The organism is Sphingomonas sp. jy18 (assembly GCF_056931895.1).
The window spans coordinates 881,077-937,903 of sequence record NZ_JBXPBT010000001.1; the positions used below are offsets into that span (position 1 = coordinate 881,077).

Sequence of the window (56,827 nt, forward strand, 5' to 3'; positions counted from 1 at the left end):
CGATCGCCCGTCGCCACTATATGCCGCGGTGATCGAGATCGACGAGCGGCTGACCGCGAGCGGCACGGTGCTCCGCCCGCTCGACACGGCCGCCGCCACCGCGCAACTGGCCGAAGCCTATGGGCAGGGCCTGCGCTCGGTCGCCATCGTGCTAATGCACGGCTATCGCTACCCGGCACACGAACAGGCGCTGGCCGAGATCGCCCGCGGCATCGGCTTCACCCAGATATCGGTGAGCCACGAGGTAGCACCGCTGATCAAGCTGATCGGCCGCGGCGATACCACGGTCGCCGATGCCTATTTGTCCCCGGTGCTCGGCCGCTATGTCGATGGCCTGCGCACCGCGGCAGGGCCGCAGGTCGATATGCTGTTCATGCAGTCGAGCGGGGGGCTGACCAGCGCCGACAGCTTCTGCGGCAAGGATGCGGTGCTGTCCGGACCGGCCGGTGGTATCGTCGGCATGGCGCGGACAGCGGCGCAGGCAGGGCAGAGCCATGTCATCGGATTCGACATGGGCGGCACGTCGACCGACGTGTCCCATTATGCCGGCCAGTTCGAGCGCGACAGCGACACGATGATCGGCGGCGTGCGGCTGCGCGCGCCGATGATGCGCATCCACACCGTCGCGGCCGGCGGCGGCTCTGTCTGCCGGTTCGATGGCAGCCGGCTGACGGTCGGGCCGCACTCTGCCGGCGCGGTGCCCGGCCCCGCCGCCTATCGCCGTGGCGGGCCGCTGACAGTGACCGACTGCAATGTTTTGCTGGGCAAGATCCAGCCCGACCATTTCCCGCACCTGTTCGGCCCGGGCGGCGACCAGCCGCTCGATGTCGACCGGGTGCGCAGCCTGTTCGATGCCCTGGTCGCGGAAATCGCCCGGAGCAGCGGCCGGACGATGACGCCCGAGCAAGCCGCGGAGGGGCTGATCGCCATCGCCGTCGCCAACATGGCCAACGCCATCAAGAAGATTTCGGTGGAGCGCGGGCACGACATCGCGCGCTACACGCTGGCCTGCTTCGGCGGGGCCGGTGGCCAGCATGCCTGCCTGGTCGCCGATGCGCTAGGCATGCAGCGGGTGATGATCCATCCGCTCGCCGGGGTGCTGTCCGCCTATGGCATGGGCCTGGCGGACCGCCGGGCGGTGCGCGAACGCACGCTGGGCCTGCCGCTGGGCGACGCCGGCATGCCCGCCATCGGCCGGGCAGCCGCCGAGCTGGCCGACGAGGCCGAGGCCGAACTGCGCCGCCAAGGCGTGACGGGCGTCGTACGCCGTGACGTCACGCTGCACTTGCGCCCGGCGGCTGCCGAATCGCTGATCGAGCTGCCGATGGCGCCTCTGGCCGAACTGCAGGCCGCCTTCGCCACGCGGCATCGGGCGCTGTTCGGCTTCGAAGCGTCGGGCGACATCATCGTCGACATGATCCGCTGCGAGGCGGTGCAGCCGGGCAGCGAACAGGGCATTGCCGCGCCGCAACCCGCGCTGTCCACCACGCCGCTGGCCGAGGTACGCTGCCATATGGCCGGCGCGATGCATCAGGCGCCCCTGTACGATCGCGCGACGCTGGCCGAGGGATGCCGCATCGCCGGCCCGGCGATCATCGTCGATGCGGTTTCGACGACCGTCGTCGAGCCGGGCTGGAGCCTTTGCGTCGATACGATCGGCAATCTGCTGCTGACCCGCGACGCCCCGGCGGCGGCTGAAGCGATGCGCGATCTTTCCTGCGATCCGGTCCGGCTCGAGATCATGGGCGGGCTGTTCATGGCCATCGCCGAAGAGATGGGCGCCGCGCTCCAGCAAAGCGCGACATCGGTCAACATCCGCGAGCGGCTCGACTTTTCCTGCGCACTGTTCGACGCGACAGGTTCGCTGGTCGCCAATGCCCCGCATATGCCGGTGCATCTGGGATCGATGGGGGAAAGCGTGCGCACCATCGTGGCGCGGCGCGGCAATGGCAGCGACGGGCGGCCGCGGGACGGGCGCGGCATGCGCCGTTGCGATGTCTATGCGCTGAATGCCCCCTATGACGGCGGCACCCACCTGCCCGATATCACCGTGATCATGCCGGTGTTCGTAGACGATGGCCCCGCGCCCGCCTTCTTCGTGGCGGCGCGCGGCCACCACGCCGACATCGGCGGCATCTCCCCCGGCTCGATGCCGCCCGACAGCCGCTCGCTCGACGAGGAAGGCGTGCTGATCGACAATGTGCTGCTGGTCGAGGATGGACGGTTTCTGGACGCCGCGACGCGCGCCATGCTGTCGGCAGGGCGATGGCCGTCACGCAATGTCGACCAGAATATCGCCGACCTCAAGGCGCAGGTCGCGGCCTGCGCAAAAGGCGCAGAGGAGCTCATCCGCATCAGCGCCACGATGGGCGCGGACTATGTGCAGGCCTATATGCGCCATGTCCAGGACTACAGCGAAACCGCAGTCAGACGGCTGATCGACCAGCTCGACGACGGCAGCTTCCGCTATGCGATGGATGACGGTCACAGCGTCAGCGTGGCGGTGCGGGTCGACCGGGCGGCGCGGGCGGTGACCTTCGATTTCGCCGGATCGAGCGCGCAGCATCCGGGCAATTTCAATGCGCCTCTGCCGGTGGTGCGCGCCGCCGTCCTTTATGTCGTGCGCACGCTGATCGACGAGGCCGTGCCGATGAACGAAGGCTGCCTGCGGCCGGTGACCATCGTTGTGCCGGAAGGCTGCCTGCTATCGCCGCGCTATCCCGCAGCGGTGGTCGCCGGCAATGTCGAAACCAGCCAGGTGGTGACCGACGCGCTGTTCGGCGCCTTGGGCGTGATGGCGGCGGCGCAGGGCACCATGAACAATCTGACCTTCGGCAACGACCGCTACCAATATTATGAGACCATCGCCGGCGGATCCGGCGCCGGGCCCGATTTCGACGGAACGGCGGTGGTGCAGACGCACATGACCAACAGCCGCCTGACCGACCCGGAGATATTGGAGACGCGCTTTCCGGTGCTGGTCGACGAGTTCGCGGTGCGCCGCGGCACCGGCGGCGGCGGCCGGCACAGGGGCGGGGATGGCGCACGACGGCAGATCCGCTTTCTCGAGCCGATGAGCGCGGGTATCCTCTCCAACCGGCGGGTGGTGCCCCCGTTCGGACTGGCCGGCGGCGGCAGCGGAGCGCCAGGGCGCAACAGGGTGCTGCGCGCCGATGGCACGTCGCAAGAGCTGGCGTCGACAGCGACCGCGCATCTGGCCGCAGGCGACGCCATCATCATCGAAACACCGGGTGGCGGCGGGTTCGGCAGCCCGGATTGACCGGCCGCAGCGGCGCGTGAGGGGGACAGACAATGTGGGTATTGCTGGGGATCGCCGTGATTGTCGCGGGCTTCATGCTGCGCTTCAACCCGATGCTGGTCATTCTGGCCTCGGCATTGACGACCGGGCTCGCTGCCGGACTGGACCTGCAGGCGGTCATCGAGGCGTTCGGGCGCGCCTTCAACGATGCGCGCTATGTGTCGGTGGTGTGGATCGTGCTGCCGGTGATCGGCTTGCTGGAAGCCCATGGCCTGCAGGACCGCGCCCGCGCGCTGATTGCCGGGATGCGCGGCGCGACCAGCGGCCGGTTGCTGACCGGCTATCTGCTGCTGCGCCAGATCACCGCCGCGCTGGGGCTGACATCGGTCGCAGGCCATGCCCAGACGGTGCGTCCGCTGGTCGCGCCGATGGCCGAGGCCGCAGCGGAGCGCCAGCAGCCCGGCCTCGACGAGCCGGCGCGCGAGGAGGTCAAGGCCATGGCCGCGGCTACCGACAATGTCGGCCTGTTCTTCGGCGAGGACATTTTTCTCGCCATCGGCTCCATCCTGCTGATGAAAGGGCTGATGCAGCAATATGGCATCATCCTCGAACCCTTCGAGCTGTCCGTGTGGGCCATCCCCACGGCCATCGCCGCCTTCCTCATCCACGGGTTTCGCCTGTGGCTGTTCGACCGCCGGCTGGCGCGCAGCACGGGGCGCGACGCATGATCACGCTGCAATGGGTCTATGTCATCGCCGGGCTCGCCTTCATCGCCTACGCATGGATGAACATCCGCGACGCCGGCCACCCGCACCGCTGGGGAAATGCCGCCTTCTGGTCGCTGATGGCGCTGAGCATGCTGGCGGGCGACCGGCTGGGCGATCTCGGCAACGGCCTGCTGGTGATCGGGCTGGCGCTGCTTGCCGGTTTCGGTCTGGTCGGTCGTAGGCCGCCGGAGCAGACTGCCGCCAGCGATGCCCCGGCCGGCACCGCGCGCTTCGGTGCCAGCCTGTTCCTGATCGCGCTGATCATTCCCGCCACCGCGCTGCTCGGCACGCTGCTGTTCAAGTCGATGCCGTCGCTGTTCGATACCGCGCAGGTGACGCTGATCTCGCTGGCGCTGGGGGTGCTGTGCGCGCTCGCCGCCGGCTATGCGCATCTGCGCCCGCGCCTGCTGCAACCGCTCGAAGAGGGGCGCCGGTTGATGGATTCGGTCGGCTGGGCGGCGGTGCTGCCGCAGATGCTCGCCAGCCTCGGCGCCGTGTTCGCGGTGGCAGGCGTGGGCGACGTCGTCGGCGGGCTGGTCCAGCTCGGCATTCCGGAGGGCAGCCGGCTCGGCGCCGTGATCGCCTTCGGCCTCGGCATGGCGCTGTTCACCATGGTGATGGGCAACGCCTTTGCCGCCTTTCCGGTGATGATCGCTGCCATCGGCATGCCGCTGTTGATCCAGGGCTATGGCGGCGACCCGGCGGTGGTCTGTGCGATCGGCATGCTCGCCGGTTTCTGCGGGACCTTGCTGACGCCGATGGCCGCCAACTTCAATCTGGTGCCCGCCGCCCTGCTCGAACTGAAGAACGAGCATGCCGTGATCCACCGGCAGATCGGCACCGCGCTGCCGCTGCTGGGGATAAATATCGCCTTCATCTACCTCTTCGCGTTCGGATAGGCCGATGCATCGACTGACTCCCGCGCTTGCCGAGCGCTTCGCCGGGCTGACCCTGTCGCACCTTGGCCGGGAATATCCCTACAAGATGGACCTCGTGCTCGATGGCCCCGAGGACGCGCTGCCGCCGATCGCGCATCATCCGGTGTTCCATGGCAGCTTCGACTGGCACAGCTGCGTGCACGGCTGGTGGCAGGTGCTGCGGCTGTTGCGCCATTTCCCCGACATGCCGTCCGCACCGGCCATTATCGCGCGCGCCGACGCCATGCTGGTGCCCGACACGCTGGCCGGAGAACGGCGCTTTCTCGATCGGCCCACCGCCGCAGGGTTTGAGCGGCCTTATGGCTGGGCGTGGCTGCTGGCGCTGCATGCGGAAGCCGCGCGGCACGAGGCCGGCTGGGCGGCCGCGCTGGAACCGCTTGCCGAGGCCTTTGCCGCGCGCTTCCATGCCTTTCTGCCACGACTGACCTATCCGCTGCGGGTCGGCACCCATTTCAACATCGCCTTCGCCCTGCTGCATGCCCGAAGCTGGGCCCTGCCAAGGGATCCGGCGCTCGTCGCGATGATCCATGCCCGTGCGCGCGGCTGGTTCGGCGAGGATCGCGACTGCCAGGCGTGGGAGCCGGGCGGCGACGAATTCCTGTCATCGGCGCTGACCGAGGCGGTGCTGATGAGCCGGGTGCTGCCGCCCGACGAGTTCGCTGGCTGGTTCGACCGCTTCCTGCCGCGCGCATCGGCGGGGCAGCCCGCCAGCCTGTTTACCCCTGCCATCGTCTCGGACCCGAGCGACGGCAAGATCGCCCACCTCGACGGACTCAACCTTAGCCGCGCCTGGTGCTGGCGCGCCATCGCCGCCGCGCTGGGTGAAGCGCACCCCGCCACGGCACCTGCCCGCGCCGCCGCCGACACCCATCTTGACGCCAGCCTCGGCGCAGTATCCGGCCACTATATGGGCGAACACTGGCTCGCCAGCTTCGCCCTGCTCGCCCTGGACCCGGAGCCCTGCGTCTAGTGACTGCCCCGAAGAGATTGCGGCACGCTCCGCCGCTTGTGCGCACGCGGATCCGCTGGTAGGGGCGCCAGCAGTGCCGCTTTAGCTCAGTCGGTAGAGCATCGCATTCGTAATGCGGGGGTCACAGGTTCGAGTCCTGTAAGCGCACCATTTACCGATCCCGCGCGCAGTTGACGTTGCCCCCGGTGGTGCGCCACTGCGTTGACATGCGCGCGCCTTCGCACCTCTTTGTAACCGACGCCGGCCAGCGGATTGCTGCGGATGTTGCGGGTGGCGGGCCGGTGCTCTTGTTCGTGCATGGCTTTCCCGAGTTGCGGCAATCGTGGAACCGGCTGTCTGCCGCTGCAGTCGGGGCGGGGTATCGTACCTGTGCCATCGATGTGCGCGGCTATGGGGACAGCGACCGGCCGGAGGCGATCGAGGCCTATCGCATGGAGGCGATGGTGGGCGATCTGGTCGCGGTGGCGCGGCAGCTGTCGCCCAATGCGCCGGTCACCCTGATCGGGCATGATTGGGGGGCGGCGATCGTCTGGAATGCGGCGATGGCCCGGCCCGATGTGTTCGGCGCGGTAGCGGCGCTCTCGATTCCGTGGGCGGGCCGGGCGAAGATGCCGTACGACCAGCTGTTCACCCAGCGTTTCACCGCGCGGAACCGCTTTTTCTACCAAGCCTATTTCCAGGAGCCAGGCGTTGCCGAGCGCGCGCTGGAGGCGGATCCGGCGCGGTTCCTGCGCGCTTTCTACCATTGCATTTCGGGGGACGCGGCGCCGGGCGACTGGCCCAACGACAAGCCGGCCTCGGCAGCGCTGATGGACGGGCTGCGCTTTCCCGAAGCGCCGCCGGCGTGGCTGGAGCCGGGCTATTTCGAACTTGCCGTCGAGACATTCGCGCGGACAGGATTTGCCGGCGCGCTCAACCGCTATCGCAACCATGGCCGCGATTTTGCGTGGGCGCAGCAATTCGACCCGGTGATCCCTATGCCCGCGCTGTTCATCGGCGGCTCCAGCGATCCGGCCTTTCTGCTTGGCGCGGCCGACCCCCTGCCGCTGATGCAGGCGCATGTGCCTGTGCTGGAAAGCCATATGCTGCCCGGCTGCGGCCATTGGATCCAGGCCGAGCGCGCTGCCGAGGTCGAACGCCTGCTCATCGACTGGCTGGGGCGCACACTGCCCCGCTGACCAGTGCCCGGCGCTCAGGCCGCCTGCTTGACCAGCAGGCGCGGACGCCGCACCCGAAGATCGGACAGCGGCAGCCAGTCGGCATCGTCCGGCCGGCGAACCTGCCAGAAGCGCCAGCCATTGGTGACGCCGCCGGTGATGGCAATCGCCGCCTGCGACGGGCTGGTGCGGGTCTGGCCGGTCTCCCGATCGAACCAGCGGCCCTCTATAATTTCTGCAAAATAGGTTTTGCCCTTGAATGTCGCGCGCAACATCGTGCCGTTGGGCAAGGTCACACCCTTGACCGCCAGCTCGCTCGCCCCCTGTCGGACCATCAGCACTTCGCGCGATTGCGCCATGCGATCCGCGATCAGCCGTGCAATCACATTGTCGATGCTGTCGCGCTCATTCTCGAGCAGCGCGGTGAGCCGCTGCCAATTCTGGAAACTGATGTCGATCTGCACAGTCGCCCCCCTGCCGTCGAATCACTGGATATTCTGTATTTATCATAATTTTACCGTGAATCGCCAGCGCAACGAAGAGCGCTTGACGCGCGCCGAATCTCATATAATTATGATATCATGTTTTCAGGGAGGACGTGACAGTGGCGATGCAAGAAGCAACGGTGCTCAACCGCAGCCGGGAGGTGCCGGCGGCGACCGCCAGCGGCTATCTGATGCTGCTGATCTGGCTGGTGCTGCTGGCGGCGGGAATCTGGGCCGCGCTGCAGTTTCCGGGGGACAATGAAACAATAGTGTCGATCGGCGTGCTGATCGTCTCCGCGGTCGTGGGCACGCTGATCCTGTCCGGCTTCTACATGATTAACCCCAACGAGGCCGCCGCCATCCAGCTGTTCGGCAGCTACAAGGGCACCGACCGCAACGAAGGGTTGCGCTGGGTGCTGCCGTGGCTGACGCGGACCAAGATCGCGGTGCGCGCCAACAATGTCATCTCGCAGCAGATCAAGGTTAACGATCTGCGCGGCAACCCCATAGAAATCGCCTGCCAGGTAGTATGGCGCGTCACCGATACCGCGCAGGCGCTGTTCGATGTCGACGACTACAAGGAATTCGTGATGGCGCAGATCGAAGCGGCGGTGCGCTCGATCGGCTCGCGCTTTCCCTATGACGATATCGAGCACAAGGAGATCACGCTGCGCGGCAACCATGACGAAGTGGGCGTCGAACTGCGCAAGGCGCTGATCGAACGGCTCGACGTCGCCGGCATCACGGTCGACGAATGCGGGCTGACCCACCTGGCCTATGCCCCGGAAATCGCCGGCGCGATGCTGCGGCGGCAGCAGGCGGAGGCGGTGATCTCGGCGCGGGCCAAGCTGGTCGAAGGCGCGGTGACGATGGTCGAGATGGCGCTCAACCAGCTCAGCGAGAAGGATGTCGTCCACCTCGATGACGAGCGCAAGGCGGCGATGGTTTCCAACCTGATGGTCGTCCTCTGCTCCGAGCGCGACACCCAGCCGGTAGTCAATACCGGGTCGCTATACCAGTAAGCCGGATGCCACCGCCCGCCAGAAAGCCCTTTCCGCTCCGCCTCGATCCCGCACTGCATGCGGCGATCGAGCGGGCGGCTGCGGGCGACCTGCGCAGCGTCAATGCCGAGATCGAATTCCTGCTGCGCGAGGCGCTGGCGCGGCGCGGGGTGCGCGTCGCCGTCAGCGAGACGCCCAAACGCGGCCGGCCGGCCGCCATGAAGGAAGGGTCAGGATATGAGTAGGAGGGAAAAGCCGTTCGTCGCCTACCGGTCCGGCCGGTGGGCCCTCAGCATATTGCCGCGCACCGCCGCTGGCTGGCGGGCGCTGTTCGTCTGGATGATGACTCTGGCACCGGTGACCGGCGCGTTCGTGTGGTTCGCCTCCGCTGAACCGAAGGGGCCGACGCTTTGGCTCGGGGTCGTCGCCTACTTGGCTGTCTTGGCCGGATGGAGCGTCTGCATGGTGCGCTGGGTGCTGGCGCGTTCGGAAATAGTCGATCTGGAGGATCTGCAGGCCGTCAGGCGAGAACGGGACAAGGCGAGACGGCGGCGCTGACCCTAGCCAACAAAGCCTGACAGCAAGCTGGCGAGATTGGCGCCCAGCGCATCGACCGCATAGCCGCCTTCCATCACAATAAGCACCGGCAATCCGAGCGCGGCGATATCCTGGGCGATGACGGCATAATCCGCCGTCTCCAGCGCGAAGTGGGAGATCGGATCGTCGACGAAGGTGTCGGCGCCGAAGCTGAGCACCATCAGGTCGGGATCGATCCCGCGAATTGCCGCGAGCCCTGTCGCCAGTGCGGCACGATAGGGCCCAAGCGCAGTGCCGTGCGGTAGCGGCAGGTTGAGCGTGGCGCCCTGCCCTGCGGCAGCCCCGCGCTCGTCGGCATGCCCCCAGTAAAAGGGATAGTCGCGCACCGGATCGGCATGGAGCGAGACGAACAGCGGGTTCGCACTTTCGTAGAAGATATCCTGCGTGCCGTTGCCATGATGATAATCGATGTCGAGGATGGCGACCCGCCGCCCGGCATCGATTGCGGCCTGCGCGGCGATGGCGGCATTGTTGAGGTAGCAATAGCCGCCGAAATAGTCACGCCCCGCATGGTGGCCAGGCGGACGGCACAGGGCCAGACTGTGCGGTGCGCTGCCGTCCAGCAGCACGTCGAGCGCCGACAGCGCGACCTGCGCGTTGGCGTAGACGGCCGGCCAGGTACCCTCTGCAATCGGTGTGCCCATGTCATAAGCGTAGCGGCCGATCCGTGCGTCAATCCGCTCGAGCGGCAGATCGCGGCGGTGGCGGACCGGGAAGACATAGGGGAAGGCATCGCCCTCCCGCCCGGCGGCGCGCCAGTCGGCATGGGCGCCTTGCAGGAAATCGACATATGCTACGTCATGCACCGCCAAAATCGGGGCCAAACCATGGTCGGTCGGCGCCGTGACCGGACCGACCGCCGCGAGCAACGCCTCGACCCGCGCCGGCGTGTCGGCGCTCGGCACGAAGGCGCCATTGTGCAGCTCGAGTGCAGGCGCGTGGGCCGACTGGACGGGATCGAAATAGGCGGGGATCATTGTCGCCTTGTAGCGGGGCAACCGATACAACCGCAACCGACCCGCTTTGGCGGGCTCAGCACTGGGCCACGGATGCGCTCCGCCAACTGCTTATGCGGTTGCCGCTGAGTCAGATCACCGTTAGACTCGGGCGTAACCATGCAAAGCCGTCGCATCTTGCGAGCCACCCTTTGTGCCGTCGGAGCGATCAGTCTGGCTTGGCCTCTCGGTGGCATTGGCCAAGAGCTGGTAGCGGCTAGCGTCACCACTGGCGACCAAGACCAAAGCGACGCTTTTCATCCGCAGGGACGGGATCGCTACTTTCCCCTCGAACCCGGAGCCGACGGGGATTTTCTTGAAAGTTGGTACGGTAATCAGCTGGCGGCGATGCGCGAGCCGGTGCTGCAAAAGATGCAACCAACCGACAGACGCGACACCTATGTCATGCGCGTCCTGTTTCTACCGAGCTTCCATCCTGCCTATTCCGTTCGCATCGATGCGCGGAACACGCGCCCAATTGTGCGGATGACCACTCTGACCGGTGCGGGCGGATATGAGCCCGGTCGCGTTGCGACAACTCGCAGCCAAACGATCCGCCGCGACCTTGCCAATACCATCGCCGCACTGAACCGGGCCGCAGCGATTGATTCCCAACAGGTGCACGCTCGCGGTGGCTTCCAAGACGAGAATGGTGACTTGGTCGTTTGCGCGGATGGAATGCACGTGGTGGTCGAACTGGTTGATGAAAACGGCTATCACCTCTTCGCGCGCCACGAATGCGCGCTATCCGGACGTTTACGTGACGCCATTATCGCCGCTGCGACAATTGCTGCCCCGCTTCCTGAGCATATCCGTCGCTATCTTTGAGTGTGCAGGGCTGAGGACGGTTGCCCGTGATTCGCATCGTCGCTAGAGCCTGTCGGCAACCATGAGTGCCGCCAGCCCAGTTTTGATCGCCCCGTCCATCCTGTCTGCCGACTTCGCGCGGCTGGGGGAGGAGGTGCGGGCAATCGACGCGGCGGGGGCCGACTGGATCCATGTCGATGTCATGGACGGGCATTTCGTGCCCAACATCACGATCGGGCCGGCTGTGGTGAAAGCGTTGCGCCCGCACAGCAGCAAGCCGTTCGACGTGCATCTGATGATTTCCCCGGTCGACCCCTATCTGGAGGCGTTCGCCGAGGCCGGTGCCGACATCATCAGCTTCCACCCCGAGGCCGGGCCGCACGCGCACCGCACCGTGCAGTCGATCAAGGCGCTGGGGAAAAAGGCCGGCGTCGTGCTCAATCCGGCAACCCCGGCGAAGATGCTCGACTATCTGATAGACGAGGTCGATCTGGTGCTGGTGATGAGCGTCAATCCCGGCTTCGGCGGGCAGAGCTTCATCACCAGCCAGCTGCGCAAGATCGAGGCGATCGCCAAGATGATCGGCAAGAGCGGGCGCGATATCCGGCTGGAGGTCGACGGCGGGGTCGATGCGGTGACCGCGCCGCAGGTCATCGCCGCCGGGGCCGACGTGCTGGTGGCGGGATCGGCCAGTTTCCGGGGCGGGCCCGGCTGCTACGCCGCCAACATTGCGGCCCTGCGCCAGGGATGATGCATGAGGGCGACATCGTGCCGCCCGCGCGCGGCTCCGCGATCAAGGCATCGCTGCCGGCCGAGGCGCACGCTGTCCGCGACATCGAACCGCTCGCCGCCGACAGCCATGACACGATCGAGACCGGGCGCCGCCTGATCCGCCTGTCCGACGATCGCGGCGCCAGCCTGGCCGACCGCATTGCTGCCCGCTTCTACCGCCTGAGCTGGCGGACGCCGCTGCACGCACTGCGGCTGCGCGGCCGGTTTCCGCTCAAGCTGCTCGGTGTTCCCGAAGATCCGGTGCCCGGCGATCCGATGGCGGGCAAGGCGCTGCGGGCGGGGCATTTCCTGTTTCGTGGCCTGAAGCTGCCGACCGCGCGGCTCGACTTTGCCCGGCTCGATCTGCCCGAGGCTTTCGCCGACTATATCCACAGCTTTGCCTGGCTCCGTGACCTGGCATCGGCGGGGTCGCGCAACGATGTCGGCCCGATTGCCGAGGGGCTGCAGCGCCGCTGGCTCGACGCGCATGACGAGACCATCGCCGAACCGGCGTGGCGGCCGGACAATGCCGGGTGGCGCCTGCTGTTCTGGCTGGCCTATGCCCCGGCACTGCTCGCCAGCGATGACATCGTCCACCGCTCGCGCACGCTCAATTCGATTGCGCGGACGGCACGCCACCTCGATCGCACCGCAGCTTCCGCCAAGGCGGGGGTGCCGCAACTGGTCGCCTGGTCGGCGATCGTTGCGGCTGGTCTCGCGCTGCCCGGCGGCGAGCCGCGCCGCGCCTTCGGCGAGGCCGGGCTGCGCAAGGCGCTGCTCGGCTGTTTCTACGCCGATGGCGGCACCATCAGCCGCTCGCCGCTGGCGCAGGCCGATGCGATAGCGGTGCTCTCCATGCTGAACCGCGTCTACGCGCTGCGTCGCATGGATCCGCCGGCATGGATCGGAGAGACGCTCGCCCTGGCCGTCCCGGCGCTGACGGCGCTGGCACATGGCGATGGCGGGCTCGGCAACTGGCAGGGGGCCGGGGCGATGACGCCCGACCGGGTGGCCGCGATCGTCGCCGCCAGCGGCATCCGCGCCCGCCCACTGCGCGCGGCGCGCGACTGGGGCTATCAGCGGCTCACCGCCGGCCGGGCGCTGCTGGTGGTGGATGCCGCACCGCCGCCGGTGGCCCGCGCCACCGACGCCGGCTGCGCCTCCACGCTTGCCTTCGAATTTTCCGACGGGCCGCAGCGGCTGATCGTCAACTGCGGCGGCGCCGCGCTCGCCGGCGCGCTGGTGCCGGCCGAGCTGGCGCGGGGCCTGCGCACCACCGCTGCCCATTCGACGCTGACCCTGGCCGACCAGAATTCGACCGCCATTCTCGCGGACGGAACGCTGGGCAAGGGCGTTACCGAGGTCGAGATCGACCGGCGCGAAGCCGATGGCGGATCCCGCATCGAGCTGACCCATGACGGCTATGTCCGTCGCCACGGCTTCATCCACCAGCGGCTGCTGATCCTGGCATCGCACGGCCGCGAATTGCGCGGCGAGGATGTGCTGCTGCCGCGCGGACGGCGGCGGCGCGCCGGCGATCTGCCCTTTGCCATCCGCTTCCACCTGGGGCCGGACGTCGATCCCAGCATGACCGCAGACGGGCAGGCCGTGTTGCTGCGACTGGCGGGCGGGGTCCACTGGCAGCTGCGCTGCGCCGGGGCGTCGGTGGCCATCGAGGACAGCCTGTGGGTCGATGGCGATGGCCGCCCGGCCCCCTGTTACCAGATAGAGCTAAGCGGCGTGGTGCCCGCCGGCGGCGCCAGCATCGGCTGGCAGTTGCGCCAGATCGGCTGAACCACCCGATATGTGAAGGATCGTTTGTGACCGACGTCATCCCCATCCGCCGTGCGCTGCTGTCTGTCTCCGACAAGACCGGCATCGTCGATCTGGCGCGCGCGCTTGCCGCGCATGGCGCGGAGCTGGTTTCGACCGGTGGCACCGCCAAGGCACTGCGCGAGGCGGGGCTCGCTGTCCGCGACGTTTCCGACCTGACCGGCTTTCCCGAAATGATGGACGGGCGGGTCAAGACGCTGCACCCGCTGGTCCATGGCGGCATCTTGGCGGTACGCAAGGATGCGGACCATGTCGCGGCGATGGACGCGCACGGCATCGGCGCGATCGATCTGGTGGTGGTCAATCTCTATCCGTTCGCCGCAACGGTGGCGCGTGGCGCAGCGCGTGACGAGATCATCGAGAATATCGACATCGGCGGCCCGGCCATGGTGCGGTCCGCCGCCAAGAACCACGCCGATGTCGCAATCGTCACCGATCCGGCGGACTATGCCGCGATCATCGAAAGCGGCACGACCGAACTTGCTTTCCGCAAAATCCTCGCCGCCAAGGCGTTCGCGCATACCGCGACCTATGACAGCATGATCGCCAGCTGGTTCGGCTTCGCCGATCAGCAACAGCTTTTCCCCGCCACGCTGCCGCTGGTCGCCGAGGCACCCACCGTGCTGCGCTATGGCGAGAATCCGCATCAGCAAGCGGCCTTCTACCGCCCTGCCGGGCCGCATGGACGGGGCATCGGCCAGGCCGAACAGGTGCAGGGCAAGGAATTGTCCTACAATAATCTCAACGACGCCGACGCCGCGCTGGAGCTGGTCGCCGAATTCCGTGACAGCGGCCCGGCCTGCGTCATCGTCAAACATGCCAATCCCTGCGGCGTCGCCACCGGCGCAACGCTGGCGGACGCGTACAAGGCAGCGTTCGAATGCGACCATGTCTCGGCGTTCGGCGGCATCATCGCCCTGAACGGCCCGATCGATGGCGCGACCGCGGAGGCGATCACCGGCATCTTCACCGAAGTCGTCGTCGCCCCCGATGCCGATGCCGATGCGCGCGCGGTGTTCGCGAAAAAGAAGAACCTGCGGCTGCTGCTGACCGGCACCCTGCCCGATCCCGCGCGCGGCGGGCTATCGATGAAGAATATCCTCGGCGGCTGGCTGGTGCAGAGCCGTGACAATGGGCGGGTGCAGCGCGGCGACCTCAAGCTGGTGACCAGACGCGCACCGACCGAGCAGGAGGTCAGCGACGCGCTCTTCGCCTGGACGGTCGCCAAGCACGTCAAATCCAACGCCATCGTCTATGCCAAGAATGGCGCAACCGCAGGCATCGGCGCAGGCCAGATGAACCGGCGCGACAGCGCCCGCATCGCCGCCGCCAAGGCAGTGGAGGCGGCGCAGGAATTTGGCTGGACGGCGCCGCGCACCCAGGGTTCCTCGGTCGCCAGCGACGCTTTCTTTCCCTTCGCCGACGGCCTGCTGGCCGCGGTAGAGGCTGGCGCGACCTGCGTCATCCAGCCCGGCGGATCGATGCGCGATGACGAGGTGATCGCCGCAGCGGACGAGGCAGGCCTGGCGATGCTGTTCACCGGCATGCGCCATTTCCGGCATTGAGGAGACGGCCGCCGGGATGTGGAGCCTCTGGGTCATCCCGCTGCTCACCGGCCTGTTCGCCGCGGGGATCGCCGCGGCGATCACCACGGCCATCATCATCCGCCCCCGGACCATAGCCGCGCGGATAGGGCTCGCGATCGCACCGTTTGGATGTGTGGCACTGCCGCTGCTGGCGCTCGCGGCGCTGATCGGCATTTCGGCGCTACTGCAGAAAAGCGATGCCGCGCTGTTCGAAGAGCTGTTCGGTTTCCGCCCGGAGATGGGCGAGGACGCCATGCTGTCCGACGATTTCGGAACATGGTCGGACCGGGCGATCTACATGCGTACCGAGCCGAGCGCGCATGACCGGCAACGCATGATCGACGTGATGCACGGGCCAGCTGAGATTACGTCCGCGCAATTTGCGGCCTATGGCGAGAGCCGCCAGTTCAGTTGGTGGCACACACAGTGCGAAGTGCCGCGCATTCTTGAAGCCGACGGCTATCGTGGCTGGAAGATGCTGCGCATCCTCGACTGTCGAGAGCGCCGCCAACTCTACATCGTCGCGCTGCGCCCGTAACTCTTCGTTTCAGGCGTCATTCCTACCAGCCTGTTAACCATTCCTTAGAAGCCTTCGTTCATTCCGTCTCCCGAGCGTATTGACGCAAGGGAGCCAGACCAATGCAGACTTCACCGACCAGCGCCGACGTCGCCATCATCGGCGCCGGGCCAGCGGGGCTGACCGCCGCCTATCTGCTGACCAAGGCGGGCTACAAGGTCACCGTCATCGAGAAGGACGAGCGCTATGTCGGCGGCATCAGCCGCACGGTGGAGCATGAGGGCTTTCGCTTCGATATCGGCGGGCATCGCTTCTTTTCGAAATCCAAGGAAGTGGTCGACCTGTGGAACGAGATTCTGCCGGACGATTTCATCCAGCGCCCGCGGATGAGCCGCATCTATTACGAGGGCAAATTCTATTCCTACCCGCTGCGGGCGTTCGAGGCGCTGTTCAACCTCGGTATCTGGCGCTCGACCATGTGCATGGCAAGCTACGGCTGGGCCAAGCTGTTCCCGCGCCGGACCATCCGCAGCTTCGAGGATTGGACCGCCAACCAGTTCGGCTGGAAGCTCTATTCGATCTTTTTCAAGACCTATACCGAGAAGGTATGGGGCATGCCCTGCGACGAAATGAGCGCGGACTGGGCGGCACAGCGCATCAAGGGGCTGAGCCTCGGTGCGGCGGTGCTCGACGGGCTCAAGCGCAGCCTGGGCCTCAACAAGAAGCCCAATGACGGCATGGAAACCAAGACGCTGCTCGAAACCTTCCGCTACCCGCGGCAGGGGCCGGGGATGATGTGGGAAGCCGCGCGCGATCATGTGGTCGCCAGCGGCAACCATGTGCTGATGGGCCATGCCTTCAAGCAGTTGACGCAGGACCAGGGCACCGGCCGCTGGAAGATGCAGGCGACCAAGGCCGACGGCAGCACCGTCACCATCGATGCCGCGCATGTCATCAGCAGCGCGCCGATGCGCGAGCTTGCCGCCCGCATCCACCCGCTGCCCGCGAGCTTCGGCGAAGCCGGCGCGCTGCGCTATCGCGACTTCCTGACCGTCGCGCTGATGATCCGCTCCGAAGACCTGTTCCCGGACAACTGGATCTACATCCACGACAGCAAGGTGAAGGTCGGCCGGGTCCAGAATTTCCGCAGCTGGTCGCCCGAGATGGTGCCCGATCCTGCGCTGGCCTGCGTCGGGCTGGAATATTTCTGCTTCGAAGGCGACGGCCTGTGGTCGTCGAGCGACGAGGAGCTGATCGCGCTTGCCACTAGGGAACTGGCCCAGCTCGGCCTGACCCGTGCCGAGGATGTGGTGGGCGGCGCCGTGGTGCGCCAGGAAAAGGCCTATCCGGTCTATGACGACGATTATGCGGCCAATGTCGAGGCGATGCGCGCCGAGCTGGAAGCCCGCTACCCCACGCTGCACATGGTCGGCCGCAACGGCATGCACCGCTACAACAACCAGGATCATGCGATGATGACCGCGATGCTGACGGTGCGCAACATCGTCGCCGGCGAACGCGTCTACGACATCTGGGGCGTCAACGAAGACGCCGAATATCATGAGAGCGGCAGCGAGGGCGAACAGGCCGCGCTGGCCTCTGTCCGCGACGTCCCCACCCGCGTGGCGAAAGCCGCCTGATGATCGAGCGGCTGTCCGGGCTGGTGCGTGCCACGCTGCGTGGCGACATCCGGTGGCTGCGCTATGTCGGCGCCAGCGTGCTGGCGCTGGCCACCGACGCCGGATTGTTCCTGTTGCTGCTGGCCGGCGGCATGCTGCCGGTCACCGCCTCGGCGACCGGCTACATGATGGGGATATTGGTTCACTGGATGGTATCGAGCCGGCTGGTGTTCGCAGACGGCGCGGCGGCGCGCGGATCGGGCGAACGCACCCGCCAGAAGGCGCTGTTCGTCGGCTCGGCGCTGGTCGGCCTGGCGATCACCACCGCCATCGTCGGCGGCGGCAGCGCGGCCGGGCTCGACCCGCGCCTGTCCAAGCTGGTGGCGATCTTCGTCAGCTTCCAGGCGACCTACATGCTGCGTCGCCACATCGTGTTCCGCGCCTGAACCCATGATGGCGCGGTTCCTGAACTGGCTGACGCCGGTGCGTCTGGCCCTGCTCGGCTGGGCGCTGGTTTCGGTCGCCATGCTGGTGGCCCATGCACCCGGCTTTGCCACCCTCGCCACCGTCGATCCCGATGACGCGCTGCGCCTGGTGCAGGTGCGGGACCTGCTCGGCGGGCAGGCGTGGTGGGATGTCAGCCAGCACCGCATCAACCCGGCCGGCGGCGGCGGGCTGATGCACTGGAGCCGCATTGTCGATTCGCCGATCGCGCTCGGCATTGCCGCCTTGTCGCCGCTGGTCGGCACCACCCTCGCCGAACAGCTGGTGCTGGCGCTCTGGCCTCTGGCATTGCTGGCCCTGACCTTCGTCGTGCTGGCCAGATTGTCGAGCTTGCTCGGTGACCGGCGCGTGGCGCTGATCGCCCCGCTGCTGCTCGCCACCGATTACATGATCCTCTATCAGTTCGCCCCGCTGCGGATCGACCATCATGGCTGGCAGATCATGCTCGCGGCGGTGGCGCTGACCATGCTGCTGCAGCCAGCCAGCGGCAGGAGCGGGCTGTTCGCCGGCCTCGCCGCGGCGGCCTTGCTGGCTATCTCGTTGGAGGGCCTGCCAGGTGTCGCGCTGTTTGCCGCCCTGCTTGCCGTCGTCTGGCTGTGGAGCGGCAGCAAGGCCGCGGGGGAGCGGTTGCTGACCTATCTGTGGACGCTGTTCATCGCTGCGGCCGCGCTGCAAATCCTGACCCGCGGGCCGGACGCGCTGGTGCAGCGCTGGTGCGACGCGCTGTCGCTCCCCTATCTGGCGGCGCTCGGCGTCGCCGCGACCCTGGTCACTCTCGGCCACTGGATCGTCGAGCGGCGGCACGGCGGGCGGATGGCGCGCACCCTGCTGCTCTGCGTGGCCGGGGCCTGCTCCGCAGCCGCGCTGGTTTCCATCGAGCCGCTGTGCCTGAAGGGGCCGTTCGGCACGCTCGATCCGCTGGTCCAGCACTATTGGTACAATAATGTCCGCGAAGGCCTGCCCTGGTGGAACACGCTCGACGACCTGTCGGGCTTCGCTCTGGCGCCCTCGCTGGTCGGGTTGATCGGCTGCTGGCTAGGCTGGCGCCGCGCTGGCGAGGTCGAGCCGGCCCAGCGCTGGCTGATGCTCGGCGGCGCGCTTGCCGGCATGACCCTGCTGTCCTTGCTGGTGTTCCGCACCGCATCGACCGCCCATCTGTTCGCCCTGCCCGGCTGCGCAATGGTGGGGCTGGTGCTGTGGGACAAGGCCCGCGCCATCGCGACGACAGTGCCGCGGGTGCTGGCGTCGCTGGCGACAGCCGTCGCCCTGCCGCCGGCCGCCGGCGCGGTACTGGCCCTGCTGATCGTCGGCGCCGTGGGCAGCAAGCCGGCCAACGGCACGGCGGCCGTGCCCGACAAGCCCTGCGTCGATTCAGTCAGCCTAGCCGGCCTTGCCAAGCTGCCGCCGTCGGTGCTGCTGACGCCGCTCGATATCGGGCCGCATCTTCTGCAGCATTCGGCGCACAGCGTGGTCGCCACCGGCCACCACCGCAACAATGCGGTGATGGCCAAGGTCATCGCCGTCTTCACCGGTCCGCCCGAGCGCGCCGAAGCGCTGGCGCGGACAACCGGTGCGCAGGTGATCGTGGTCTGTCCGGCCGCGCAGGAGTATCGCAATTTCCGCGATGCCCCCGGCGACGGCCTCGCCGATCGGCTGGCGACCGGGCCTGCGCCGGACTGGCTCGTCCCGCTCGACCTGGGCGCGGGCGCATCGCTGAAGGCGTGGCGGATCGTCGATCCTGCTCGGCCAAGCCGCGAGCAAAGCGCCCGGCGCTAGCTGGTCAGCCGCTGCGCTTCACCGCGCCGCGATGCGCACCGACCGGGCCCTTGCGGCGGTTGTAGTTGCGTGGGCGATCCGCCTTGGCACCATCGTCGCGCCGATGCGCGCTGCCCGGCGGATTGCCGCGGCCCTGCGGACGGCGCACGCCATCGCGTTCGCCCTGCACCGGGGCGGGCTTGGGCAGCGCCTGCACCTGCGCCACGAAATTTTCGGGCAGCGGCACCACGTCGAGCTTGATCTTGGTCAGCCGCTCGATGTCCTTGAGATACGGCTTTTCATCATTGGCGCAGAAGCTGATCGCCACGCCCTCCGCGCCGGCACGCGCGGTGCGGCCGATGCGGTGGACATATTGTTCGGGTACATTGGGCAGTTCGTAGTTGAACACATGGCTGACGCCCGACACGTCGATGCCGCGTGCGGCGATGTCGGTGGCGATCAGGATGCGCACGCGCCCGTCGCGGAACGCCTGCAGCGCGGTGGTGCGCTGGGCCTGGCTCTTGTTGCCGTGAATGGCGACGGCACCGATGCCGCAGGCAGCGAGCTGGCGCACCACACGGTCCGCGCCATGTTTGGTGCGGGTGAAGACCAGCGCCCGGTCGATCGGCTGGTTCTTGAGCGCCAGCGCCAGTAGCGCGGGCTTTTCCTTCTGGTCGACAAAGGTCACCGCCTGGCTGACCCGTTCCGCCGTGGTCGCCGCCGGCGCGACCGAGACGCGCACTGGATCGGTCAGGAACTGCGCGCCGAGATCGGCGATCGTCTTGGGCATGGTGGCGGAGAAGAACAGGGTCTGGCGCTGGGCCGGCAACAGCGCATGGACGCGCTTGATCGGCTGGATGAAGCCGAGATCCATCATCTGGTCGGCTTCGTCGAGCACGAACACCTCGACGCCCTTGAGGTGCAGCGCGCGCTGGTCGATCAGGTCGAGCAGGCGGCCCGGTGTCGCCACCAGCACGTCGACACCGCCGACGATTTCGCGGATCTGCTTGTTGATCGGCACGCCGCCGAACGCGGTGGTGACGCTCAGCCGCTGGAACCGGCCATAGTCGCGGAAGCTGTCGGCAATCTGCGCGGCGAGCTCCCGCGTGGGGGACAACACCAGCACGCGCGCCGAACGCTTGGGCGGCGGGCCGGGGTTGCGGGCCAGATAATCGAGGGTCGGCAGCGCGAAGGCCGCGGTCTTGCCGGTGCCGGTCTGGGCGATGCCGCACAGGTCGCGGCCGTCGAGCACCGGCGGGATCGCCTGCAACTGGATGGGGGTCGGCGTTTCATAGCCCTTGGCGGCGAGCGCCTTGCGGATGGGTTCGGAAAGACCGAGGGTCTGGAATGTGGTCATGGGTACACAGCTTTCATGGCCGACGGGCCGGCAGCCACGCGCCATCGACGGCGCGCGCACAGCCGGCGCGGCAGCGGGTTGGAAACCGACCCGCGTGAAAGGGACAATCTCTGGAACAAGACGAGGCACGCGCCCGGCTGGCCTCGCGTTTTCATGGTCGCGGGCAATCACGCTGCCGGGTCCGCACCGGGCAATGGGCCCGCGTGCTGCACTCGTCGCTGCGGCCTATGCGCGCAAATCCTTCAAAAAGCAAGCACCGGCCGGATGTGTGCTCGGCGCGGCATTGCGTCAGCCGTTCATCCGCGGGTGCTGGGGCTAAACTCCATCGCCACGCCATTCATGCAATAGCGCTTGCCGGTCGGGCGCGGGCCGTCATCGAAGACATGGCCGAGATGGCCGCCGCAGCGCGCGCAATGCACCTCGGTGCGCGGGAATCCGAGCGCAAAGTCGGTCGAGGTGCCGACGGCGCGCGGCAAGGGCGCGTAGAAGCTGGGCCAGCCGGTGCCGCTGTCATATTTGGTGGTCGAGGAGAACAGCGGCAGATCGCAGCCCGCACAGCGGAAGGTGCCGCTGCGATGTTCGCTATTGAGCGGATGGCTGAACGGACGTTCGGTGCCCTCCTGCCGCAGCACATAATATTGCATCGGCGTCAGCCGCTGCCGCCACTGTGCGTCGGTCAGCATATAGGGGAAGCGGGCCGGGCGTTCCGACGCGCACGCGCTGGTGCCGAGCGCGACCAGCGATCCGGCCAGTGCGGTAGCGACCCCCAGCAGGGAGCGTCGGGAAATTGGGCTGTGGTGCATGGCATCATCCTGTCGGCCTGATTGGACCTCGTGTGACAGGATATACGTTCGCAACCCCGATTTGGATACAAAGCCGGTCACAATCGCGTCATTGCGGCGCGGCGGTCGCCCCTCAGGCACTGCCACCCCCGCACTGACCGCTGCGCTCAATAATGTTCGAGCGTGACCATCATCTTCTTGTAGCCGTGCACGAAGCAGGCCGGGACCCGGTCCGGCTCGGCGTCGACGCGCACACGCAGGCGCCGCTTGGCCATTTCCTCGAGCAGCACCAGCAATTGCAGTTCGGCAACGCGGGCGCCGACGCAGCGGTGGATGCCGTAGCCGAAGCTCAGGTGACGGCGCGCGTTCTCGCGGCCGATATCGATATGCTCGCCATCGGTGAACACGCTTTCGTCGCGGTTGGCGGACAGATACCACATGGCGAGCTTGTCGCCCTTTTTGATCTGATGGCCGAACAGGTCATGATCCTCGAGCGCAGTGCGGCGCATGTGCGCCAGCGGGGTCTGCCAGCGGATGATTTCCTGCACCGCGTTGGGGATCAGCGACGGATCATTCTCCAGCCGGGCGCGCTGATCGGGATATTTGTCGAGACCATAGGCAAAGGCCGACATGGTGTTGCGGGTGGTATCATTGCCGCCCACGATCAGCAGGATGAGATTGCCCATGAATTCATACTGATCCATGTCCTTCATCGCGTCGGAATGGAGCATGATCGAGATCAGGTCGTTGCTCGGTTCCTTGCCGATCTTCGACTGCCACAGCGCGCCGAACGCCGCGCCCATTTCCATCGCCTGCTCTAGCCGCGCCTTGCGGTCCGCCTCCTCGCGGAAGCTTTCGATGTCGCCCAGCGCGTCGGACCAGCGAGTCAGCTTGCTGCGTTCTTCCCACGGGAAATCGAACAGGCGCGCCAGCATCTGCGTGGTCAGTTCCATCGAGACGCGCTGCACCCAGTCGAAACTCTCGCCGATCGGCAGCGAATCGAGCACCGCCGCGGTCCGCGCGGTGGCGTCCGCCTTCATGTCGGCAACGGGTGTCGGGCCGAAGGCCGGGGCAACCGTGCGCCGCTGCGCGCTGTGTTTGGGCGGGTCCATGGCGATGAACATCGGCATCGGCGTTTCGAAGCTGAGCAGTGACCCCTCGCCCTGCCCGGCGACGGTGATGCCGCCGAGATTGCCGGCAGACGAGAAAATGGCTGGCAGCGCCTCGATATGGACGATCGGCTTGTAGGTGGTGATCGCCCAATAGGGCCCGAAGCGCGCATCTTCGAAAAAATGGATGCCGCCGTCGGCGCGCAGCGCGCGGAACGGCTCTTCAAAGCTGCGGTGCTGGTAGAGATCCGGATGGCAGACGTCGGCGAAGCGCGAGGCTACGCCCGGGCGGTCGCTGGGCGGGGGAGCGTAGGTGCTTTCGGATGCAAGGGTGGCCATGGTCGGTCTCTCCTGAAACACGGGGGCTGCGGGCGCGATTCCCGGCGCCTCTCATTGGGGGGAAGAATGCCACTGTTTACAGCGATGTCAACAGTCGTTGCGCAGCGCTTCTGTCCCGGTCACACAGGCCCGTCGGCGGGCACCGGGGCGCGCTTTGCCCACGGCCACCAGCTGCCGCCGGAACGCAGCACGCCGGCCCGGAACAGGCGGACGCCGACGGCAATGGTGATGGCCAGCCACAGCGACTGCCAGCCCAGCGCCAGCAGGTGCGGCAGCACGGAGGCATCGGTGGCCCCGCGCGCCGCCATCGCGAAGGGCGAGGACCAGGGGACGATCTGCGCGACCGTCGCCACCATGCTGCCCGGGTTGTTGGCGGCAGCGGTCGACAGTGCGAACATGCCGATCTGGAAAAAGGTGATCGGCATCGACAACATCTGGATTTCGCGCACCGTCGCCGCCTGCGCGCCGACGCTGAGGAACATCGCGCCGAGCAGCAGGAAGGCGGCGAAGAAATAGAGCAGGCCGAAACCCAGAAACAGCGGCCAGCCGATGGCCGGCGTCAGCTGCAGTGCTGCGGCGGCCTCGGGTGGCATCTGGCTGATCGCGGTCGCAAGGCCGGCGCCGATCAGCGTCGCCCAGAAACCGACGAACAGCAGCGCGACACCGAGCATGCCGATCAGCTTGCCGAAAAAGACCGCCTCCAGCCGCACGGCCGCTGCCAATATCTCTATGACCTTGTTCGATTTTTCCTCCGCCAGCATGCCGACGCTCTGGCTGGCGAGGATCAGGGTAAGCAGGAAGATAGCAAACACCGCGCCATAGCCGAGGCCGGTCTGCGCGGCGCGGCCGCTGCTGCTCGCCGCGATGGTGGTGAAGCGGGGCATGCTTGCCGGGCCGGGCCGGCTTGCCGTGTCGACGCCTTCGCGCGCCACCGTCTCCGCCAGCGTCGCCAGATAGCGGCCCTCGAAACTGTCTTCGCCGCGCACCGCGATGCGCGGGGCGGCGGCATTGCCTTCCAGAATGGCGAGCACGTCGGCATCGCCGCGCATGTCGGCAACACTGTCGGCATGGTCGGCCGAGGCAGGCATCACCACCAGCATCGGCGGCCCGCTGCGCCCGCCTGAAACCTTGCGCAAGCGCGCGTCGACGGCGGCGAAGGCGGCACGCTCGGCTTCGGGCACCACCGCGACGATCCGTTCCTGCTTGCCCGCCGTTTCGGCAAGCCCGCCGGCCGTCATCCCGCCGATCGCGCCGAAGCCGATCATCATCAGCGGTGCGAGCAGGAACAGGAGGAAAGTCGGCGTGGCGACGATCGAGACGAAATCGCGGCGCGCGATGACGAGGGCTTGCGAGAACAGGTTCATGCGGCCGCTCCTTCGCGCGCGTGACGCTCATCGGCGCTTTCGCCGACGATCTTGACGAACGCCTCGTGCAGGCCGGGCCGTTCGATCGACAGGCCTTCGACGCCATGGTGGCCGGCGACCAGGCTGGCGAGCATGGCCTCCACCCCGTCATCAGCCACGGTGAAGCGCCATTCGCCGTCCCGGTAATCGGCATCCGCCGGCAGCAGCGCCGCCAGCGACGCATCGTCGGCGCCGTCGCGCGCGCGGTAGCGCACGCCCAGCGGCAACAGGCTGCGCGCTTCCTCCACCGTGCCTTCGAACCGGCGCTTGCCGCCTGCGATGATCGCCAGCCGGTCGCACAGCCGCTGCGCATGGCCCATCACATGGGTGGACAGGATGATGGTCGCACCGCGATCCCGCTGCGCCAGTATCTGCCGTTCGAGCAGTTCCTGATTGACCGGGTCGAGCCCCGAAAAGGGTTCGTCGAGCACCACCAGTTCGGGATCGTGCACCAGCGCGCCGACCAGCTGCACCATCTGCGACTGGCCCTTGGACAGCTTGCGCACCTTCTGCTTGGCGGCGTGGCCCAGGCCGACCTCCGCCAACCGGGCATCGGCGCGGCGACGGCCCTCGTCGAGCGGCAGCGCGCGCAGCGCGCCCATGAAGGCGATCGCGTCGCGCGCGGTCATGCCCGGATAGAGGCCGCGCTCTTCCGGCAGATAGCCGACCCGCGCCGCCACATCGCGCGGGCGATCGCTGCCGAGCAGGCGGCGCGTGCCCGAATCGGGGTCGATGATGCCCATCAGCATGCGCAAGGTGGTGGTCTTGCCGGCTCCATTGGGGCCGAGCACGCCGTAGATCGCCCCTTTCGGGATGATCAGCGACACGCCCTCGACCGCGCGGAAGCCGCCGAATGTCTTGACCAGCCCGTCGGCCAGCACCACCGCTTCGCTCACATCTGGACCCTTTGTCGTGGCGGCACTGTGACAAGCGCCGCGCCCATGGATATGGGTGCCGGTGGCGATAGGCAACCGGCGTAAACAAGTGGTTCAGGCAAGCGCACTTCCCGGCGACATGGCGGAGCATATCCGCGCCCGCGCGGCTGCGCACGGCTTTGCCGCCTGCGGCATCGCCCGCGCCGACGCCGCGTCCAGGGCCGCCGCGCGCCTGCGCGCCTGGCTCGACGAAGGCTGTCATGGCGAGATGATCTGGATGGAGGCACGCGCGGACGAGCGCGGCTCGCCCGCCGGGCTGTGGAGCGAGGTCCGTTCGGTGATCATGCTGGGGATGAGCTATGCCCCCGGCCATGACCTGCTGGCGCTGGACGGCGTGGGGGACCGGGGCCGCATCTCCGTCTATGCACAGGGGCAGGATTATCACGACATCGTCAAAAAGGCGCTGAAGGCGCTGGCGCGCGACATTGTCGCGACCGCGCCCGACAGCGCGCTCAAGGTCTTTGTCGATACCGCCCCGGTGATGGAAAAGCCGCTGGCCGAAGCGGCCGGGCTTGGCTGGCAGGGCAAGCACAGCAATCTGGTCAGCCGTGCGCACGGCAGCTGGCTGTTCCTCGGCGCGATCTACACCACGCTAACGCTCGCCCCCGACCCGCCGGGGCGGGACCGCTGCGGCTCCTGCCACGCCTGCCAGAGCGCCTGCCCGACCGACGCCTTCCCCGCGCCCTACCGGGTCGATGCGCGGCGCTGCATTTCCTATCTGACCATCGAGCACAAGGGGCCGATCCCGCACGAATTCCGCAAGGCCATCGGCAACCGCATCTATGGCTGCGACGATTGCCTGGCGGTATGCCCGTGGAACAAGTTCGCCGACACCGCCCATGCGCACCGCGCTTTCCTGCCCCGCGCCGAGCTGGTCGCTCCGCGCCTCGCCGACCTGCTCGCACTCGACGATGCCGGGTTTCGCGCGCTGTTCGCCGGATCGCCGATCAAGCGGATCGGCCGCAACCGCATGGTGCGCAACGCCGCGATTGCCGCGGGCAACAGCGGCGATGCGACGCTGCTGCCCCGCCTCCAGGCCCTCACCGGCGATGAGGACGCCGTCGTCGCGGAAGCCGCCGGTTGGGCGCTGGAGCAGCTCAGCCGGTAAAGACCAGGTCTATCCCGATCGGTCTGAGGGCTGCGCGCCAATCGGCAAGCGCGTGCTTCGACAGACCCGGCCCTGCGGCCAAAGCGGAGCAGGACAGACGCTAGCGGCGGCGGAGGGCGCGCACGCAATCGTCGCGCTCCATCGGCGTGCCATCCGGACCGCGGGCATCGACGTAGGTGACCACCGGTTCGGCACCCGAGCGGGGCGGATAGAGATAGGCGTCGAGCACACAGGCCTCCCCCGCGAACTGCAGCTTGTGCGCCTGGCCCTCGGCGATATCGAGCCGGGCCTCGCCGAACAGCCGGGCCAGATCGCGCGCCGAGCGGCCGATCACCGGCTCTGCCCCGTCGCTCGCCGTTGGCAGGCTGCCGCCACGGTGCGTATTGCTCGCCGGCCGCTGCCCGGTGGTCTGCGCCCCGGCAGGTACCGCAGCGACAGCGCACAATAGCAGCGCGACGATGGCGGAGGCGCGCACGCTCACGCCGCTTCTGTCCGCCCCCGGCCATGCAGCATATGCACCGCCAGCGCAGCGCCGAACACCGGCGCCAGCAGATTGAGCAGGGGCAGCATGAAGGCCAGGGCCGCGGCGAGGCCCAGCAGCAACCGGTCCTGCCGCGCCAGCGGCCGCAGCCCGAGGTCCGGATGCCGGGCCGCCGCCATCTCCTCCAGATCGCGGCCGAGCAGCAGCATATTGATCAGTACCATCAGCACCGGCGTGCCGACGCCGGTCACCAGCAGCGCCAGATAGACGGGCGCGGCCAGCAGGTTCCAGCCGATCGCACGTCCGGCGGAGCGCAGGCCCAGCCGCAAACCGCCGAGCAGGCTGACCGGCGTCGCCGCGGCCGCTGCGGCGGGATAATGATCCTGCTCCACCGATTCGACGATACCGTCGGTGAACAGGCCGATCACCAGCATGGCGACCGCGCGAAACAGGAACCACAGCAGTAGCAGGCCCAGCCCGGCGGCGATGGCCGCGGCCAGCGCGCCCTGCCCGGCCGGAAACCAGCGCGGCATCACCTGCGTCTCCAGCAGCCACCACAGCCCGGTCCCGGCAGCGACGAACAGCGCTGCGGTGATCGCGCCGGTCAGCAACAGCAGGCGCAGGGTCTGCGGATCGAGCAGCTGGCGCAGCGAAAGAAGCACGAGACGGAGCATCGAAGCAGGTGATGCCGCCTGATCCCGCTTGCCGTCAACCACGCTTGCCCTGACGCGCCCGGCCCCCTAGAGCGCGCGCGACCATTTTCCTTGCCACGGAGCATCCATGACCAGCCCGCGCACCGATGTCGTTGCCATCGGTAATGCCATCGTCGACGTCATCGCCAGTGCCACGCCCGAATTCCTGCACGAGATCGGCGTGGAAAAAGGATCGATGCGCCTGATTTCCGCTGAAGAGGCGGTCGATCTCTACAGCCGGATGGGGCCAGGGCAGGAAGTCAGCGGCGGCTCGGCGGCCAACACGCTGGCCGGGCTCGCCGCACTCGGGCACCGCTGCACCTTCATCGGGCAGGTCGCCGACGACCAGCTCGGCGAAGTGTTCGTCCATGACATGCGCGCCACCGGCATCGCCTGCGATGTGCCGCCGCGCCCGGGCCCGCCGCCCACCGCGCGCTGCCTGATCCTGGTCGCGCCGGATGGCGAGCGCACCATGAACACCAGCCTCGCTGCCGCGCATTACCTGCCCGAAAGCGCGATCGACGAAGCGATGATCACCAACGCCAGCTATCTGCTGATCGAAGGCTATCTGTGGGATCCGCCCGAGCCGCGCGCCGCCATCCGCAAGGCGATGGCCATTGCCAGGGCATCGGGCTGCCGGATCGTGTTCGCGCTGTCGGCGCTCTATCTGATGGGCCTCTATCGTCAGGATTTCCTCGGCCTGATCGATGACGGCATGATCGACGTGCTGTTCTGCAACGAGGAAGAAGTGCTGGCGCTGGTCCCCGATACGCCGTTCGAAACGGTCATCGCCCAGCTCGCCGCCAAGGTGCCGACGCTGGTCGTCACCCGCGCCGAACAGGGCGCGCTGGCGGTGCAGGGCGCGACGCGCGCCGAAGTGCCGGCCGAAGCCGTGGCGCGGGTCGTCGACACCACCGGTGCCGGCGATACCTTCACCTCCGGCTTCCTCGCCGGTCAGTTGCAGGGCCGCAGCCTGGCCGACAGCCTGACGATGGGGGCGATCTGTGCTGCGGAATGCATCGGCCACATCGGCCCGCGCCCGCAGGCGGACCTCAAGGTGCTGGTTGCCGCGCGGCTGGGGTGAATAACCTACCCTCCCTTGATTGGGAGGGGGTTATGGCTTCGACTTGATCCGCAGCAGCTCCCGGTCGGCCGGGCCGAAGCCGCGCGTCCAGATGATCCAGCCATAAATGGCGAGGATCACCGGCACGCCGATCAGCAATTCGGCCCATTCGGGAATCTGGGTCGCGCCATAGCCCAGCACCACCGCGCCGCCGGTTGCCCAGAAAATCGCGGCGCGCCACCCGTGCACCCGAGCGCCGGTCAGCCGCGCCAGCAGCCGCGCCTTGACCAGCGAGGCGACACCGAGCGCGATGGAGAGCGCCAGGGCGACGGCCACCCCATAGGCCGCAGGCGGCCAGCCGGCTTCGCGCACGATGAAGCAGAACCCCAGGCTGAGCAGGCCCTGCAGCGCAATCATGCCCAGCGAAATCAGGAAGTTGCGGCGTGGCGCCAGATAGACCAGCGCCGCTTCGCTGGTCACCGCGGTCGAGGCGACCACTTCCGCCGCCAGCAACAGGGCGAGGGCCAAGGTGCCGGCCACGAAGCCCGGTCCGGCGAGGCCCATGATCGCCTCCCCCGGAATGCCGAGCGCCAGCGCTACCCCCGCCTGCGCGGCAAGCACCCAGAAGCCGACCTGCGCCACCTGCGCGGCAACGTCCTTGAGCCGCCCTTCGGCGATGCCGCGCGCCACCACCGGGCCCAGAATCGGATCGAAGCTGGTCTTGAGTTTCTGCGGCAGCGAGGCGACCTGCTGCGCGACATAATAGATGCCGACAATGCCCGGTGCGGCGAACAGGCCCAGCACCGCCAGATCGAGCCGGCGCGAGCCCCATTCGATCGCATCGGCACCGGCCAGCGGCAGGTTCTGGCGCGCCATGCCGATCAGCCGGCTGCCCTGCAGCGTCCACCCCTGAGGCAGGCCATAGGCGCGCAGCAGCGGAATCATCGCCGTCGCCAGCGCGGCCAGCATGGCTGTCGCGTAGGACAGGATAAGGCCGTCCTGCAGCGTCCAGAAGGCAAAGCCGAAGGCAGCGATGCTGATCGCCCACGGCTCGACAATGGCGCGTGCCCGCACCGAGGCGCCGATGTCGTAGCGATAGGCCAGCGCCGCCAGCGCAATATCGGTCCAGGCGATGGCGATGATGATCAGCGGCAACAGCCGGTCGAAGCGGTTGATCTGGCTGTTGGGAAACATAAGCTGCGGCACCAGCATCAGCAGCGCGGCAAAGGCGAGACTGGCGAGCAGGGCAACCAGCATGGCGTCCCACACGATGTTGCGGTGCTTGGCCTCGTCCTCGCATTGCGACAATAGTTGGGCCAGGCCGCGCTTCAGCCCCAGCGTCGCCAGCTGTGCGGCGAATTCCACGACCAGTATCGCGTAAGCAAACCGCCCCAGCGCATCCGCGCCATACCAGCGCCCAGCAAAATAGAGGAAGGGCAGACGCGCGATGAGCCGCAGCACGAAGCCGAACACGTTGGTGCGGCCGCCCTTGGCGAGCGCCTGCACATCGTCCCTGCCACCTGCGGCAGGGCTGTCGGGGGCGGCAGGATCAGCCAAGCCGTGCCCAGCCTTCCCCGGTCAGCGGCCGCGCCAGCAGCGCATGAATGACGTCACCGACCCGCGCCGTGCCCGAGACCAGTTGCGCAACCCCGGCGCAGATCGGCATGTCGATGCCCCGGCGCTGCGCATCTTCGGCCAATATCGCCGCGCTGAACGCGCCTTCGGCAACGGTGCGGCGGTCGGCCAGCAAGGGGCCGGGTTCCGCACCCGAGCCCAGCGCTTTGCCAAGGCTGAAATTGCGCGACGCCGTCGACGAACAGGTCAGCACCAGATCGCCGAGACCGGCAAGCCCGGCCAGCGTTTCCAGCTTCGCGCCACGTGCGAGGCCATAGCGCACCAGCTCGGCGAACCCGCGCGAGATCAGCGCCGCCCGCGCATTCTGGCCGAGGCCCGCCCCGTCGACGACACCGCAGGCGATGGCGAGAACATTCTTGACCACGCCGCCGATTTCCGCGCCGATGACGTCGTCCGACACATAGGGCCGGAAGGCAGGGCGGGCGATCCGCACCGCCAGATCGCCGGCCACCGCCAGGTCCCGCGCCGCCAGCGTGACGGCGGCAGGCAGGCCCTGGCCGACTTCATGCGCGAACGTAGGGCCAGAAAGGACCGCGACCGGGCCCGACCAGCCGGCGTCTTCGGCGACCTCGTTCATCAGGCGCGCGCTGCCCTGTTCCATGCCCTTGCTGCACAGCAGCAGCGGCTGGCCATGGTCGGGCACCTGGCCGAGCAGGCCCGCCACATGCTGGGCGGGCGCTACTACCAGTATCAGCGGACAATCGCCGAGCATGGCCAGCGACTGCGTGGCGACGATTGCCGGGGAAAGCGCGATTCCCGGCAGGTAGGCGGGATTGGCATGGGTCTGGTTGATCGCATCGACCACCTCGGGTTCGAAGGCCCACAGCCGCACCGCGCTTCCATCGGATGCCGCCATCTGGGCAAGCGCGGTGCCCCACGCGCCGCCACCGAGAACGCCGATGGCCGCAGTCACGCCTTCACCCCCGCGCCACGCACCGCCTCGGCATCGGGATCGAGCGGCCAGCGCGGGCGCGCCGGCGTGTCGAGCGGGTCGGTCAATCCGGCAGCCAGGCGTTCCGCCCCTGCCCAGGCGATCATCGCCGCATTGTCGGTGCACAGCCATAGCGGCGGCGCGACGAAATCGAGGCCATTGTCGCGCGCGAGGGCTTGCAGCCCGGCGCGCACGCTGCCATTGGCGGCCACCCCGCCAGCAACCACCAGCGCCGAGACCGGCCCGGCCGCGGCAATCGCCCGTCGGGTGCGATCGATCAGGCAATCGACCACTGCCGCCTGGAACGAGGCAGCGATATCCTCGCGCCGGTATTTTTCGGCCTGAACGGCGCGGGCGACCGCGCTCTTCAATCCGGCAAAGCTGAAATGCGGTTCGGCGCTGCCGAGCAGCGGGCGCGGCAGCGGCACCGCCTTGGCATCGCCGGTTGCGGCAAGCTTTTCCAGTTCCGGCCCGCCCGGATAGGGCAGGCCCAGCAGCTTTGCCGACTTGTCGAACGCCTCCCCGGCGGCATCGTCGATGGTCGTGCCCAGCCGCCGGTAGCGCCCCACGCCTTCGACGGCGAGCAACTGGCAATGGCCGCCCGACACCAGCAGCAGCAGATAGGGGAAGGCAAGATCGGGATCGGCGAGGCGCGGGCTCAGCGCATGCCCTTCCAGATGATTGACCGCGATCAGCGGCTTGCCGCTGGCATGGGCCAGCGCCTTGCCGGTGACGAGGCCGACCATGACGCCACCGATCAACCCCGGCCCGGCGGTGGCGGCAATGGCATCGACGTCGGCCAGCGCAAGGCCGCTTTCGCCCAGCGCCTGCTCGACCAGCGGCATCAGCCGGTCGACATGCGCACGCGCCGCGATTTCGGGGACGACCCCGCCATAAGGCGCGTGGCTTTCCGCCTGACCGGCCAGCGCATGCGCCAGCACCCGCCGGTCGGACGTGACCAGCGCCGCCGCGGTCTCGTCGCAGCTCGATTCCAGTCCGAGGATGATGGCCATTGGTGTGTGCAAATGCTCCGCTTGGACCCCCACATACCCGCCCCTTCCCTCGCACCGCAAGCTTGGGCTAGTCAGGGTGCATGACCCTGCCTTTCCCCGACCGGCCGTTCCGGCTTGGAACCCGCTCCTCACCGCTGGCCATGCGGCAGGCGGAAATGACGCGCGAGGCGCTGTGCGCCGCCCATGGCTGGCCGCTCGGCGCCGTCGAGCTGGTGCCGGTGGTGGCATCGGGGGACAAGATCCTCGATCGCGCCCTCGCCGACGTCGGCGGAAAGGCGCTGTGGACGCGCGAGCTCGACGTGTGGCTGGGCGAAGGGCGCACCGATGCCTCGGTACATTCGATGAAGGATGTGGAGACGATCCGCCCTACCCAGTTCGTCGTCGCCGCCATGCTCGAGCGCGCGGACGGGCGTGACCGGTTGATCGGCGCGCCGAACATCGATGCCCTGCCGCAGGGCGCCATTGTCGGCACGTCTAGTCCGCGCCGCAGCGCGCAGCTGCTGCGGCTGCGGCCCGATCTCAAGCTGGTGCTGCTGCGCGGCAATGTCGGCACCCGCCTGTCCAAGATCGCGGCGGGCGAAGCCGATGCCACGCTGCTCGCCGCAGCGGGGCTGGACCGGCTGGGTATGGCCGATACCGGCGTTGCCATTCCTTATGACGTCATGCTTCCGGCGCCGTCGCAGGGCGCAGTCGGCATCGAAGTGCTGGCCGACAATGCCCATGTGCGGGCGCTGGTCAGCGCCATCAACCATGAGCCGACCTGCCGCTGCGTCGAAGCCGAGCGCGAACTGCTGGCCGAGCTGGGCGGCGACTGCCGCTCGCCGATCGCGGCGAGGGCGACCATCGGCGTGGATGGGGCGCTGCATCTGGCCGCCGAGATTCTGGCGATGGATGGCAGCGATTGGGTCAGCGAAGCCGCGCTGATCGCCGGTGAGACGACCCCTGCCGACGTCGCGCGCCGGCTGCTCGACGCCGCACCGCCCAGCGTACGCGCGCTTTTTGCCGGATGATGGCTACAGCCCGACCGCGGGTGCTGGTGCTGCGGCCTCAGCCGGGTACGGCGGAGACGGTCGGCCGGCTCGCAGCGTGCGGCATCGCCGCCACGCCGCTGCCGCTGTTCACGGTCGAGCCGCTGGCATGGCAGGCCCCGCCGATCGACCGGCAGGATGCCCTGCTGCTGACCAGCGCCAATGCCCTGCGCCACGGCGGTCCGGGACTGGCCACGCTGACCGGCCTTCCCGCCTGGTGTGTGGGGGACAGCACCGCGAGGGCAGCGCGCGCTGCCGGTTTTAATGCGGCCCGCGTCGGCGACCGCGGCGTGGCAGACCTGGTCGGAGCGGGAAGCGAACGCCTGCTGTGGCTGTGCGGCGAGGATCGCACTCGGATGGATGACGTCATCGAGCCACGGGTGACCGCTGTGCCCGTCTATCGCAGCAGGGCCCTGCCCTTGCCGCCAGCGGCGCTGGCCGAGCCCTGCATCGCGATGCTGCACAGCAGCCGCGCCGCCGGGCAACTGGCCGAGGCCGCCACCGACCGCAGCCGCGTCGCGCTTGTCGCGATAAGCCAGGCCGTCGCCGATGCCGCGGGTGCCGGCTGGCAATCGGTCCTCGTCGCGGATAGCCCCGGCGACGCACAGATGGTGGCACTCGTCGCCAAGCTGTGCCAGAACATGGCCCCAACGGCGCGCGAACGACCCGCCGGCCCGGGCGAGCAAGGCAAAGCAGATGAATGACAGCGCAAGCGCATCCTTCCCGACCGCCAGCGACGGGCCGACCATCTACCCTGCCACCATCGATGCGCCAGCGCGCTCGCCCTGGCGGCTGACCACCATCGCGCTGATCCTCACGCTGCTGCTGGGCGGCATAGGCGGTGGTTGGCTGGCGCTGACCTTTCTGGGCCCGGCATCCGGGTTTGCGCTGTCGCCCGAGCCAAAGGCGGCGCCAGCCCCCATCGCCAACGCCGCCCAGCCGCTGCCCCAGCGCCCGGCCGCCGCGCCGATGCCGCTGAGCCCCGCCGAAACCAGCACCGTGACTGCGCGTCTTGGCATGCTGGAGGAGCGGCTGGCGCGCATCACCCTCGCCGCCGAGAGCGCTTCCGGTAATGCCGCGCGCGCCGAAGCGCTGCTGGTTGCCTTTGCCGCGCGCCGTGCCGTCGAGCGGGGCTTCCCGCTGGGGTCGATGGAGGCCCAGCTGCGCCTGCGCTTCGGCGAGAGCCAGCCCAACGCCGTCAATTCGATCCTGAGCGCCGCCAACAACCCGATTACCGCCGATGAGCTGGCAGCGCAGCTCGATGCGCTGCGCCCGGTGCTGCTGACCGATGCGCAGTCCGGCTGGCTGACGCGGGCGGGGCGGGCGCTGACCAGCCTGGTGGTGATCCGGCGCGCCGATGCGCCCTCCAACCGGCCGACCCGTCGCTTTGAACAGGCGCAGCAGGCGCTTGACAACGGGCGGGTGGATGAGGCGATCCAGGATGTCGAGGCACTGCCCGGCCAGCAGGATCCGCTGGTGCAGAACTGGCTCAACGAGGCGCGCCGCTACAATGACGCCCGGCGCGCGCTCGACCTTATCGAAACCGCGGCGATCCTGGAACCGGGCAGCAACCGCGATCCCGACGCCCGCCCCTGATCAGGCAGCGTCGCGCGCCCGGTCGGCGGCAGAGCCGGCATCGCCACTACCACCCCCGCCCGCCGCTTCGAGCAGCCGCTTTTCCAGCGCCCGCAGCCGCGCCTTGCCGTCGATTTTTCCGCCGACCAGGTCAGTGACGTAGAAGGTGTCGACCGCGCGCTCGCCATAAGTCGCGACATGCGCGCTGTGCAGCGTCACCTTCGATTGAAACAGCGCATAGGCGAGCTGGTTGAGCAGCGCCGGCCGGTCCTGCGCATTGACCTCGATCACCGTGAAGCGGTTCGATGCCTTGTTGTCGATCAGCGCCGATGGCTCGATACGGAACGCCTCGGCGCGGGTGCGGGCGAGCGGTTTGGCGACCAGCCGGTCGGTCAGGCGGGTCCGGTTGGCCAGGCTGTCGGCAATCGCCGTGCGCAACCGGGCGATCTGGCTGTCCTCGGCAAAGGGCCGGCCGAGCGGGTCCTGTACCAGGAAATTGTCGACCGCGAGCCCGTCGCGCGTGGTGTGGATGCGCGCGTCGATGATGTTGCCGCCAGCGAGATGGATGCCGCCGGCGATGCGATAGAATAGCCCGGGGTGGTCGACCGCGAGAATGCTGACCAGCGTCGCCTGCCGCTCGCTGTCGAAATCGGCTTCGACCAGCAGCCCGTCGACCGGCCCCTTGCGCACCATCAGCACGTTGCGCACCGCGACGTCGATCGGCTCGGCGATCCAGAAGCTGTCGGGCATGCGCCGGGCGATGCGCGCCATTTCCTCGCTGCCGATGTCCAGCCGCTCGGCCACCGCCGCCTGCTTCTCGGCGATGCGCGTTTCGCGCCCGCGCTGCTTGTGGCCAAGCCGCAGCACCTCTTCCGCCGCGTCGAACAGATCGGACAGCAACTGCCGCTTCCAGCCGTTCCACACCCCAGGCCCGACCGCGCGGATGTCGACCACGGTCAGCGCCAACAGCAGCCGCAGCCGCTCCGGACTCTGCACCGCCGCCGCGAAATCGAGGATCGTCTTGAAATCGGCAAGGTCGCGTTTGAAGGCAGTGGCTGACATCAGCAGATGGTGGCGCACCAGCCAGGCCACGGTTTCGGTCTCCGCCGCGGTCAGCCCTAGGCGCGGACACAGCCGCTCGGCGACCAGCGCGCCGAGCACGCTATGGTCGCCGCCACGGCCCTTGGCGATATCGTGCAGCAGCACCGCAACATAGAGCACGCGCCGCGACATCAGCTGGCCGAGGATGGCGGTGGCCAGCGGATGGTCGGTCCTGAGCTCGCCCTTCTCGATCCGCGCGAGCAGGCCGATGGCGCGGATGCTGTGCTCGTCGACCGTATAATGATGATACATGTCGAACTGCATCTGCGCGACGACGCGACCGAAATCAGGCACGAAGCGGCCGAACACACTGGCCTCGTTCATCCAGCGCAACACCGTCTCCGGGTCGCGCGGTGACGTCAGAACATCGAGAAACAGCGCATTGGCACGGGGATCGCGGCGCACATCGGGGCCGATCAGCCGCGCGTCGCGCCGCGCCGCGCGCATCGCGGTCGGGTGGATTTCCACGCCATGCCGGTCGGCGAGCGCGAACAGCTCGACCAACCGCACCGGATCCTGCTCGAACCAGTCGTCCGTGGGCAGAGCCAGCCGCCCGCGGTCGAGCACGAAGCCGTCGAGCCGCTTGACCCGCCGGGTCATGAAATCGGGCAGCCAGCGCGAGCCGCTCTTGGCCATCTGGTCGTCGAGATGCGCCAGGAACACGCCGGTGACGTCACCCACCGTCTTGGCGTGCAGGAAATAGAGCTGCATGAACCGCTCGACTGCGGACTTGCCCGGCCGGTCGGCAAAGCGCATGCGCCGCGCAATTTCGGGCTGCACGTCGAAGGTCAGCCGGTCCTCCGCTCGCCCCGATATGATGTGCAGGTGGCAGCGCACCGCCAGCAGGAAATTTTCCGCCCGCTCGAACTGCCGCAACTCGCTGCGGGTGAGCAGGCCGGTGTCGACCAGCTCCCCCACCGTGCGCACCTTGTGCAGATATTTGCCGATCCAGAACAGGGTGTGGAGGTCGCGCAGGCCGCCCTTGCCCTCCTTGACATTGGGTTCGACGACATAGCGGCTGTCGCCCATGCGCTTGTGCCGCTCGTCGCGTTCGACCAGCTTTTCGGCGACAAACGCCTTTTCGGTGCCGTTGACCACCTCTGCGGCAAAGCGGGCGGTTGCATCCTCGTAGAGTGCCCGGTCGCCCCAGATATAGCGCCCTTCGAGCAGCGCGGTGCGGATAGACAGGTCGCTGCGCGCCATGCGCACCATCTCGTCGAGCGAGCGCGAGCTGTGGCCGACCTTCAGCCGCAGATCCCACAGCGTGTAGAGCATCGATTCGATGACCTGCTCTACCCAGGGCGTCTGCTTGAAAGGTGTCAGGAAGCCGATGTCGATGTCGCTGTGCGGCGCCATCTCGGCACGACCATAGCCGCCGACCGCGATCAGCGTCAGCCGCTCGCCCGAGGAGCGGTTGCCGCTGGGATAGAGGTAGCCGATGGTGAAATCGTGCAGCAAGCGGACGATCTGGTCGATCAGGAAAGCCTGCGCCTGGCACGCCTCACGCCCGCGCGAGGGATGCTCGCCCAGCCGCCGCGCAATTTCCGCCCGCCCCGACGCCAGCGCATCCCCCAGCAGCACCGCCAGCGCGGCGCGCTTCTGCGCAAGGCTCTGGTCGCCACCGCCCAGTTCGGCCAGCACTTCGGCCAGCGCCCTGCGATCGATGATCGCGCGCCGGTCAGGCAAGGAGGCAAAGCGGTCGGCCATGTGCCCGGCTTAGGCGTCCGGCTCCGACGCCGCCAGCCCCTTGAGCCGGTAGATTGCATCGAGCGCATCGCGCGGGGTCAATGCGTCGGCATCGATCGCCGCCAGCGCGCTGCGCAAGGGGTCGACCGCAGCCGGCGCTTCGACCGCCAACGCCGCGAACAGCGGCAGATCATCGAGCCCCGCCGCCAGCCCGCCGGTCGCCGCGCGGCCGGCCTCCAGCTTCTTCAGCACGTCCCTGGCGCGGCCGATGACCGCCGGCGGCAAGCCCGCAAGCCGCGCCACCGCAAGGCCGTAGCTGCGGTCGGCGGGGCCGTCCGCCACCTCGTGCAGCAGCACCAGATCGCCCTTCCATTCGCGCGCACGGACATGGTGCAGCGACAGCGCATCCAGCCGCTCGGCCAGCCGCGTCAGCTCATGATAATGGGTGGCGAACAGGCAGCGGCTGCGGTTGATGTCATGCACCGCCTCGGCGATCGACCAGGCCAGCGCCAGCCCGTCATAGGTGGAGGTGCCGCGGCCCACCTCATCGAGGATGACGAAGCTGCGCTCGGTCGCCTGTGCCAGGATTGCGGCGGTCTCGACCATCTCGACCATGAAGGTCGAGCGGCCCCGCGCGAGATTGTCCGATGCGCCGACACGGCTGAACAGGCGATCGACGATGCCGAGCCGCGCGGCCGATGCAGGCACGAAGCTGCCCGCCTGCGCCAGCACGACGATCAGCGCGTTCTGGCGCAGGAAGGTGGACTTGCCGCCCATGTTGGGCCCGGTGACCAGCCACATCCGGTCTTCGGGAAGCAGGCACAGATCGTTGGCGACGAACCGTTCCCCTCCGGGAGTCGCGGCAAGCGCGGCCTCGACCACCGGGTGCCGCCCGCCGCGCACATCGATACAGGGGCTGTCGACCAGTTCTGGGCGGGCCCAGCCGCCTTCGACGGCGCGCTCCGCCAGCGCGCAGGCGACATCGATCCGGGCCAGCGCATCGGCACTCGCGGCAATGGCGTCCGCCCGCGCTGCCGCCAGGGCCATCAATGATTCCAGATGCGCCGATTCTGCAGCCAAGGCGTGCGCACCGGCTTGAACGACCCGGGCGGCCTCATCGGCAAGATCGGGCGAATTGAAGCGCACCACACCGGCCAGCGTCTGGCGGTGGGTGAAGCCCGATTCGGCCATCATCAGCGCATCGGCATGCTTGGCCGTCACCTCGACATGATAGCCGAGCACCGCGTTGTGCCGGATTTTCAGGGAGGCGATGCCGGTGGACTCGCGGTAGCGCGCCTCCAGCGCGGCAATGGCGCGGCGTCCGCCCGCCGCAGCGTCGCGCAGCGTATCGAGCGCGGCGTCATAGCCGGCGGCGATATAACCGCCTGACGCAGCTTCGGTCGGCGGCGATGGCACCAGCGCCCGCTGCAGCTCGTCGACCAGCGCGCCATGCCCGTCGAGGCGCGGCAGGATCGTCTCGAGCAGGCGTGGCAGCTCTCCGCCCGCCAATCGTTCGCGCAAGCGGCGCGCACCGTCGAGCCCGTCGCGCAGCGCCCCGAGATCACGCGGGCTGCCGCGCCCGGCAACGATCCGGCCGAGCGCGCGGCCGATGTCCGGCAGGGCCGACAGCGCGGCGCGGATATCGAAGCGCAGGCCGTCCTCCCGCACCGCCCAGTCGACCAGATCATGCCGCGCCATGATCGCGACGGCATCGGCCAGCGGCGCGGCAAGATCGGCGGCCAGCATCCGCGCGCCGGCGCCGGTCACGGTCCGGTCGACCTCCGCCAGCAGGCTGCCCTTGCGATCGCCGGACTGACTGCGTGTGATCTCCAGGCTGTCGCGGGTCGCGGCATCGATCAGCAGCCGGTCATTGCCCTCGCGTCGCCGCGGGCGTTGCAGCCACGGCAACTGGCCCGCCCCCGCCCGGTCGAGCCAGGCCACGAGCGCACCGGCTGCAGCCAGCTCGGCGCGGCTGAACTCGCCGAAACCGTCGAGGGTCGCGACGCCATAGAGCGCCGCCAGCCGCGCCGCGCCGTGGGCGCTGTCGAATTCCCCCCGCGGGCGCGCATGCAGCAATGCTGCGGGAATGTCGGCGGCAAAGGCGCCACCGTCGGCCACCAGCACTTCCGACGGCGCCAGCCGCGCCAGTTCGGCATGCGCGCCATCGATCAGCGGCCCCAGTTCGAAACTGCCCGTCGAGACATCGACCGCCGCCCAGGCCTGCGCGCCCGCTGCCTCTGCCAGCGCCACCAGCCAGTTTGATGCCTTGCTGTCGAGCAGCGTGTCTTCGGTGAGCGTGCCGGCGGTAACGAAGCGGACGATGGCGCGCGCCACCAGCGCCTTGGAGCCGCCGCGCTTTTTGGCCTGCTCCGGCGTCTCCACCTGCTCGGCAATGGCAACGCGATGGCCGGCGCGGATCAGCTTGGCGAGATAGGATTCGGCGGCATGCACAGGCACCCCGCACATCGGCACCGGCTCCCCGCCATGGTCGCCGCGCGTGGTCAGCGCGATATCGAGCGTGCGTGCTGCGGCGCGGGCATCGTCGAAGAAGAGTTCGAAGAAGTCGCCCATCCGATAGAAGAGCAGGCAGCCTTCCGCCTCTGCCTTGAGGGCATGATATTGCGCCATCATCGGCGTCATCTTGGGGTCGGCGGCGCTCGACATGATCGGCACCGTCCCTAACGCTGCCGCACCAAAGCGCAATGCGGGCGGGCAAAAGCGATTGCCGCCGCAACGCATATGCCGCTACGGTGTCGCCGGTAAGCGCAAGAGGGGACGTGGCTGGTGAGCAACGAGAGCAAGGTGCAGTTTTCGGATCGGGAGGCGCTGCTCTACCATGCCCATGGCCGCCCCGGGAAGATCGAGATCATCGCGTCCAAGCCGATGGCGACGCAGCGCGACCTGGCGCTGGCCTATTCGCCGGGCGTCGCCGTGCCGGTCCGCGCCATCGCCGACGATCCGGCCGCTGCCTATGACTATACGATCAAGGGCAATCTGGTTGCGGTCATCTCCAACGGCACCGCGATCCTCGGCCTCGGCAATCTCGGTGCCCTCGCCTCCAAGCCGGTGATGGAAGGCAAGGCTGTGCTGTTCAAGCGCTTTGCCGACGTCGATTCGATCGATCTCGAGGTCAAGACCGAGGATCCCGATGCCTTCATCGCCGCGGTCGAGCTGCTCGAACCGAGCTTTGGCGGCATCAACCTCGAAGACATTGCCGCGCCCAACTGTTTCATCATCGAAGCCGCGCTCAAGGAGCGGATGAACATCCCGGTGTTCCATGACGACCAGCATGGCACCGCGATCATCACCGCTGCAGGCCTGATCAACGCCTGCTGGCTGACCGGGCGCGATCTCGCCACCGTCAAGGTGGTGGTCAACGGCGCGGGTGCGGCGGCTATCGCCTGCACCGAACTGATCAAGGCGATGGGCGTGCGCCATGACAATGTCATCATGTGCGATCGCAAGGGCGTGATCTTCCAGGGCCGGACCGACGGGATGGACCAGTGGAAATCGGCCCATGCCGCCGTTACCGATGCCCGCACCCTGACCGAGGCCCTGAAGGGCGCGGACGTGTTCCTCGGCCTGTCTGCCGCCGGCGCGCTCAAGCCCGAGATGGTAATGGACATGGCCCCGGCGCCGATCATCTTTGCCATGGCCAATCCCGATCCGGAGATCACCCCGCCCGATGCCAAGGCGGCGCGCCCCGACGCGATCGTGGCCACCGGCCGGTCGGACTTCCCCAACCAGGTCAACAATGTCCTGTGTTTCCCCTTCATCTTCCGCGGCGCGCTGGACGTGCGCGCGACGCAGATCAACGATGCGATGAAGATCGCCGCGGCCAACGCCATCGCCCAGCTCGCGCGCGAGCCGGTGCCGGAGGAAGTGGCGGCGGCCTATGGCGGGCGGGCCGCCAGCTTCGGCCATGAATATATCATCCCCGCCCCGTTCGACCCGCGCCTGATGGAACTGGTGCCCGCCGCCGTGGCGCAGGCAGCGATGGACAGCGGTGTCGCCCAGAAGCCGATCGACGACATGGCGGACTATCGCCAGTCGCTGCGCGCCCGCCTCAACCCGACGACCTCGGTGCTGACGCTGGCCTATGAGGCGGCGCGCAAGAATCCGCGCCGCGTGGTGTTCGCCGAGGCCGAAGAAGAAGTGGTGCTGCGCGCCGCGATCATGTTCCGCGATGGCGGCTATGGCACACCGGTGCTGGTCGGGCGCGACGATGTGCGTGACCGGCTGAAGGAGCTGGGCGTCACCGATCCGGACAGTTTCGAGCTGCACAACAGCCGCAACTCGCCGCTGGTCGCCGAGATGGTCGACCGGCTCTACCTGCGTCTGCAGCGGCGCGGCTACCTCAGGCGCGATTGCGAGCGGATGGTCAATCAGGAACGCAACATCTTCGGCGCGCTGCTGGTCGACATGGGGGTTGCCGATGCGATGCTGACCGGTGTGACCCGCACCTATGCGCAGACGATGCGCGAAGTGCGGCGGGTGATCGATCATGCGCCGGGGCGCACCCCATTTGGCATCCATGTGCTGGTCGGCCAGCATCACACCGTGTTCATGGCCGATACCACCGTCAACGAGCGTCCTTCGGCCGAGCAGCTGGCGCAGATCGCCCGTGAAACCGCCGCTGTGGCGCGGCGCATGGGCCATGAACCGCGCGTCGCCTTCCTGTCCTATTCCACCTTCGGCAACCCGCCGGGCAACTGGCTGGAGGGCATCCGCGAGGCTGTCGCCATGCTCGATGCCGAGGGTGCGGATTTCGAATATGAGGGGGAGATGTCGCCCGACGTCGCGCTCAACATGCGCATGCTCAGCAAATATCCGTTCGCGCGCCTTTCCGGCCCCGCCAATGTGCTGGTGATGCCTGGGCTGCAGTCGGCCAACCTTTCCGCCAAGCTGCTGCGCGAGCTGGGCGGGGATGCGGTGATCGGGCCGATGCTGATCGGGATGGAAAAGCCGGTGCAGGTCGCGCCGATGGCAGCGACGGCGAGCGAACTGGTGACGCTGGCTGTGCTCGCCTCAGGCGGCATCGCCCGCTAGGGCCTGTCCCGATCGCGTTGTTCCGGCGCAAGCCGGGCTTTGCTGCAAGGCGGCGGCGATTGCCGCTGCCCCGGCCTCAGCGGCCGCCCTGGCCGCCGGCGCCGCCCGCACCCGCGCCGGGTGCGCCGACCGTGCCGATGTTGCCGAACAGCTCTTCGAAGAAGCTCTTCTCCCGGCCCAGCGTCGGCGTCTTGTCGCCATTGGGGCTGATCCGTACCACCGTCTCGACGCCGGTGCGGTCGATCGCAGAGACATTGCCCAAGGCATCGAAACGGACGCGGATCGCCACCTGGTCGACCGGGCGCGGACGGCCGAAGGGCGGCTGACGCGTCGTGCGCGCCAGATAATACCATTCGTTGGCCTGCTCGGGCGTGACGATGGCCGGCCGGCCTTCGGCGACCCCGAACTGGCTCGAGAAGGTCGGCCGCCCGAGCGTGCGCTCGACCGATTCCCGGTTGTCGAGGCCGACCGTGACCGAATCGACCAGAACCTGATCGAAGATATAGCCCTGACGGGTCTGGAACTGGGCACAGCCGCCGAGCGAAACGGCCACGGCGGCAGACAGGAACAGGGCGCGGACAGAAGGCATCAACGGGCAATCCTCGTGCAAGGGCGACGGGGCCGTGCCGCCGCCGGTCCCGGTAGGTTGCCCTCAGCCTTAGGCGATAAGGGGCGCGCCACACAAGGGCAGGCGCCATGCCGGAGACAGGCATGGCTTTGCAGCGGCGCTTTTCCTTCCTATCTGCGCAGGCATGAACCTTCTCAAGCGCCTGTTCGGCTCATCCGACGATCCCCGCTCCACTGTCCGCCCGCTGTACGACGCCATTGTCGCACGGGGCCGCGAGCCCGCCTGGTATCTCGATGGCGCGCCCGACACGGTCGATGGCCGGTTCGACATGATTGCGGCGATCCTCACCCATGTGCTGATCCGCCTCGAAAAGGACGACGGCGCCAAGCAGCCCAGCGTCTGGCTGGCCGAACTGTTCGTCGACGACATGGATGGCCAGTTGCGCCAGATCGGCATCGGCGATGTCACCGTCGGCAAGCATGTCGGCCAGATGATGGCGGCACTCGGCGGCCGGTTGACCGCTTACCGCAGCGCGGGCGGCGACGTCGCCGAGCTGCGCGCGGCGCTGGTGCGCAACCTGTGGCGCACCGCGGACCCCGGCCCCGGGGCCGACGCCGTTGCCGCCCGCCTCGCGGCCTTCGCCGCCGCGCTCGATGCCAGCGACACAGCGACCATCCTCGCCGGCACCCTGCCCGGGCTTGCCCGGTGAGCGAATTCGAGCATCTGATGACGCTGGCCGAAGCGCGGCGGCAATCGGGACCGGTCGAACTGCGCGCCGATGACGCGCAGCGCAGCGCCATTGCCAGGCGCTTTGCCATCGATTCGGTGGACCGGCTGGAAGCGACCCTGTCCATCGACACCGAAGACGACGAGATCATCGTTGCCGGCCGCCTGTCGGCACAGGTGGTGCAGCGCTGCGTCGTCTCTGCCGAGCCGGTCGCTGCGACCATCGACGCGCCGGTGATGGTGCGCTTCGTCCCCAAGCAGAAGCTGGAAGCGGCGGAAGCGGAAGCGGAAATCGAACTGTCCGACGCGGAACTCGACGTGATCGGCTATGATCAGGGCCGCGTCGATCTGGGCGACATGGTCACCGAAACGCTGGCCCTGTCGCTGGACCCCTACCCGCGCGGCCCCGATGCTGACCGGGTGGTCAAGGAGCGCGGGATATTGAGCGAAGGCGAAGCCGGCAGCTTCGGCGCGCTCGCCGGCTTGCGTGACCGGCTGGGCGGAGCGCCGACCGCCTGATCGACTGGGTGCCTGGCCTGGGCGACGTCGTGCCGCCGGCGTGAATCCGCGTCATCCGGGCGGGAATACCCACAGCTTCGCACTTTGCGCCAGCATTGGTCCGCCCGCGCGAGCGGGGTCGGCACGACGGCGGCTCAATTCATCCGCCCTGATATAATGAAACAATACAATGGTTTATCTGAGGGGCGACCTGCACGGTCAGCTGGCCCGGTAGAGGTGTATTAGTCAACTGGCACAGTAGATGCAGATGATCGGGGGTGGCGCTGTTGCCACCATCCTACAGGAGTCCCCCCGATGGCTTTTTCGATGTTTGCCGCTCTGGCCCTTGCCGCCAGCCCCGCCGCCGTGCCCAACGACACCATCACCCACGCCGACCGGCCGGCGATTGCCGCAGCCGCCCGGCGCATGAACGTGTCGACCCGCGCGCTGATCCGCGCCGTTACTGCCCGTCCGCAGCCGCGCCGCAGCGTCCGCGAAGTGCGCTATTGCGTCGAACGCGCCCGGATCGTGAGCGGCCGCAGCGGCAATATCTGCCACACCGCCCAGCAGTGGGCGCGGTTCGGCATCGCCGTTACCTCGGCGGAAGGGTGACCCGCCGCGCCAATGCCCGCAGCCGTCGACGCGACGGCTGCGGGCATCGCCATCCTTGCTGTCAGCGATAAACGCTCAGAACGGCACTTCGTCGTCGAGATCGTCGAACGGCGCACCGCCGCCGCCGCCACGCGAGCCGCCCTGGTCGCCGCCATAGCCGCCCGAGCCGCCGCTTTCCCAGCCGTTGCCGCTGCCGCCGGCGCTGCCCCAGCTGCCGCCGCCACCGCCGCGCTGGCCACCGCCACCGCCACCGCCGCCCGGCGCGCCATCCAGCATGGTCAGCACGCCGCCAAGGCCGCCGACCGACACTTCGGTGGTGTACCGGTCATTGCCGTCGCGGTCCTGCCATTTGCGGGTGCGCAACTGGCCCTCGATATACACTTTGCTACCCTTCTTCAGATAGCGTTCGGCCACACCCACCAGCCCCTCGGACTGCAGGACGACATTGTGCCATTCGGTGCGCTCCTTGCGCTCCCCGGTGGCCCGGTCCTTCCAGCTTTCGGAGGTGGCGATGCGGATGTTGGCGATCTTGCCGCCATTCTGAAAGCTCTTCACTTCCGGGTCGGCGCCCAGATTGCCGACCAGAATCACCTTGTTGACGCTACCTGCCATCGCTTGTTCCCGTATCGCCGGTTCAGCCGAGCCCGAACCACACCGCGACCCAATAGGTCGCCCCTGCCGCGACATAGGCCAGTGCGAACAGATAGCCAACCATGAAGGCGGTCCAGCCCCAGCTGTTGGTCTCCCGCCGGGCGACGGCGATGGTCGAAATACATTGCGGCGCGAAGACGAACCACGCCAGAAACGCGAGCGCGGTGGCCAGGCTCCAGCGACCGGAGAGCGTCGGGCCGAGCGCGGCAGCCTGCTCATCCTCGCCATCGGCCTCGATCGCATAAGCCGTGGCCAGCGCAGACACCGCGACCTCGCGGGCGGCCATCGCCGGAATGATGGCGATGGCGATATCATGGTTGAAGCCGATCGGCGCGACCACCGGTTCGATCACTGAGGCGATGCGCCCGCCGAAACTATATTCGAGCTGGTTGGCATCGCTGCCCAGCGGCACCTTCGGGAAGCTCAGCAACAGCCACAGCAGAATCGTGGTCGCAAAAATGATGGTGCCGGCGCGGCGCAGGAATATCCACGCCCGCTGCCACAGTCCGAGCGCCAGATCGGCGAGGCGCGGCCATTGGTAGCGGGGCAGTTCCATCAGAAAACCGCCCGACGCGCCCTTGGTCACTGTGCGCCGCAGCACCGCGGCAACGATGAACGCGCCAACGATGCCGACGACATAGAGGCCGAACAGCACCAGCCCCTGCAGGCCGATGCCGGGCCCGACGCGGACCGCAGGGATGAAGGCACCGATGATCACCGCATAGACCGGCAGCCGCGCCGAACAAGTCATCAGCGGTGCGATGAGGATCGTCGTCAACCGGTCCTTGGGGTCGGCGATCGCCCGTGTCGCCATGATGCCGGGGATCGCGCAGGCAAAGCTGGACAGCAAGGGGATGAACCCCCGCCCCGACAGGCCGACTCGCGCCATCAGCCCGTCCATCAGAAAGGCGGCGCGCGCCATGTAGCCGGTCGCCTCCAACATCAGGATGAAAAAGAACAGGATGATGATCTGCGGCAGGAAGACGATGACCGATCCGACGCCGCCGATGGCCCCTTCAACCAGCAGGTCGCGGAAAAAGCCTTCCGGCATCATCCTGCCCACACTGTCGGACAGCATGGCAAGGCCGCCTTCGATCCAGCCGATCGGCGCCTCGGCCAGGCTGAACACGGCCTGGAAGATCACGAACAGCAGAGCCAGCAGCAACGCGAAGCCGGCAACGGGATGCAGCAGCACGCGGTCGATACGGCGGGTCAGATCACGGCTGATGGTTTCGCTGACGGTGGCCGCCCGGGCCATGCGCCGCGCCTCGATACGCCGCTCCGTCTCGTCGGGCGCGGGGCCGACCGGCCGTGGCGGCGCGATCAGGGCGGCGTCCAGCGCGGCAGCCACGGCATCCAGCCCGCGCTTGCGCACCGCGACGGTCGGCACCACCGGCACCCCCAGTTCTGCCGAGAGCCGTTCGGCGTCGAGCGTCAGCCCGTCGCGTTCGGCCATGTCGACCATATTCAGCGCGACCACTGTCGGCAGGCCTAGCGCCAGCACCTCCTGCGTGAACCGCAGGTGGTTTTCGAGATTGCCGGCATCGATCACCACCAGCGCCGCGTCGGGCTTGCGCTCGCCGGCCTGGGTCCCCAGCAGCACGTCTCGGCTGACCTGCTCGTCGGGGCTCGACGGGGTAAGGCTGTAGGTGCCGGGCAGGTCGACATAATCGATCGGCCGGCCGTCAGCGAACGTGCCGCGCCCGGCATGGCGCTCGACCGTGACACCCGGATAGTTGCCGATCTTCTGCCGGGCGCCGGTCAGCGCATTGAACAGGCTGGTCTTGCCGGCGTTGGGGTTGCCAGCCAGCACGATCATCGGGGGCATTGCCGTCATCGGCGCTGCTCCAGCGTCACGGCGGCGGCATGCGCTGCGCGGATCACCACGCGCATGCGGCCGACCTGCACGGCAATGGGATCGCGGAACAACAGGCTGCCGCGGTGCATGATCTCGACATCGACGCCCTCGTACAGGCCAAGCTCGCGCAGGCGTCGCCCCTCGCTGGCAGACAGTGCAGACCAGTCGACCGACGCGATGCGGGCGGGCACGCCTATGGCCAGGCGATCGAGAGACAGGACCTCGGTGGTCGATTGCATTTGCGAGCGATTATCAATTCGCGGTGCAAAAGCAATGGCAGGTTGACGATTATTGCGCTGGCGATGCGACGAATCGCAGGCAAGGCCCGGCCTCGCCCGCCCATGTTTCCCTTTTGTGCTTGCGCGCGCGGGCCCCCCACCTCTATCGCCGTGCCATGCACGACGTCACCTTCGCCGAGCGCAGCTTCAAGGCGCTGCCCGAGCGCGCGCTGCTCTGGGTGGAGCGGCGGGCCCTGCTGGTGGCCGATCTGCATCTGGAAAAGGCCAGCTGGTTCGCACGCGGCGGCCAGCATCTCCCGCCGTTCGACAGCCAAGCCACGCTGACGCAACTGGTCGCACTGGCCGATCGCTGGCAGGTACGGGAAATCTGGGCGCTGGGAGACAGTTTCCACGACGACGATGGCCCGCAGCGGCTGGACCCTGCCGCGCTGGCGCTGACCGAACGGCTGGCGAAGGGGCGGCGGATCGTGTGGATCGCCGGCAATCATGACCGCTCTGCCCGCCTGCCCGGGGAGACCTGCGTCGAGGCCGAGGTCGATGGCATCATCCTGCGTCACGAAGCGCTAGCGGACGAGACCGGTTATGAAATCTCCGGCCATTTCCACCCCAAGCTGCGCGTACACACGGCAGCGCGCAGCGTCAGCCGGCCCTGTTTTGCCGTGACGGGGCACCGCGTCATCCTGCCGGCCTTCGGTGCCCTGACCGGCGGGCTCGACATTCGCGATGCCGCGCTTGCCGGCCTGCTCGGGCCGAACGGCGAGGCCTGGGTGGCGACCGCCAGGGGGACACTGCGCTTCCCCTTGCAGCAGCCTGCGGCCCTGCCCGAACAGCAGCGCCGGTATCGGCGCAGCCGGTATCGGCGCAGCCGGGCAGTGTGACATTCTAGTCGCACACCGGTCAGGAATTTAGGGTGACCGCATCATCACAGTGGCGCAATCACTTCGTTTTTCATAAACCCGGTTTGTTTGGAAAGGCCTGCCACCGCGAGCATGCCGCCAATTTTTTGGATGAGGAGAGAGAAATGCGTTTTCGCACCTCGCGCGCCGTGTCGGCGGCGCTGCTGTTTTCTGCCAGCCTGACCGCGCTCGCCGCCCCCGCGATGGCGCAGGACGCTGCTCCGCAGGATGCCACCGAAGAAGCCGACGACCAAGGCGATATCGTCGTCGTCGCGCAGGGCCGCGCCCAGCTGCTGTCCGACGTGCCGGTCGCGGTGTCTGCGGTTTCGGCCGAAACGCTGCAGAACAGCGGCGCCAACGACATCCGCCAGCTCAACCAGGTCGCGCCGTCGCTGCTCGTCTCCTCGACCGGTTCGGAAGCCAATGGTTCTGCGCGTATTCGCGGCATCGGCACGGTCGGTGACAACCCCGGCCTCGAAAGCTCGGTCGCGGTGTTCATCGACGGCGTCTATCGCAGCCGCTCGGGCATCGGCCTCAACGAACTGGGCGAAATCGAGCGCGTCGAAGTGCTGCGCGGCCCGCAGGGCACGCTGGGCGGCCGCAACGCCTCCGCCGGTATCATCAGCATCGTCTCCAAGCGCCCGTCCTTCGACTTCGGCGCCAATTTCGAAGCGACCTACGGCAACTATGACTATATCCGCCTTGGCGGCAGCGTCACCGGGCCGATTTCGGAAACCCTCGCGGCGCGCCTCGATGGCGTCTATGTCAAGCGCGACGGCTTCTATCGCGACACGACCAACAACGTCGACGTCAACAATCGTGACCGCTACTTCCTGCGCGGCCAGTTGCTGTGGGAGCCGACCGACGCGCTGTCGTTCCGACTGATCGGTGACTACACCCGCCGCACCGAGGAATGCTGCGCCGCGACCTATGTCGACAGCTCGGTCAACGAATTCATCGGCAACCTCAACAATCCGTCGACCCCGCTGTCGCCGCTGCAGACCACCGGCAACAACATCATCAACGTGCTGCGCGACCTTGGCCAGCCGCTGCGCGGGTTCAACCAGGGCTACAGCCGCGAAATCTATGTGAGCCCCGGCCGCAGCTTCTCGGGCGAAACCACCGACTATGGTGTCAGCCTACAGGCCGATTACGATCTGGGCGGCGCCAAGCTGACCTCGATCACCGGCTATCGCGAATATCGCAGCGGCCAGGGATCGGACACCGACTATGGTGCGGTCGACATCCTGTACCGCACGCCGAGCGACGATGCCTTCCGCCAGTTCCACACCTTCACCCAGGAACTGCGCCTGCAGGGCGAAGCGTTCGACGGTGCACTCGACTGGTTGGTCGGCGGCTTCTTCGCCGATGAAGACCTGACGGTGCAGGACAATCTGCGCTTCGGCAGCCAATATGGCCGCTTCGCCACCTGCCGCATCATCTCCGGTGGCGGCCTCGCCGGCCTCTATTCGCCGACCAGCCCGGGCTGCGTCGTCCCCGGCGTCGGCCCGGCAACGCTGGCCGGCGCAACCGGCGGCGGCCAGACCGGCGCGGACATCGCCGCCGGCTTCACCCTGCTCGACAGCCTCAACAACCTTGGCTCGACCACGGATCAATATCGGCAGAACAGCCGCAACTGGGCGCTGTTCACCCACAATATCATCAGCCTGACCGAGACCTTCGATATCACGCTGGGCCTGCGGTACACGCATGAACGCAAGCGGTTCGACGCCACTTTCGGCAACAACAACACCATCTGCACCCGTCTGCAGAGCTCGCTGACCGACGATCTGACCAGCGCCAACGCCACCGCCCGCGCGCTGGCCGGCGCGCTGATCGGCCTCGGCTGTCAGGGCAACTCGACCGCCGAACTCAATGGCGTCAGCATCAACGATCGCCGCAGCGAGAGCGAATTCTCCGGAACCGCGATCGCCTCGTGGCGTCCGACCGACGACCTGCTGCTCTACGGCAGCTATTCGCGCGGCTACAAGGCTGGCGGCTTCAACCTCGATCGTTCGGCGCTCAAGGCCCCGATCGCGGTGATCAACGGCGTGCCGACAACGACCTTCGCCGCCGCTGGCGGAGCCCAGTCGCTGGTCGGCAACCTGCAGTTCGACGCGGAAATCGTCGATGCCTATGAACTGGGTGCGAAATACGCCACCCGCGAGTTCAGCCTGAGCGTCGCCGCCTTCCGTCAGGACTTCCAGAACTTCCAGCTTAACACCTTCAATGGCACGGTCTTCCTGGTGCAGTCGATCAACGGCTGCAGCACGGACCTCAACGGCGCCGACCGCGACACCAGCGCGGCTACGGGCGCCTGCGCCGCCGGCGACGTGACCTACGGGGTCCGTTCGGAAGGTGTCGAACTCGAAGCCTCGCTGGCTCCGGCGCGCAACTTCCGCGTCGCTGCCGGCCTGACCTACTCGGACACCAGCTACAACGAGAATCTGGTCGGTAACCGCCGCGGTGCCGCGCTCGATCCTGCGTTGCGCAAGCTGCCGGGCGACAATCTGTCGAACGCACCGGAACTGGTTGCCACCGGCTCGGTGACCTGGACGCCGGAAATCGGCAGCAGCGGCCTGTCCGGCCTGTTCTATGTCGATGTCCGCACCACGGGCGACTACAATACCGGTTCCGACCTGTTCCCGCAGAAGGAACAGGACGGCTTCACGCTGGTCAATGCCCGTGTCGGCCTGCGTGGTCCGGACGATCGCTGGGCGATCGAGCTGTGGGCGCAGAACCTGTTCAACATCGACTATGCGCAGGTGGCCTTCAACTCGCCGTTCCAGGCGGGCACCACTTCCGCTCCGTTCACCGACCCGCAGTATCCGGGCGGTCGCCAGATCTTCTCGCAGTTCCTTGCCGAACCGCGGACCTATGGCATCACGGTGCGCGGCAGCTTCTGATCCGCAGACACCTCAAAAAGAGGCCCGCTACCGAAAGGCAGCGGGCCTTTTTTTGTCCGCTCACGACAATCTAAGCTCTCGAAAATCAGCCCCGGTCGCCGAACAGCGCGGTCCCGACCCGGACATGGCTGGCGCCGAGCCGCACTGCGGTGGGATAATCGCCGGACATGCCCATGCTGAGCCCGGTGAGACCATGATCGTCGGCCAGCTTGGCGAGCAACGCAAACCATGGAGCGGGTTCCCGCCCGACCGGTGGCACCGCCATCAACCCCGCCAGGGGGATGGCCGCATCGCGCGCTTCGCTGAGCAAGGCCCCGAGCGCCCCCACCGGACAGCCGCCCTTGTGTGGCTCGCCCGCCAGATCGACCTGAACGAAACAGGGCAGGCGCCGGGCTTGGCGATCCATCGCCTTGGCGAGGGCGACGAGCAGGCTGGACCGGTCGAGCGAATGGATGACGTCGAACAGCCGGACAGCATCGTCGGCCTTGTTCGACTGCAACTGCCCGATCATGTGCAGGGTGAGGCCCGGATGCGCCTCGCGCAGCCGGGGCCATTTGCCCTGCGCCTCCTGTACGCGATTTTCCCCGAAATGATGCTGCCCTGCCGCGATCAGCGGCTCGATCGCGGGCCCGTCATGCGTCTTGGAAACGGCGATCAAGGTCACATCCGCGGCCGGGCGACGCGCGTCGGCGGCCGCCGTGGCAATGGCAGCCTGAACGGCGGCGAGCCGGAAGGCGGCAGCATCGGTCGAAGGGTCGGGTGGCGTGGTCACGGCAGCGGGCTATAGGAGCGCAAATGCTGTCTCGCCACCCCCCGCAATCGCCATCGCATCGGCGCCCGGTGCCCGGTCACTGGCTGATGACCGATGCCCGGCTGGGCGACAGTCTGCCGCAGATCGTTGCGGCCATGCCCCCTCGCTCCGCCATCGTGGTCCGGCCCTATGCGCTGCGGCCCGACAATCGGGCAACGCTGATCCGATCGATCGTCAGGGTCGCGCGGGCCAAGCGGCATCTGCTGCTGCTCGCTGGGCGCGGCGCGAGCACCGGCTATGACGGTCGGCACGGTGCAGCGATACCGCCCTCCCCGGCAAAACCCCGTCGTGATTTTCTCAGCCTCGCCGTCCATGACCGGGCCGAGCTGGCAAGGGCGAAGCGCTGGCGTGCCGATGCGATCCTTGTCTCCCCCGTGTGGCCGACCCGCACTCACCCGGGCGCGCCGGTGCTGGGTGTGCGCGGCTTTGCACTGCTCGCCGCGTCGATGCCACGGCAGGCGGTCGCGCTGGGCGGAATGGACAAGGGGCGATTTCAGGCGCTGCGCCGGCATGGCGCAGCCGGGTGGGCCGCCATCGACGCGTGGCTTCCAGGCAGTCGCAATCGGCCGAAGCGTTAGAAGCGGAACTGGGTTCCGACGTAGACGGCCTGGCTATCCTGCCGCTGATCGGTCAGCGGGGCCAGACGGTCATTCTCACTCTTCAGGCGGACACCGGCGGTCACGTCGAGGTTACGCGACAGGCGGTAGCTGCCGGTCACGTCGACCGAATAGGCCCGATCAGGATCGAGCGACCGGTCGCTCGAACCCGGCAGCGAACGGCTGTCCAGCCGCATGTCGGCGCCGAATCGCGAGTCGCGCTCGACACGTGGCGTCGCCGTCCGTGCGGCAGGCAGGGCCGAGATATCGACGGTCGTCCGTTCGATGCCGGTAGCAAAGGAGCTGTAGCCTACAGCCGAACCGAGCCGATAGGTGACGGGCGTGATTGCGATGGGCTGGCTGGTGCGGGTCGCACCGCCATCCGCTGCGACCGTCGCGGGCGTCACGCGGCGCACCAGCGTCACGGCGCGGTTTTCTGTCCCCGGCATTGCCGGCGTGAAGCGGAAATTGCGGCGATCCTCATCGGTCAGCCGGGCATAGCGGGCCAGCAACGCAGGCTCACCGGTAGCCGGGGTGAAGCGGCCGACCAGCGACGACAGGGTCGCGGCGCGGATATCTGAATCGGAGGCGCTGATCGCCGGTGACGCGGCGAGACCGGCGGCAACCAGTGCCCCCAGACCCAGCATCGCAAAGCTACGATCAGACATCATGTCTGCACGACTCCACTTTCACCCTTTTCCATATCACCCTTTGCTGGCGCTTTTCCAGTGCCGCGAGTCCATAATTCGCAAGGTGTGGCATTGTTGCACAGTTGGCCGGAAAAGGGCCTGAACCGCGCTGGGCGCCGCAATGCTTGCCCATGCCCCGCTGCACGGCTAGAGGTCGCAACACTGGCGGGAAGGCGCATATTCCGCAGGCATTGCGCAGCCCGTGTTCAAGGATGATCGACCGCCCATGCACATTTCGTCTCTTAAGCTCATCTCCACCCGGACCTCGGGCCTGGTCGGCATGTCGGTTCTTGCCTTGGCGCTGACGGCGTGCGGTGGCCGTGAGCGCGCTGCCCCGGATCTGGCGGCGAGCCAGGTCACCAGCATTGGCGTCAATGCCTATCTGTGGCGCGCCAGCCTCGACGCGTTGTCGTTCGCGCCGCTCTTGCAGGCTGATTCGAGCGGCGGCGTCATCGTCACCGACTGGTATGCCAACCCCAACAATCCGGGCGAGCGCGTCAAGCTGACGGTGGCGATCCTCGATCGCGATCTGCGCGCCGATGCGCTGCGCGTCTCCGGCGCGCGGCAGGTGGCGCAGAATGGTACCTGGGTCGACGCGCCGATCGCCGCCGCCACGGTACAACGGGTCGAGGAGATCATCCTTACCAAGGCTCGCGATCTCCGCCGCACGGCGCTGGCGGCGGAATAATCCCCTTTTCCCGATTGTCCTGAGCTTGTCGAAGGAGTGTCCTTTTCTTCGAGCGTCGAAGAAAGTCAGCCCTTCGACAGGCTCAGGGACACGGTTTTGGTTGCTATGCTGCGGATTACCGTGAGGAAAGACACATGACCGACCAACGGTTCAACCCGATGGCCGCCGATGCGCGCTGGCAGGCCGCGTGGGAAGGCGCCGAAACCTTCCGCGCCGACCGCCACCCGGACCGGCCGGCCGCCTATGTGCTCGAGATGTTTCCCTATCCCTCAGGGCGCATCCACATGGGCCATGTGCGTAACTACACGATGGGCGACGTCATCGCCCGCTACAAGCTGATGACCGGCCATGCCGTGCTGCACCCGATGGGCTGGGACGCATTCGGCATGCCGGCCGAAAATGCGGCGATGGAAAAGGGCGTCCACCCCGGCGGCTGGACCCGCGCCAACATTGCGGCGATGAAGGCGCAGCTGAAACGGCTGGGCCTGTCGATCGACTGGAGCCGCGAACTCGCCACTTGCGATCCCGACTATTATGGCCATGAACAGGCGCTGTTTCTGGACCTGATGGCGGCCGGCCTCGTCACCCGCAAGGAAAGCTACGTCAACTGGGATCCGGTCGACCACACGGTGCTGGCCAATGAACAGGTGATCGACGGGCGCGGCTGGCGCTCGGGCGCGCTGGTCGAGCGGCGCAAGCTCAGCCAGTGGTTCCTGAAGATCACGGACTTTGCCGAGGAATTGCTCGACGGACTGGGTACGCTGGACCAGTGGCCCGAGAAGGTCCGGACGATGCAGGAGAACTGGATCGGCAAGTCGCAGGGGCTGGAGTTCCGCTTCAAATTTCCCGCCTCGCAGGATCATATCGCGGTGTTCACCACCCGCCCGGACACGCTGTTCGGTGCGAGCTTCGTTGCGGTCGCGCCCGACCACCCGCTTGCCGAGCGGCTGGCGGCGAATGCGCCCGAGCTGGCCGAGTTCATCGCCACCTGCCGCGCCAGCGGCACCGCACAGGCCGAGCTGGACACGGCAGAAAAGCTGGGCTTCGATACCGGCCTGACCGTCGAGCACCCGCTCGATCCCGACTGGCACCTGCCGGTCTGGGTCGTCAATTATGTGCTGATGGACTATGGCACCGGCGCGATTTTCGGCTGCCCGGCGCATGACCAGCGCGACATCGATTTCGCCCGCAAATATGGCTTGCCGGTGGTGCGGGTGGTTGCCGATGGCGACCAGACCGATCCGCATTTTGAGGGAAATGAGCCCTTCACCGGCCCCGGTCGCATCGTAAATTCGCATTTCCTGAATGGCATGAGCATCGCGGACGCCAAAGCCGCCATAATCGCGCGGGCAGAGGCCGAGGGTTGGGGCAGGGGTACCACCGTCTGGCGGCTGCGCGACTGGGGCATCAGTCGCCAGCGCTATTGGGGCACACCGATTCCGGTGATCCACTGCGATGCATGCGGCGTGGTGCCCGTGCCCAAGGACCAGTTGCCGGTGGTGCTGCCCGATGACGTCACGTTCGACGTGCCCGGCAACCCGCTCGACCGGCACCCGACCTGGAAGCAAGTCGATTGCCCGGGCTGCGGCGCTGCGGCGCGGCGCGAAACCGATACGCTCGACACCTTTGTCGATTCCAGCTGGTATTTCCTGCGCTTCGCCAGCCAGCCCGGCGACAAGCCGTTCGATGCGGCGGAAGTCGCCCGCTGGCTGCCAGTCGGCCAATATATCGGCGGTATCGAGCATGCGATCCTGCACCTGCTCTATGCCCGCTTCTGGACCCGCGCGCTGGCGCACATCGGCAAGATCGAACTTGAAGAGCCATTTGCCAATCTGTTCACGCAGGGAATGGTCACCCACGAAAGCTACAGCCGGTCACGAGGTGAAGGGGTAGGACCCCAATACTTTACTCCCGAGGAGGTTGATCGGACCGGCAATGGTGCGACTTTGCGCTCAGACGGACAGCCAGTTGATGTCGGTCGCGTGATAAAGATGTCAAAAGCGAAGAAGAATGTCGTCGATCCCGACGGCATCATCGACCAATATGGCGCGGACGCGGTGCGCTGGTTCATGCTGTCGGACAGCCCGCCGGAGCGCGATCTGGAGTGGTCGGAAAGCGGCATCGAGGGCTGCTGGCGATTCGTCCAGCGGTTGTGGCGTATCGCCACCGCACCGCGCACCGGCGGCGGTCATGACGTCACGCTCGTCAAGCTGACCGCCAAGACCATCGCCGGCGTAACCG

50 protein-coding genes and 1 tRNA gene (2 of these 51 running past the window's edge) are annotated in these 56,827 nt (G+C 67.8%); 31 read left to right on the forward strand and 20 right to left on the reverse strand.

The features are described 5' to 3' along the window. From AC0QC4_RS04335 to AC0QC4_RS04360, 6 genes are all read left to right on the forward strand, one after another. Window positions 1-3,280, forward strand: partial view of a hydantoinase B/oxoprolinase family protein gene (locus tag AC0QC4_RS04335; protein WP_483658481.1) — the 3' portion only. The gene continues 338 nt to the left of window position 1, outside the view; 3,280 of the gene's 3,618 nt are visible here — the last part of the coding sequence; the start codon falls outside the window, past its left edge; it ends in the stop codon at window positions 3,278-3,280. Window positions 3,281-3,312: 32 nt separating this feature from the next. After that, a complete protein-coding gene (locus AC0QC4_RS04340; protein ID WP_483658482.1) occupies window positions 3,313-3,987 on the forward strand; it encodes a DUF969 domain-containing protein in 675 nt (224 codons plus the stop codon). After that, window positions 3,984-4,925: a DUF979 domain-containing protein gene (locus tag AC0QC4_RS04345; protein ID WP_483658483.1), complete on the forward strand. Its 942-nt coding sequence runs from the start codon at window positions 3,984-3,986 to the stop codon at window positions 4,923-4,925. Before AC0QC4_RS04340 ends, AC0QC4_RS04345 begins: the two co-directional genes overlap by 4 nt. Before the next feature lie 4 nt (window positions 4,926-4,929). Further along, a complete protein-coding gene (locus AC0QC4_RS04350; protein ID WP_483658484.1) occupies window positions 4,930-5,934 on the forward strand; it encodes a DUF2891 domain-containing protein in 1,005 nt (334 codons plus the stop codon). A gap of 75 nt (window positions 5,935-6,009) precedes the next feature. Further along, window positions 6,010-6,084, forward strand: a tRNA-Thr gene (locus tag AC0QC4_RS04355). 56 nt (window positions 6,085-6,140) lie between these two features. Then, the gene (locus tag AC0QC4_RS04360; protein WP_483658485.1) at window positions 6,141-7,112 is read left to right on the forward strand and encodes an alpha/beta fold hydrolase; all 972 of its coding nucleotides are present in this window, start codon (window positions 6,141-6,143) and stop codon (window positions 7,110-7,112) included. 14 nt (window positions 7,113-7,126) lie between these two features. Here AC0QC4_RS04360 and AC0QC4_RS04365 read toward each other — a convergent pair whose 3' ends face one another. Continuing rightward, window positions 7,127-7,555 carry a hypothetical protein gene (locus AC0QC4_RS04365; RefSeq protein ID WP_483658486.1) on the reverse strand — a complete coding sequence of 143 codons (429 nt, stop codon included), beginning with the start codon at window positions 7,553-7,555 and terminating at the stop codon, window positions 7,127-7,129. Between the two features lie 146 nt (window positions 7,556-7,701). Here AC0QC4_RS04365 and AC0QC4_RS04370 point away from each other — a divergent pair, with 146 nt between their 5' ends. From AC0QC4_RS04370 to AC0QC4_RS04380, 3 genes are read left to right on the forward strand one after another with little or no spacing between them, the layout of a single operon-like run. Next, on the forward strand, window positions 7,702-8,598 hold the full coding sequence (locus AC0QC4_RS04370) for an SPFH domain-containing protein (RefSeq protein WP_483658649.1): 897 nt from the start codon (window positions 7,702-7,704) through the stop codon (window positions 8,596-8,598). Between the two features lie 5 nt (window positions 8,599-8,603). After that, a complete protein-coding gene (locus tag AC0QC4_RS04375; RefSeq protein ID WP_483658487.1) occupies window positions 8,604-8,822 on the forward strand; it encodes a type II toxin-antitoxin system antitoxin in 219 nt (72 codons plus the stop codon). Next, on the forward strand, window positions 8,815-9,135 hold the full coding sequence (locus tag AC0QC4_RS04380; protein ID WP_483658488.1) for a hypothetical protein: 321 nt from the start codon (window positions 8,815-8,817) through the stop codon (window positions 9,133-9,135). The genes AC0QC4_RS04375 and AC0QC4_RS04380 overlap by 8 nt, the downstream gene beginning before the upstream one ends. A 2-nt stretch (window positions 9,136-9,137) precedes the next feature. Here AC0QC4_RS04380 and AC0QC4_RS04385 read toward each other — a convergent pair whose 3' ends face one another. Continuing rightward, window positions 9,138-10,148: a histone deacetylase family protein gene (locus AC0QC4_RS04385; protein ID WP_483658650.1), complete on the reverse strand. Its 1,011-nt coding sequence runs from the start codon at window positions 10,146-10,148 to the stop codon at window positions 9,138-9,140. A 141-nt stretch (window positions 10,149-10,289) separates the two neighbouring features. Between AC0QC4_RS04385 and AC0QC4_RS04390 the strand changes: the two genes are divergently transcribed. The 8 genes from AC0QC4_RS04390 (at window position 10,290) to AC0QC4_RS04425 (ending at window position 19,582) form a co-directional block, all read left to right on the forward strand. Further along, complete coding sequence (locus tag AC0QC4_RS04390; protein WP_483658489.1) at window positions 10,290-10,997, forward strand: hypothetical protein; 708 nt, start codon at window positions 10,290-10,292, stop codon at window positions 10,995-10,997. A 61-nt stretch (window positions 10,998-11,058) separates the two neighbouring features. Beyond that, complete coding sequence (gene rpe, locus AC0QC4_RS04395) at window positions 11,059-11,727, forward strand: ribulose-phosphate 3-epimerase (RefSeq protein ID WP_483658490.1); 669 nt, start codon at window positions 11,059-11,061, stop codon at window positions 11,725-11,727. Continuing rightward, window positions 11,724-13,541, forward strand: coding sequence for a heparinase II/III family protein (locus AC0QC4_RS04400; RefSeq protein ID WP_483658491.1), 1,818 nt, complete (start codon window positions 11,724-11,726; stop codon window positions 13,539-13,541). The genes rpe and AC0QC4_RS04400 overlap by 4 nt, the downstream gene beginning before the upstream one ends. A gap of 26 nt (window positions 13,542-13,567) precedes the next feature. Then, a complete protein-coding gene (gene purH, locus AC0QC4_RS04405; RefSeq protein ID WP_483658492.1) occupies window positions 13,568-15,145 on the forward strand; it encodes a bifunctional phosphoribosylaminoimidazolecarboxamide formyltransferase/IMP cyclohydrolase in 1,578 nt (525 codons plus the stop codon). Between the two features lie 16 nt (window positions 15,146-15,161). Then, complete coding sequence (locus tag AC0QC4_RS04410) at window positions 15,162-15,704, forward strand: hypothetical protein (RefSeq protein ID WP_483658493.1); 543 nt, start codon at window positions 15,162-15,164, stop codon at window positions 15,702-15,704. Between the two features lie 101 nt (window positions 15,705-15,805). Further along, a complete protein-coding gene (locus tag AC0QC4_RS04415; RefSeq protein WP_483658494.1) occupies window positions 15,806-17,323 on the forward strand; it encodes an NAD(P)/FAD-dependent oxidoreductase in 1,518 nt (505 codons plus the stop codon). Further along, entirely contained in the window at window positions 17,323-17,748 is a 426-nt protein-coding gene (locus tag AC0QC4_RS04420; RefSeq protein WP_483658495.1) for a GtrA family protein, read from the forward strand. Before AC0QC4_RS04415 ends, AC0QC4_RS04420 begins: the two co-directional genes overlap by 1 nt. 7 nt (window positions 17,749-17,755) lie before the next feature. Next, complete coding sequence (locus AC0QC4_RS04425) at window positions 17,756-19,582, forward strand: hypothetical protein (RefSeq protein ID WP_483658496.1); 1,827 nt, start codon at window positions 17,756-17,758, stop codon at window positions 19,580-19,582. 4 nt (window positions 19,583-19,586) lie between these two features. Here the strand turns inward: AC0QC4_RS04425 and AC0QC4_RS04430 are convergent, their stop codons facing one another. The 5 genes from AC0QC4_RS04430 to AC0QC4_RS04450 form a co-directional block, all read right to left on the reverse strand. Further along, the gene (locus AC0QC4_RS04430; RefSeq protein WP_483658497.1) at window positions 19,587-20,918 is read right to left on the reverse strand and encodes a DEAD/DEAH box helicase; all 1,332 of its coding nucleotides are present in this window, start codon (window positions 20,916-20,918) and stop codon (window positions 19,587-19,589) included. 296 nt (window positions 20,919-21,214) lie between these two features. Next, window positions 21,215-21,706, reverse strand: a complete 492-nt coding sequence (gene msrB, locus AC0QC4_RS04435) for a peptide-methionine (R)-S-oxide reductase MsrB (RefSeq protein WP_483658651.1) — start codon at window positions 21,704-21,706, stop codon at window positions 21,215-21,217. A gap of 161 nt (window positions 21,707-21,867) precedes the next feature. Continuing rightward, window positions 21,868-23,148 (reverse strand): cytochrome P450, encoded by a 1,281-nt coding sequence (locus AC0QC4_RS04440; protein ID WP_483658498.1) that lies wholly within the window; start codon window positions 23,146-23,148, stop codon window positions 21,868-21,870. A 119-nt stretch (window positions 23,149-23,267) separates the two neighbouring features. Continuing rightward, window positions 23,268-24,512 (reverse strand): ABC transporter permease, encoded by a 1,245-nt coding sequence (locus AC0QC4_RS04445; RefSeq protein ID WP_483658499.1) that lies wholly within the window; start codon window positions 24,510-24,512, stop codon window positions 23,268-23,270. After that, entirely contained in the window at window positions 24,509-25,447 is a 939-nt protein-coding gene (locus AC0QC4_RS04450; RefSeq protein ID WP_483658500.1) for an ABC transporter ATP-binding protein, read from the reverse strand. The genes AC0QC4_RS04445 and AC0QC4_RS04450 overlap by 4 nt, the downstream gene beginning before the upstream one ends. 118 nt (window positions 25,448-25,565) lie before the next feature. Between AC0QC4_RS04450 and queG the strand changes: the two genes are divergently transcribed. Continuing rightward, a complete protein-coding gene (queG, locus tag AC0QC4_RS04455; RefSeq protein WP_483658652.1) occupies window positions 25,566-26,594 on the forward strand; it encodes a tRNA epoxyqueuosine(34) reductase QueG in 1,029 nt (342 codons plus the stop codon). A gap of 100 nt (window positions 26,595-26,694) precedes the next feature. On the opposite strand, the gene AC0QC4_RS04460 is transcribed toward queG, so the two are convergent. Together AC0QC4_RS04460 and AC0QC4_RS04465 are read right to left on the reverse strand one after the other, a co-directional pair. Then, window positions 26,695-27,075 carry a hypothetical protein gene (locus AC0QC4_RS04460; protein ID WP_483658501.1) on the reverse strand — a complete coding sequence of 127 codons (381 nt, stop codon included), beginning with the start codon at window positions 27,073-27,075 and terminating at the stop codon, window positions 26,695-26,697. Next, window positions 27,072-27,749, reverse strand: a complete 678-nt coding sequence (locus AC0QC4_RS04465) for an EI24 domain-containing protein (protein WP_483658502.1) — start codon at window positions 27,747-27,749, stop codon at window positions 27,072-27,074. Before AC0QC4_RS04465 ends, AC0QC4_RS04460 begins: the two co-directional genes overlap by 4 nt. A gap of 106 nt (window positions 27,750-27,855) precedes the next feature. On the opposite strand from AC0QC4_RS04465, the gene AC0QC4_RS04470 reads away from it, so the two are divergent. Beyond that, window positions 27,856-28,851: an adenosine kinase gene (locus AC0QC4_RS04470; protein WP_483658503.1), complete on the forward strand. Its 996-nt coding sequence runs from the start codon at window positions 27,856-27,858 to the stop codon at window positions 28,849-28,851. Between the two features lie 30 nt (window positions 28,852-28,881). On the opposite strand, the gene AC0QC4_RS04475 is transcribed toward AC0QC4_RS04470, so the two are convergent. From AC0QC4_RS04475 to tsaD, 3 genes are read right to left on the reverse strand one after another with little or no spacing between them, the layout of a single operon-like run. After that, entirely contained in the window at window positions 28,882-30,387 is a 1,506-nt protein-coding gene (locus tag AC0QC4_RS04475; protein WP_483658504.1) for a lipopolysaccharide biosynthesis protein, read from the reverse strand. Then, a complete protein-coding gene (locus tag AC0QC4_RS04480; RefSeq protein ID WP_483658653.1) occupies window positions 30,380-31,321 on the reverse strand; it encodes an NAD(P)H-dependent glycerol-3-phosphate dehydrogenase in 942 nt (313 codons plus the stop codon). Before AC0QC4_RS04480 ends, AC0QC4_RS04475 begins: the two co-directional genes overlap by 8 nt. A gap of 53 nt (window positions 31,322-31,374) precedes the next feature. Further along, window positions 31,375-32,409 carry a tRNA (adenosine(37)-N6)-threonylcarbamoyltransferase complex transferase subunit TsaD gene (gene tsaD / locus AC0QC4_RS04485; RefSeq protein ID WP_483658505.1) on the reverse strand — a complete coding sequence of 345 codons (1,035 nt, stop codon included), beginning with the start codon at window positions 32,407-32,409 and terminating at the stop codon, window positions 31,375-31,377. Between the two features lie 80 nt (window positions 32,410-32,489). Here tsaD and hemC point away from each other — a divergent pair, with 80 nt between their 5' ends. The 3 genes from hemC to AC0QC4_RS04500 are packed head-to-tail and all read left to right on the forward strand — an operon-like array spanning window position 32,490 to window position 35,033. Beyond that, a complete protein-coding gene (gene hemC / locus AC0QC4_RS04490) occupies window positions 32,490-33,419 on the forward strand; it encodes a hydroxymethylbilane synthase (protein ID WP_483658506.1) in 930 nt (309 codons plus the stop codon). After that, a complete protein-coding gene (locus tag AC0QC4_RS04495) occupies window positions 33,419-34,141 on the forward strand; it encodes a uroporphyrinogen-III synthase (protein ID WP_483658507.1) in 723 nt (240 codons plus the stop codon). Before hemC ends, AC0QC4_RS04495 begins: the two co-directional genes overlap by 1 nt. Continuing rightward, window positions 34,134-35,033 carry a mitofilin family membrane protein gene (locus tag AC0QC4_RS04500; RefSeq protein WP_483658508.1) on the forward strand — a complete coding sequence of 300 codons (900 nt, stop codon included), beginning with the start codon at window positions 34,134-34,136 and terminating at the stop codon, window positions 35,031-35,033. Before AC0QC4_RS04495 ends, AC0QC4_RS04500 begins: the two co-directional genes overlap by 8 nt. Here AC0QC4_RS04500 and AC0QC4_RS04505 read toward each other — a convergent pair whose 3' ends face one another. After that, window positions 35,034-37,820 carry a [protein-PII] uridylyltransferase gene (locus AC0QC4_RS04505; RefSeq protein WP_483658509.1) on the reverse strand — a complete coding sequence of 929 codons (2,787 nt, stop codon included), beginning with the start codon at window positions 37,818-37,820 and terminating at the stop codon, window positions 35,034-35,036. A 9-nt stretch (window positions 37,821-37,829) separates the two neighbouring features. After that, window positions 37,830-40,463: a DNA mismatch repair protein MutS gene (mutS, locus tag AC0QC4_RS04510; RefSeq protein WP_483658510.1), complete on the reverse strand. Its 2,634-nt coding sequence runs from the start codon at window positions 40,461-40,463 to the stop codon at window positions 37,830-37,832. Between the two features lie 120 nt (window positions 40,464-40,583). Here mutS and AC0QC4_RS04515 point away from each other — a divergent pair, with 120 nt between their 5' ends. Beyond that, window positions 40,584-42,848, forward strand: coding sequence for an NADP-dependent malic enzyme (locus AC0QC4_RS04515; protein ID WP_483658511.1), 2,265 nt, complete (start codon window positions 40,584-40,586; stop codon window positions 42,846-42,848). Window positions 42,849-42,924: 76 nt separating this feature from the next. Here the strand turns inward: AC0QC4_RS04515 and AC0QC4_RS04520 are convergent, their stop codons facing one another. Then, window positions 42,925-43,437 (reverse strand): outer membrane protein assembly factor BamE, encoded by a 513-nt coding sequence (locus tag AC0QC4_RS04520; protein ID WP_483658512.1) that lies wholly within the window; start codon window positions 43,435-43,437, stop codon window positions 42,925-42,927. A gap of 163 nt (window positions 43,438-43,600) precedes the next feature. Here AC0QC4_RS04520 and AC0QC4_RS04525 point away from each other — a divergent pair, with 163 nt between their 5' ends. The 3 genes from AC0QC4_RS04525 (at window position 43,601) to AC0QC4_RS04535 (ending at window position 45,252) form a co-directional block, all read left to right on the forward strand. After that, window positions 43,601-44,125 (forward strand): ubiquinol-cytochrome C chaperone family protein, encoded by a 525-nt coding sequence (locus tag AC0QC4_RS04525; protein WP_483658513.1) that lies wholly within the window; start codon window positions 43,601-43,603, stop codon window positions 44,123-44,125. Further along, complete coding sequence (locus AC0QC4_RS04530) at window positions 44,122-44,661, forward strand: YceD family protein (protein ID WP_483658514.1); 540 nt, start codon at window positions 44,122-44,124, stop codon at window positions 44,659-44,661. Before AC0QC4_RS04525 ends, AC0QC4_RS04530 begins: the two co-directional genes overlap by 4 nt. 294 nt (window positions 44,662-44,955) lie before the next feature. Then, window positions 44,956-45,252, forward strand: coding sequence for a hypothetical protein (locus AC0QC4_RS04535; protein ID WP_483658515.1), 297 nt, complete (start codon window positions 44,956-44,958; stop codon window positions 45,250-45,252). 75 nt (window positions 45,253-45,327) lie between these two features. Here AC0QC4_RS04535 and ssb read toward each other — a convergent pair whose 3' ends face one another. The 3 genes from ssb to AC0QC4_RS04550 are packed head-to-tail and all read right to left on the reverse strand — an operon-like array spanning window position 45,328 to window position 48,000. Next, entirely contained in the window at window positions 45,328-45,864 is a 537-nt protein-coding gene (gene ssb / locus AC0QC4_RS04540) for a single-stranded DNA-binding protein (RefSeq protein ID WP_483658516.1), read from the reverse strand. Window positions 45,865-45,886: 22 nt separating this feature from the next. Beyond that, the gene (gene feoB / locus AC0QC4_RS04545) at window positions 45,887-47,740 is read right to left on the reverse strand and encodes a ferrous iron transporter B (RefSeq protein ID WP_483658517.1); all 1,854 of its coding nucleotides are present in this window, start codon (window positions 47,738-47,740) and stop codon (window positions 45,887-45,889) included. Continuing rightward, window positions 47,737-48,000, reverse strand: a complete 264-nt coding sequence (locus AC0QC4_RS04550; RefSeq protein ID WP_483658518.1) for a FeoA family protein — start codon at window positions 47,998-48,000, stop codon at window positions 47,737-47,739. Before AC0QC4_RS04550 ends, feoB begins: the two co-directional genes overlap by 4 nt. 155 nt (window positions 48,001-48,155) lie before the next feature. Here AC0QC4_RS04550 and pdeM point away from each other — a divergent pair, with 155 nt between their 5' ends. Beyond that, on the forward strand, window positions 48,156-48,878 hold the full coding sequence (pdeM, locus tag AC0QC4_RS04555) for a ligase-associated DNA damage response endonuclease PdeM (RefSeq protein ID WP_483658519.1): 723 nt from the start codon (window positions 48,156-48,158) through the stop codon (window positions 48,876-48,878). A gap of 143 nt (window positions 48,879-49,021) precedes the next feature. Beyond that, complete coding sequence (locus AC0QC4_RS04560) at window positions 49,022-51,802, forward strand: TonB-dependent receptor (protein WP_483658520.1); 2,781 nt, start codon at window positions 49,022-49,024, stop codon at window positions 51,800-51,802. A gap of 85 nt (window positions 51,803-51,887) precedes the next feature. Here AC0QC4_RS04560 and AC0QC4_RS04565 read toward each other — a convergent pair whose 3' ends face one another. Continuing rightward, window positions 51,888-52,574, reverse strand: a complete 687-nt coding sequence (locus AC0QC4_RS04565) for a YggS family pyridoxal phosphate-dependent enzyme (protein ID WP_483658521.1) — start codon at window positions 52,572-52,574, stop codon at window positions 51,888-51,890. A gap of 23 nt (window positions 52,575-52,597) precedes the next feature. On the opposite strand from AC0QC4_RS04565, the gene AC0QC4_RS04570 reads away from it, so the two are divergent. After that, window positions 52,598-53,191, forward strand: coding sequence for a thiamine phosphate synthase (locus AC0QC4_RS04570; protein WP_483658522.1), 594 nt, complete (start codon window positions 52,598-52,600; stop codon window positions 53,189-53,191). Here AC0QC4_RS04570 and AC0QC4_RS04575 read toward each other — a convergent pair. Next, the gene (locus tag AC0QC4_RS04575) at window positions 53,188-53,880 is read right to left on the reverse strand and encodes a hypothetical protein (protein ID WP_483658523.1); all 693 of its coding nucleotides are present in this window, start codon (window positions 53,878-53,880) and stop codon (window positions 53,188-53,190) included. The two genes, AC0QC4_RS04570 and AC0QC4_RS04575, sit on opposite strands and share 4 nt — an antisense overlap. Before the next feature lie 298 nt (window positions 53,881-54,178). Here AC0QC4_RS04575 and AC0QC4_RS04580 point away from each other — a divergent pair, with 298 nt between their 5' ends. Together AC0QC4_RS04580 and leuS are read left to right on the forward strand one after the other, a co-directional pair. Then, a complete protein-coding gene (locus tag AC0QC4_RS04580; RefSeq protein ID WP_483658654.1) occupies window positions 54,179-54,586 on the forward strand; it encodes a DUF3576 domain-containing protein in 408 nt (135 codons plus the stop codon). 134 nt (window positions 54,587-54,720) lie between these two features. Beyond that, window positions 54,721-56,827, forward strand: the 5' portion of a protein-coding gene (gene leuS, locus AC0QC4_RS04585) for a leucine--tRNA ligase (RefSeq protein WP_483658524.1). Its footprint extends 422 nt past the window's final position; the window shows 2,107 of its 2,529 coding nt (coding positions 1-2,107); its start codon is at window positions 54,721-54,723; its stop codon lies beyond the right edge, outside the window.

Bases quoted from the DNA above. Each gene is read 5' to 3' on its own strand.
- AC0QC4_RS04340 (WP_483658482.1), top strand. From the start codon at position 3,313: ATGTGGGTATTGCTGGGGATCGCCGTGATTGTCGCGGGCTTCATGCTG.
- AC0QC4_RS04345 (WP_483658483.1), top strand. From the start codon at position 3,984: ATGATCACGCTGCAATGGGTCTATGTCATCGCCGGGCTCGCCTTCATC.
- AC0QC4_RS04350 (WP_483658484.1), top strand. From the start codon at position 4,930: ATGCATCGACTGACTCCCGCGCTTGCCGAGCGCTTCGCCGGGCTGACC.
- AC0QC4_RS04360 (WP_483658485.1), top strand. From the start codon at position 6,141: ATGCGCGCGCCTTCGCACCTCTTTGTAACCGACGCCGGCCAGCGGATT.
- AC0QC4_RS04370 (WP_483658649.1), top strand. From the start codon at position 7,702: ATGCAAGAAGCAACGGTGCTCAACCGCAGCCGGGAGGTGCCGGCGGCG.
- AC0QC4_RS04375 (WP_483658487.1), top strand. From the start codon at position 8,604: ATGCCACCGCCCGCCAGAAAGCCCTTTCCGCTCCGCCTCGATCCCGCA.
- AC0QC4_RS04380 (WP_483658488.1), top strand. From the start codon at position 8,815: ATGAGTAGGAGGGAAAAGCCGTTCGTCGCCTACCGGTCCGGCCGGTGG.
- AC0QC4_RS04390 (WP_483658489.1), top strand. From the start codon at position 10,290: ATGCAAAGCCGTCGCATCTTGCGAGCCACCCTTTGTGCCGTCGGAGCG.
- rpe (WP_483658490.1), top strand. From the start codon at position 11,059: ATGAGTGCCGCCAGCCCAGTTTTGATCGCCCCGTCCATCCTGTCTGCC.
- AC0QC4_RS04400 (WP_483658491.1), top strand. From the start codon at position 11,724: ATGATGCATGAGGGCGACATCGTGCCGCCCGCGCGCGGCTCCGCGATC.
- AC0QC4_RS04410 (WP_483658493.1), top strand. From the start codon at position 15,162: ATGTGGAGCCTCTGGGTCATCCCGCTGCTCACCGGCCTGTTCGCCGCG.
- AC0QC4_RS04415 (WP_483658494.1), top strand. From the start codon at position 15,806: ATGCAGACTTCACCGACCAGCGCCGACGTCGCCATCATCGGCGCCGGG.
- AC0QC4_RS04420 (WP_483658495.1), top strand. From the start codon at position 17,323: ATGATCGAGCGGCTGTCCGGGCTGGTGCGTGCCACGCTGCGTGGCGAC.
- AC0QC4_RS04425 (WP_483658496.1), top strand. From the start codon at position 17,756: ATGGCGCGGTTCCTGAACTGGCTGACGCCGGTGCGTCTGGCCCTGCTC.
- AC0QC4_RS04430 (WP_483658497.1), bottom strand. From the start codon at position 20,918: ATGACCACATTCCAGACCCTCGGTCTTTCCGAACCCATCCGCAAGGCG.
- AC0QC4_RS04440 (WP_483658498.1), bottom strand. From the start codon at position 23,148: ATGGCCACCCTTGCATCCGAAAGCACCTACGCTCCCCCGCCCAGCGAC.
- AC0QC4_RS04445 (WP_483658499.1), bottom strand. From the start codon at position 24,512: ATGAACCTGTTCTCGCAAGCCCTCGTCATCGCGCGCCGCGATTTCGTC.
- queG (WP_483658652.1), top strand. From the start codon at position 25,566: ATGGCGGAGCATATCCGCGCCCGCGCGGCTGCGCACGGCTTTGCCGCC.
- AC0QC4_RS04465 (WP_483658502.1), bottom strand. From the start codon at position 27,749: ATGCTCCGTCTCGTGCTTCTTTCGCTGCGCCAGCTGCTCGATCCGCAG.
- AC0QC4_RS04470 (WP_483658503.1), top strand. From the start codon at position 27,856: ATGACCAGCCCGCGCACCGATGTCGTTGCCATCGGTAATGCCATCGTC.
- AC0QC4_RS04480 (WP_483658653.1), bottom strand. From the start codon at position 31,321: ATGGCGGCATCCGATGGAAGCGCGGTGCGGCTGTGGGCCTTCGAACCC.
- tsaD (WP_483658505.1), bottom strand. From the start codon at position 32,409: ATGGCCATCATCCTCGGACTGGAATCGAGCTGCGACGAGACCGCGGCG.
- hemC (WP_483658506.1), top strand. From the start codon at position 32,490: ATGACCCTGCCTTTCCCCGACCGGCCGTTCCGGCTTGGAACCCGCTCC.
- AC0QC4_RS04495 (WP_483658507.1), top strand. From the start codon at position 33,419: ATGGCTACAGCCCGACCGCGGGTGCTGGTGCTGCGGCCTCAGCCGGGT.
- AC0QC4_RS04500 (WP_483658508.1), top strand. From the start codon at position 34,134: ATGAATGACAGCGCAAGCGCATCCTTCCCGACCGCCAGCGACGGGCCG.
- AC0QC4_RS04505 (WP_483658509.1), bottom strand. From the start codon at position 37,820: ATGGCCGACCGCTTTGCCTCCTTGCCTGACCGGCGCGCGATCATCGAT.
- mutS (WP_483658510.1), bottom strand. From the start codon at position 40,463: ATGTCGAGCGCCGCCGACCCCAAGATGACGCCGATGATGGCGCAATAT.
- AC0QC4_RS04520 (WP_483658512.1), bottom strand. From the start codon at position 43,437: ATGCCTTCTGTCCGCGCCCTGTTCCTGTCTGCCGCCGTGGCCGTTTCG.
- AC0QC4_RS04525 (WP_483658513.1), top strand. From the start codon at position 43,601: ATGAACCTTCTCAAGCGCCTGTTCGGCTCATCCGACGATCCCCGCTCC.
- AC0QC4_RS04535 (WP_483658515.1), top strand. From the start codon at position 44,956: ATGGCTTTTTCGATGTTTGCCGCTCTGGCCCTTGCCGCCAGCCCCGCC.
- ssb (WP_483658516.1), bottom strand. From the start codon at position 45,864: ATGGCAGGTAGCGTCAACAAGGTGATTCTGGTCGGCAATCTGGGCGCC.
- feoB (WP_483658517.1), bottom strand. From the start codon at position 47,740: ATGACGGCAATGCCCCCGATGATCGTGCTGGCTGGCAACCCCAACGCC.
- AC0QC4_RS04550 (WP_483658518.1), bottom strand. From the start codon at position 48,000: ATGCAATCGACCACCGAGGTCCTGTCTCTCGATCGCCTGGCCATAGGC.
- pdeM (WP_483658519.1), top strand. From the start codon at position 48,156: ATGCACGACGTCACCTTCGCCGAGCGCAGCTTCAAGGCGCTGCCCGAG.
- AC0QC4_RS04560 (WP_483658520.1), top strand. From the start codon at position 49,022: ATGCGTTTTCGCACCTCGCGCGCCGTGTCGGCGGCGCTGCTGTTTTCT.
- AC0QC4_RS04570 (WP_483658522.1), top strand. From the start codon at position 52,598: ATGCTGTCTCGCCACCCCCCGCAATCGCCATCGCATCGGCGCCCGGTG.
- AC0QC4_RS04575 (WP_483658523.1), bottom strand. From the start codon at position 53,880: ATGATGTCTGATCGTAGCTTTGCGATGCTGGGTCTGGGGGCACTGGTT.
- AC0QC4_RS04580 (WP_483658654.1), top strand. From the start codon at position 54,179: ATGTCGGTTCTTGCCTTGGCGCTGACGGCGTGCGGTGGCCGTGAGCGC.